52 protein-coding genes and 1 pseudogene (2 of these 53 only partly in view) are annotated in these 56,601 nt (G+C 69.0%); 17 read left to right on the plus strand and 36 right to left on the minus strand.

The window, feature by feature from the left end; translation table 11 throughout:
• The 3 genes in view from ACFX43_RS12425 to ACFX43_RS12435 are tightly spaced (at most 48 nt apart) and all read right to left on the minus strand, a layout consistent with a single transcriptional unit that may run on beyond the window.
• A protein-coding gene (locus ACFX43_RS12425; RefSeq protein ID WP_378821191.1) for an ArnT family glycosyltransferase crosses the window boundary here: on the minus strand, nt 1-946 show its 5' portion. Its footprint begins 614 nt before the window's first position; the window shows 946 of its 1,560 coding nt (coding positions 1-946); its start codon is at nt 944-946; its stop codon lies beyond the left edge, outside the window.
• A gap of 48 nt (nt 947-994) precedes the next feature.
• Nucleotides 995-2,293 (minus strand): nitrate/nitrite transporter, encoded by a 1,299-nt coding sequence (locus ACFX43_RS12430; RefSeq protein ID WP_378821193.1) that lies wholly within the window; start codon nt 2,291-2,293, stop codon nt 995-997.
• 9 nt (nt 2,294-2,302) lie between these two features.
• Entirely contained in the window at nt 2,303-3,928 is a 1,626-nt protein-coding gene (locus ACFX43_RS12435; RefSeq protein WP_378821196.1) for a hypothetical protein, read from the minus strand.
• 146 nt (nt 3,929-4,074) lie between these two features.
• On the opposite strand from ACFX43_RS12435, the gene ACFX43_RS12440 reads away from it, so the two are divergent.
• Nucleotides 4,075-5,259, plus strand: coding sequence for a macrolide family glycosyltransferase (locus ACFX43_RS12440; protein WP_378821199.1), 1,185 nt, complete (start codon nt 4,075-4,077; stop codon nt 5,257-5,259).
• A gap of 146 nt (nt 5,260-5,405) precedes the next feature.
• Here the strand turns inward: ACFX43_RS12440 and uvrB are convergent, their stop codons facing one another.
• The 7 genes from uvrB to ACFX43_RS12475 form a co-directional block, all read right to left on the minus strand.
• Complete coding sequence (gene uvrB, locus ACFX43_RS12445; RefSeq protein WP_378821201.1) at nt 5,406-7,547, minus strand: excinuclease ABC subunit UvrB; 2,142 nt, start codon at nt 7,545-7,547, stop codon at nt 5,406-5,408.
• Between the two features lie 10 nt (nt 7,548-7,557).
• Nucleotides 7,558-9,195 (minus strand): hypothetical protein, encoded by a 1,638-nt coding sequence (locus ACFX43_RS12450; RefSeq protein ID WP_378821204.1) that lies wholly within the window; start codon nt 9,193-9,195, stop codon nt 7,558-7,560.
• Between the two features lie 72 nt (nt 9,196-9,267).
• Entirely contained in the window at nt 9,268-10,437 is a 1,170-nt protein-coding gene (locus ACFX43_RS12455; protein ID WP_378821206.1) for a sulfotransferase family protein, read from the minus strand.
• Nucleotides 10,430-11,224 (minus strand): SDR family oxidoreductase, encoded by a 795-nt coding sequence (locus ACFX43_RS12460; protein ID WP_378821208.1) that lies wholly within the window; start codon nt 11,222-11,224, stop codon nt 10,430-10,432. Before ACFX43_RS12460 ends, ACFX43_RS12455 begins: the two co-directional genes overlap by 8 nt.
• Before the next feature lie 49 nt (nt 11,225-11,273).
• A complete protein-coding gene (locus ACFX43_RS12465; RefSeq protein ID WP_378821210.1) occupies nt 11,274-13,607 on the minus strand; it encodes a protein kinase in 2,334 nt (777 codons plus the stop codon).
• A gap of 45 nt (nt 13,608-13,652) precedes the next feature.
• Nucleotides 13,653-14,819 carry a hypothetical protein gene (locus ACFX43_RS12470; protein ID WP_378821212.1) on the minus strand — a complete coding sequence of 389 codons (1,167 nt, stop codon included), beginning with the start codon at nt 14,817-14,819 and terminating at the stop codon, nt 13,653-13,655.
• A complete protein-coding gene (locus ACFX43_RS12475) occupies nt 14,816-15,700 on the minus strand; it encodes a TIGR03619 family F420-dependent LLM class oxidoreductase (protein ID WP_378821215.1) in 885 nt (294 codons plus the stop codon). Before ACFX43_RS12475 ends, ACFX43_RS12470 begins: the two co-directional genes overlap by 4 nt.
• A gap of 46 nt (nt 15,701-15,746) precedes the next feature.
• On the opposite strand from ACFX43_RS12475, the gene ACFX43_RS12480 reads away from it, so the two are divergent.
• The gene (locus tag ACFX43_RS12480) at nt 15,747-16,232 is read left to right on the plus strand and encodes a nitroreductase/quinone reductase family protein (protein WP_378821218.1); all 486 of its coding nucleotides are present in this window, start codon (nt 15,747-15,749) and stop codon (nt 16,230-16,232) included.
• Nucleotides 16,233-16,245: 13 nt separating this feature from the next.
• Nucleotides 16,246-16,695 carry a nuclear transport factor 2 family protein gene (locus ACFX43_RS12485; RefSeq protein WP_378821220.1) on the plus strand — a complete coding sequence of 150 codons (450 nt, stop codon included), beginning with the start codon at nt 16,246-16,248 and terminating at the stop codon, nt 16,693-16,695.
• Between the two features lie 3 nt (nt 16,696-16,698).
• On the opposite strand, the gene ACFX43_RS12490 is transcribed toward ACFX43_RS12485, so the two are convergent.
• Nucleotides 16,699-17,088 (minus strand): winged helix-turn-helix transcriptional regulator, encoded by a 390-nt coding sequence (locus tag ACFX43_RS12490; RefSeq protein WP_378821222.1) that lies wholly within the window; start codon nt 17,086-17,088, stop codon nt 16,699-16,701.
• Between the two features lie 78 nt (nt 17,089-17,166).
• Between ACFX43_RS12490 and ACFX43_RS12495 the strand changes: the two genes are divergently transcribed.
• A complete protein-coding gene (locus tag ACFX43_RS12495) occupies nt 17,167-17,892 on the plus strand; it encodes an SDR family NAD(P)-dependent oxidoreductase (protein WP_378821224.1) in 726 nt (241 codons plus the stop codon).
• 58 nt (nt 17,893-17,950) lie between these two features.
• Nucleotides 17,951-18,757, plus strand: coding sequence for a class I SAM-dependent methyltransferase (locus tag ACFX43_RS12500; protein WP_378821227.1), 807 nt, complete (start codon nt 17,951-17,953; stop codon nt 18,755-18,757).
• On the opposite strand, the gene ACFX43_RS12505 is transcribed toward ACFX43_RS12500, so the two are convergent.
• From ACFX43_RS12505 to ACFX43_RS12540, 8 genes are all read right to left on the minus strand, one after another.
• Entirely contained in the window at nt 18,688-19,032 is a 345-nt protein-coding gene (locus tag ACFX43_RS12505; protein ID WP_378821229.1) for a hypothetical protein, read from the minus strand. The two genes, ACFX43_RS12500 and ACFX43_RS12505, sit on opposite strands and share 70 nt — an antisense overlap.
• Nucleotides 19,033-19,129: 97 nt before the next feature.
• A complete protein-coding gene (locus ACFX43_RS12510; protein ID WP_378821232.1) occupies nt 19,130-19,651 on the minus strand; it encodes a hypothetical protein in 522 nt (173 codons plus the stop codon).
• Nucleotides 19,652-19,708: 57 nt separating this feature from the next.
• Entirely contained in the window at nt 19,709-20,437 is a 729-nt protein-coding gene (locus ACFX43_RS12515; RefSeq protein WP_378821234.1) for a class I SAM-dependent DNA methyltransferase, read from the minus strand.
• A gap of 61 nt (nt 20,438-20,498) precedes the next feature.
• Nucleotides 20,499-21,281, minus strand: a complete 783-nt coding sequence (gene pcaD, locus ACFX43_RS12520) for a 3-oxoadipate enol-lactonase (protein ID WP_378821237.1) — start codon at nt 21,279-21,281, stop codon at nt 20,499-20,501.
• A 92-nt stretch (nt 21,282-21,373) separates the two neighbouring features.
• Nucleotides 21,374-21,955 carry a hypothetical protein gene (locus ACFX43_RS12525; RefSeq protein ID WP_378821239.1) on the minus strand — a complete coding sequence of 194 codons (582 nt, stop codon included), beginning with the start codon at nt 21,953-21,955 and terminating at the stop codon, nt 21,374-21,376.
• A 149-nt stretch (nt 21,956-22,104) separates the two neighbouring features.
• A complete protein-coding gene (locus ACFX43_RS12530; protein ID WP_378821242.1) occupies nt 22,105-23,154 on the minus strand; it encodes a 2Fe-2S iron-sulfur cluster-binding protein in 1,050 nt (349 codons plus the stop codon).
• Complete coding sequence (locus ACFX43_RS12535; RefSeq protein WP_378821245.1) at nt 23,144-23,449, minus strand: hypothetical protein; 306 nt, start codon at nt 23,447-23,449, stop codon at nt 23,144-23,146. Before ACFX43_RS12535 ends, ACFX43_RS12530 begins: the two co-directional genes overlap by 11 nt.
• Entirely contained in the window at nt 23,449-24,618 is a 1,170-nt protein-coding gene (locus ACFX43_RS12540) for a Rieske 2Fe-2S domain-containing protein (protein ID WP_378821248.1), read from the minus strand. Before ACFX43_RS12540 ends, ACFX43_RS12535 begins: the two co-directional genes overlap by 1 nt.
• A gap of 57 nt (nt 24,619-24,675) precedes the next feature.
• Here ACFX43_RS12540 and ACFX43_RS12545 point away from each other — a divergent pair, with 57 nt between their 5' ends.
• From ACFX43_RS12545 to ACFX43_RS12560, 4 genes are all read left to right on the plus strand, one after another.
• Nucleotides 24,676-25,878, plus strand: coding sequence for an acyl-CoA dehydrogenase family protein (locus ACFX43_RS12545; protein ID WP_378821251.1), 1,203 nt, complete (start codon nt 24,676-24,678; stop codon nt 25,876-25,878).
• 23 nt (nt 25,879-25,901) lie between these two features.
• A complete protein-coding gene (locus tag ACFX43_RS12550; protein WP_378821254.1) occupies nt 25,902-26,978 on the plus strand; it encodes an acyl-CoA dehydrogenase family protein in 1,077 nt (358 codons plus the stop codon).
• Nucleotides 26,979-27,698: 720 nt separating this feature from the next.
• On the plus strand, nt 27,699-28,487 hold the full coding sequence (locus ACFX43_RS12555; RefSeq protein ID WP_378821256.1) for a DUF222 domain-containing protein: 789 nt from the start codon (nt 27,699-27,701) through the stop codon (nt 28,485-28,487).
• 149 nt (nt 28,488-28,636) lie between these two features.
• Nucleotides 28,637-29,296, plus strand: coding sequence for a hypothetical protein (locus tag ACFX43_RS12560; RefSeq protein ID WP_378821259.1), 660 nt, complete (start codon nt 28,637-28,639; stop codon nt 29,294-29,296).
• A 19-nt stretch (nt 29,297-29,315) separates the two neighbouring features.
• On the opposite strand, the gene ACFX43_RS12565 is transcribed toward ACFX43_RS12560, so the two are convergent.
• A complete protein-coding gene (locus ACFX43_RS12565; RefSeq protein ID WP_378821262.1) occupies nt 29,316-29,768 on the minus strand; it encodes a MarR family winged helix-turn-helix transcriptional regulator in 453 nt (150 codons plus the stop codon).
• Between the two features lie 62 nt (nt 29,769-29,830).
• On the opposite strand from ACFX43_RS12565, the gene ACFX43_RS12570 reads away from it, so the two are divergent.
• Nucleotides 29,831-30,199, plus strand: a complete 369-nt coding sequence (locus ACFX43_RS12570) for a VOC family protein (RefSeq protein ID WP_378821264.1) — start codon at nt 29,831-29,833, stop codon at nt 30,197-30,199.
• A 27-nt stretch (nt 30,200-30,226) separates the two neighbouring features.
• Here the strand turns inward: ACFX43_RS12570 and ACFX43_RS12575 are convergent, their stop codons facing one another.
• Complete coding sequence (locus ACFX43_RS12575; RefSeq protein WP_378821267.1) at nt 30,227-30,664, minus strand: hypothetical protein; 438 nt, start codon at nt 30,662-30,664, stop codon at nt 30,227-30,229.
• 91 nt (nt 30,665-30,755) lie between these two features.
• Between ACFX43_RS12575 and ACFX43_RS12580 the strand changes: the two genes are divergently transcribed.
• Nucleotides 30,756-31,274, plus strand: a complete 519-nt coding sequence (locus ACFX43_RS12580) for a hypothetical protein (protein ID WP_378821269.1) — start codon at nt 30,756-30,758, stop codon at nt 31,272-31,274.
• A 34-nt stretch (nt 31,275-31,308) separates the two neighbouring features.
• Here ACFX43_RS12580 and ACFX43_RS12585 read toward each other — a convergent pair whose 3' ends face one another.
• Nucleotides 31,309-32,136: an alpha/beta fold hydrolase gene (locus ACFX43_RS12585; protein WP_378821271.1), complete on the minus strand. Its 828-nt coding sequence runs from the start codon at nt 32,134-32,136 to the stop codon at nt 31,309-31,311.
• A gap of 204 nt (nt 32,137-32,340) precedes the next feature.
• Here ACFX43_RS12585 and pgi point away from each other — a divergent pair.
• The 3 genes and pseudogenes from pgi to ACFX43_RS12600 all read left to right on the plus strand — a co-directional run.
• A pseudogene (gene pgi, locus ACFX43_RS12590) lies at nt 32,341-33,750 on the plus strand (glucose-6-phosphate isomerase); the annotation flags it as partial.
• Nucleotides 33,747-34,487 carry a 6-phosphogluconolactonase gene (gene pgl, locus ACFX43_RS12595; RefSeq protein WP_378821273.1) on the plus strand — a complete coding sequence of 247 codons (741 nt, stop codon included), beginning with the start codon at nt 33,747-33,749 and terminating at the stop codon, nt 34,485-34,487. The pseudogene pgi and the gene pgl, both read left to right, overlap by 4 nt.
• 116 nt (nt 34,488-34,603) lie before the next feature.
• A complete protein-coding gene (locus ACFX43_RS12600; protein ID WP_378821275.1) occupies nt 34,604-35,788 on the plus strand; it encodes an endonuclease in 1,185 nt (394 codons plus the stop codon).
• A 110-nt stretch (nt 35,789-35,898) separates the two neighbouring features.
• On the opposite strand, the gene ACFX43_RS12605 is transcribed toward ACFX43_RS12600, so the two are convergent.
• The 10 genes from ACFX43_RS12605 to ACFX43_RS12650 form a co-directional block, all read right to left on the minus strand.
• On the minus strand, nt 35,899-36,258 hold the full coding sequence (locus ACFX43_RS12605) for an RNA polymerase-binding protein RbpA (RefSeq protein ID WP_160022595.1): 360 nt from the start codon (nt 36,256-36,258) through the stop codon (nt 35,899-35,901).
• Nucleotides 36,259-36,390: 132 nt separating this feature from the next.
• A complete protein-coding gene (gene secG, locus ACFX43_RS12610) occupies nt 36,391-36,621 on the minus strand; it encodes a preprotein translocase subunit SecG (RefSeq protein ID WP_008357155.1) in 231 nt (76 codons plus the stop codon).
• Between the two features lie 43 nt (nt 36,622-36,664).
• On the minus strand, nt 36,665-37,474 hold the full coding sequence (gene tpiA, locus ACFX43_RS12615) for a triose-phosphate isomerase (protein WP_378821283.1): 810 nt from the start codon (nt 37,472-37,474) through the stop codon (nt 36,665-36,667).
• Nucleotides 37,474-38,697 carry a phosphoglycerate kinase gene (locus ACFX43_RS12620; RefSeq protein WP_378821286.1) on the minus strand — a complete coding sequence of 408 codons (1,224 nt, stop codon included), beginning with the start codon at nt 38,695-38,697 and terminating at the stop codon, nt 37,474-37,476. The genes tpiA and ACFX43_RS12620 overlap by 1 nt, the downstream gene beginning before the upstream one ends.
• A gap of 38 nt (nt 38,698-38,735) precedes the next feature.
• Nucleotides 38,736-39,734 carry a type I glyceraldehyde-3-phosphate dehydrogenase gene (gene gap / locus ACFX43_RS12625; protein ID WP_378821289.1) on the minus strand — a complete coding sequence of 333 codons (999 nt, stop codon included), beginning with the start codon at nt 39,732-39,734 and terminating at the stop codon, nt 38,736-38,738.
• Between the two features lie 185 nt (nt 39,735-39,919).
• Entirely contained in the window at nt 39,920-40,906 is a 987-nt protein-coding gene (whiA, locus tag ACFX43_RS12630) for a DNA-binding protein WhiA (protein WP_045547796.1), read from the minus strand.
• A gap of 60 nt (nt 40,907-40,966) precedes the next feature.
• The gene (gene yvcK / locus ACFX43_RS12635; protein ID WP_355227705.1) at nt 40,967-41,947 is read right to left on the minus strand and encodes a uridine diphosphate-N-acetylglucosamine-binding protein YvcK; all 981 of its coding nucleotides are present in this window, start codon (nt 41,945-41,947) and stop codon (nt 40,967-40,969) included.
• Nucleotides 41,948-41,949: 2 nt separating this feature from the next.
• Nucleotides 41,950-42,816, minus strand: a complete 867-nt coding sequence (rapZ, locus tag ACFX43_RS12640; protein WP_355020807.1) for an RNase adapter RapZ — start codon at nt 42,814-42,816, stop codon at nt 41,950-41,952.
• Nucleotides 42,817-42,819: 3 nt separating this feature from the next.
• Entirely contained in the window at nt 42,820-44,796 is a 1,977-nt protein-coding gene (uvrC, locus tag ACFX43_RS12645) for an excinuclease ABC subunit UvrC (RefSeq protein WP_378821292.1), read from the minus strand.
• Nucleotides 44,797-44,857: 61 nt separating this feature from the next.
• Nucleotides 44,858-48,784 carry a GH92 family glycosyl hydrolase gene (locus tag ACFX43_RS12650; protein WP_378821295.1) on the minus strand — a complete coding sequence of 1,309 codons (3,927 nt, stop codon included), beginning with the start codon at nt 48,782-48,784 and terminating at the stop codon, nt 44,858-44,860.
• 232 nt (nt 48,785-49,016) lie between these two features.
• Here ACFX43_RS12650 and ACFX43_RS12655 point away from each other — a divergent pair, with 232 nt between their 5' ends.
• On the plus strand, nt 49,017-50,051 hold the full coding sequence (locus ACFX43_RS12655) for a LacI family DNA-binding transcriptional regulator (RefSeq protein WP_378821297.1): 1,035 nt from the start codon (nt 49,017-49,019) through the stop codon (nt 50,049-50,051).
• 60 nt (nt 50,052-50,111) lie between these two features.
• Complete coding sequence (locus tag ACFX43_RS12660) at nt 50,112-51,395, plus strand: pyridine nucleotide-disulfide oxidoreductase (RefSeq protein WP_378821298.1); 1,284 nt, start codon at nt 50,112-50,114, stop codon at nt 51,393-51,395.
• 131 nt (nt 51,396-51,526) lie between these two features.
• On the opposite strand, the gene ACFX43_RS12665 is transcribed toward ACFX43_RS12660, so the two are convergent.
• Nucleotides 51,527-51,769, minus strand: coding sequence for a Rieske (2Fe-2S) protein (locus tag ACFX43_RS12665; RefSeq protein ID WP_378821300.1), 243 nt, complete (start codon nt 51,767-51,769; stop codon nt 51,527-51,529).
• A gap of 163 nt (nt 51,770-51,932) precedes the next feature.
• Here ACFX43_RS12665 and ACFX43_RS12670 point away from each other — a divergent pair, with 163 nt between their 5' ends.
• On the plus strand, nt 51,933-52,604 hold the full coding sequence (locus tag ACFX43_RS12670) for a TetR/AcrR family transcriptional regulator (RefSeq protein WP_160022120.1): 672 nt from the start codon (nt 51,933-51,935) through the stop codon (nt 52,602-52,604).
• An 18-nt stretch (nt 52,605-52,622) separates the two neighbouring features.
• On the opposite strand, the gene ACFX43_RS12675 is transcribed toward ACFX43_RS12670, so the two are convergent.
• The 3 genes in view from ACFX43_RS12675 to ACFX43_RS12685 are tightly spaced (at most 47 nt apart) and all read right to left on the minus strand, a layout consistent with a single transcriptional unit that may run on beyond the window.
• The gene (locus ACFX43_RS12675) at nt 52,623-54,185 is read right to left on the minus strand and encodes a glycoside hydrolase family 32 protein (RefSeq protein ID WP_378821302.1); all 1,563 of its coding nucleotides are present in this window, start codon (nt 54,183-54,185) and stop codon (nt 52,623-52,625) included.
• A gap of 47 nt (nt 54,186-54,232) precedes the next feature.
• Nucleotides 54,233-55,711 (minus strand): glycoside hydrolase family 32 protein, encoded by a 1,479-nt coding sequence (locus tag ACFX43_RS12680; protein ID WP_378821305.1) that lies wholly within the window; start codon nt 55,709-55,711, stop codon nt 54,233-54,235.
• An 8-nt stretch (nt 55,712-55,719) separates the two neighbouring features.
• Nucleotides 55,720-56,601, minus strand: the 3' portion of a protein-coding gene (locus ACFX43_RS12685) for a LacI family DNA-binding transcriptional regulator (protein WP_378821307.1). The gene runs 153 nt beyond the window's last position; 882 of the gene's 1,035 nt are visible here — the last part of the coding sequence; its start codon lies off the right edge, out of view — the gene reads right to left on this strand; it ends in the stop codon at nt 55,720-55,722.

A 56,601-nucleotide genomic window follows, 5' to 3' on the forward strand; every position in this document is an offset into this window, starting at 1 on the left:
CGTCGGCCCACAGCGAGCCGTAGAGGTGCAGGTAGAGCTCCGGGTTGACCAGCTGGAAGAGCGTGTCGCCGTGGGTCTGGCGGGAGAACTTCTCGAAGAGCGCCGCGGAGGCGGTCGCGTCGCCGTAGAGCACGATGTTGCGTACGTAGAACCAGCCGATCACCACCACCGGAGCCAGCCCGATCCGGATCGCCAGGACCACACCCCGGCGGAACGTACGCAGCGTCGGGTCCCGCAGCCACAGTGCGACCAGCACGCAAGCGCCGAGCACGAGCACCGCCACCAGGCCGGTCGAGCGGAAGCTGGCCGCCGCGACTCCGGCGACGGTCGCCCAGATCAGCCGTTCCCGGGTGACGCCCTCGCGGACCATCCGGAAGCCGAGCAGCAGGGTCAGCGACGCCGCGACCGTGCCCCAGCCGTCGTTGTAGATCGCGCCGCCGTCGTAGGTCACCGCACCGCAGCCGAGCACCATCGCCGCGGAGAGCACCGGGACCACCCGGCGTCTGGGCACCAGCTCGCGCGCCAGCAGCCCGACCAGGATGATGCTCAGCGCGTAGCCGAGCGCGTTGAGCAGCCGCATCCCGAGCAGGGTCACCCCGACCCCTGCCGCACCGCCGACGGCGTCGCCGAGCCAGACCAGCGGCAGGCTCATCACATAGAAGAGCGGCGGGTGGTTGGCGACCCAGATGTCGCGGCGCGGCTCGTCCAGCCCGAAGAGCGCCTCGGCGAACTGCGGGTAGCGCACCGGGTCGGCCGGTGTGTTCGTGTCGATCGTGGGCAGGACGCCCTGGGACAGCACGATGGCGTACGCAGCGTGCTGCTTCTCGTCGGCCTTCAGCAGCGGCGGCATCCCGATCGCGTACTGCGCACTCATCGCGAAGCCGAGCACCCCGAGCAGGAGCAGGCATACGGTCACCTGGGAGAGCGAGCGCGAGGGCTTGAGCACCTCGACAAGCTAGTGCGCCGGGATGCCGTTCAGGTGACGAGTGGGCGATCAGTCGGTGACCATCGAGGATCCGGCCGCGACCTGCTCTCGGGTCGTGCGCCGCCGCACGTCGCGCCGGTGACGCCAGATCTGCACCACCCCGACGCCCCAGAACAGGTACTGCACCGACATCGCCCAGCGGAACGCCTCCGGCGTGTAGGAGGTCGAGGCCCCCGGCGTCCGCCAGTCGAGGATCCAGCCGACCAGGACGATCACCAGCAGCGCGGCGACGAAGCCGCCCTGGTTGATGATCCCGCTGGCGCTCGCCATCCGCGCGGGCGGGTTGCTGGTGCGGCCGACGTCGAAGCCGATCATCGAGGCCGGTCCGCCGAAGCCGACCACGGCCATCAGGAGCAGCAGCACCGGCAGCGGCGCCTCGCCCGGCCAGGCGAGCACGAGCGTCCACACCGACACCAGGGCGGCGATCATCGTCAGCGCCACCGTCGAGCGGTGCCACGGGTGGCGTCCGGCGAGGATGCCCATCACCGGACCAGCGGCCAGGGCGGCGACGACGGTGACCGAGAGCAGGGTGCCGGCGAGGGTGTCGGAGAGCCCTTCGGAGGTCACCAGGAACGGGAAGCCCCACAGCAGCCCCATCAGGTGGGAGCTGAACGGAGTGGAGAAGTGGATCCAGAAGCCGAGGCGGGTGCCCGGCTGGTACCAGGACGCCATCAGGCTCCGGCCGAGCTCGCGCGGCTTGAGGGTGGTGCCCCGGCGGTGTCGGTCACCGGGTCCGTCGTGGACGAAGAGGCGCAGCAGCACGAGAAGCACCGGGCCGAGCAACGCGGCCGTGAGGTAGGCCCGGGTCCAGCCGAGATGGCCGAGCGCCCACGTCATCGGGACCGCTGCCGCGATCGCGCCCAGCTGTCCGACGGTGCCGGTCAGCTGGCTGATCAGCGGCACCCGTCGACGCGGGAACCACGACGGGACCAGGCGCAGCACGCAGATGAACGTCATCGCGTCGCCCATCCCCACGAACGTACGCGCGAGCAGGGCCAGCGCGTAGGAGTCCGCGAACGCGAACCCCGCCTGAGCGACCGCCAGGATCAGAGCGCCCGCGGAGAGGACCGTACGCGAGCCGAACCGGTCGACCAGCAGCCCGACCGGCACCTGCATGAGGGCATAGACGAGCAGCTGCAGCATGACGAAGGTCGCCAGCTGCCCGGCGCCGATCCCGAAGCGCTCCGTCGCCACCAGACCGGCCACCGCGAGGCTGCTGCGGTGGAAGACGGCCAAGCCGTAGACCGCGAGGGCGATACCCCACACGACCCATGCTCGGGTTGTCTGCTGGGGATCGTGCTCATTCACATAGAGAGGCTACTTTGCCTGCAGGCCCGTCGAGGTACGAGCGTCCTGTCGTGGACGCGCGATCTCGGTCACAGGAGCGGCGAGAGTGCGGGGAGTGTCGAAGGTGCTCGGCCGCATCCGCCGGCGCAGCTCGGTGGCGACGTACGCGGCGACCGCGAACATCACCAGGTCGGCGGCCACCAGGGCGACGAGCGCGAAGGTGCTGCTGACCGGCCCGTCGACGTACTGCTCGGTGTCGAGGTGGCAGACCAGGCCGACGACCATGAAGGCCAGCGAGACACCCAGGCCGATACGCAGGTCGCGCGCCTCGTCGATCGCGGTGACGCCGGTGCGCGAGCCGGTCGGCACCCGCAGCGGCAGGAGCCGCCCCAGGCGCAGCGCGGCGATCCCGGCACCGGCGGCGAGGAACGGCAGGAACGGCACCGCGTAGCGTGCGTGGATCCAGCCGCCGCCGGCGATGAACCCGGCGACGTTGACCAGGATCAGCAGGCAGTAGCCCCCCAGGAGCGCCCAGATGGCCAGGTCCTGGCGGTGCTGCATCGCGCTCTGCGGGGCGAGCTCGATGCGCCGCAGGACTCCCGTACGACGTGGGTTGGCCTTCGCGGCGGCATCGAGCACCAGGCCGACCAGGGTCAGCGTCAGCACGACGACGGCCGCCTGGCTCCAGGTGTTGGCGATGTTGCCGTCGGTCCACAGGCTGCCGAGCAGGTGGCCGTAGAACTCGGGGTTGACCAGCTGGAACAGGGTGGTGCCGTTGGGTTCGCGGCCGAACTTCTCGAAGAGCGAGCCCGACGCGGTCGGGTCACCGTAGAGCTGGATGTTGCGCACGTAGAACCAGCCGAACACGACCACCGGCGCCATGCCGATGCACGCCGCGATCCCTACAGCACGCCAGAACGTCCCGCGCAGGAACGTACGCAGCGACGGCTCCCGCAGCCACATCGCCACGAGCACGCAGGCGCCGAGGAAGAGGACCGCGACCAGGCCCGTCGAGCGGAACCCGGCGGCCGCGACGCCGACCACGGCCGCGGCGATCAGGCGCTCGCGAGTCACGCCCTGGCGGATCATCCGGAATCCGAGGTAGAGGGTCATGAACGCCGCCGCCGACCCCCAGCCGTCGTTGTAGATGCCGCCGCCCACGAAGGTCATCGCGCCGCAGCCGAGGCACATCGCCGAGGCGATCACCGGCACCGCCGGCCGTCGTGGCACCAGCTCCCGCGTCAGCAGGCCGACCAAGATCGTGGTCAGGGCGAAGCCGAGCGCATTGAGCAGGCGCATCCCGAGCAGCGTCAGGCCTGGCGAGCCGACCGCGTCGCCGAGCCAGACCAGCGGCAGGCTCATCGCGTAGAAGAGCGGTGGGTGGTTGGCGACCCAGATGTCGCGGTGGGCCTCATCGGCCCCGAAGAGGCTCTCGGCCAGCTGCGGGTAGCGTGCCGGGTCGTCGGGGATGTCGGTGTCGATCGTCGGCAGCGTCCCCTGGGACAGCGCCACCGCGTACGCCGCGTGGGCCCGCTCGTCGGCCTTGAACAGGGCCGGCATCGCGATCGCCACCTGGGCGCTCATCGCGAAGCCGAGCACGCCCAGCAGCAGGACGCAGATCGTGGATTGGGACATCGAGACCCGTGGAACAGTCACATCGACGACCGTAATCGTCGAAACTGACGAGACACGCGAGCCACGGCTCACGGGCGGTGAACAGCGCGCGACGGGCGGGTGAGCGAAGGTTGACGCAAAACTCGGTCGCATCGGCCGCTGGCGGGCCGATAGCGTCCTGAGGTGTCATGACTACTTCACCGCGGTCGCAGCCGCGCCACATCGCCATGGTCGCCTCCCCCGCGATCAGCCATCTCCTGCCGAGTCTCGAGCTGATCAAGGAGCTGGTCGCGCGCGGCCACCGGGTCACCTACGCCACCCACGAGTCGATGTCCGACGCGATCAAGCCGACCGGGGCCGAGCTTGTTCCGGTGCCGACGGTGCTGCCCGTCGAGGACCGGCTCTGGCCCGAGGACCCGGTCGCGGGGATGGGAGTCTTCCTCGACGACGCCATCCAGGCGCTCCCCCATCTGGAGGCGTTCTACGGCGCCGAGCCGGCCGATCTCTACCTCTACGACATCGGCGGCTATGCCGCCCGGGCTCTCGCGGAGAAGCAGCAGCGTCCGTTCGTGCAGCTCTCGCCGACGTTCGTCGCCTGGGACGGGTACGCCGAGGAGGTCGGCGCCCAGGTGCGGCAGCTGCCGGGCTACGACGGCTACCTGGACCGGTTCGGGGCCTGGCTCGCGGACGCCGGGGGAAGCACTCGTGACCCGGAGAAGTTCGCCGGGGCGCCGAAGCGGGCCCTCGCCCTCATTCCGCGGGCGATGCAGCCCGACGCCGACAAGGTCGACGAGGAGGTCGTCACCTTCGTCGGACCGTGCTTCGCGCTCGACTCCGGCGAGACCTGGACCCGCCCCGCCGACGCCGATCACGTCCTGCTGGTCTCCCTCGGCTCGGCCTACACCGCCGACGCGGACTTCTTCCGCGCCTGCATCGAGGCGTACGCAGCCCTCCCCGGCTGGCACGTCGTGATGTCGATCGGCACCCAGCTCGACCCGGGCGACCTCGGCGACCTCCCCGGCAACGTCGAGGTCCACTCCTGGCTGCCGCAGCGCGCCGTCCTCGCCCGGGCCGACGCGTTCGTCACCCATGCCGGGATGGGCGGAAGCAGCGAGGGTCTGATGGCAGGCGTCCCCATGGTCGCCGTCCCGCAGGCGGTCGACCAGTTCATGAACGCCGACCGTCTGGTCGAGCTCGGCGTCGCCCGGCGGATCGACGCCGAGGACGTCACCGCCGCGGCTCTGCGTACGGCACTGCTCGAGCTGCTCGACGATCCGGACCGGGTCGCTCGCTCGGCTCAGCTGCGCGCCGACGCGCTCGCTGAGGGAGGCACTCGCCGCGCTGCCGATCTGATCGAGGGGATGCTCGTGTAGGTGGATTCGGCGTGACGTGTCGCTTGACGACTACTTCGTCGCCAGCGCGCTCGCTTCGCTCGCGCGCAGCTCCTCGTTCGTCGGGAGCCGGCGTAAACCCTAGGAGGCGCCTTCGGCGCGAAGGGGGCTTTACGCCGGCTCCCTCCTCACTTCGTAGCTTCCATCATCTGGCGAAGCTCCTTCTTGAGGTCGGAGATCTCGTCGCGCAGACGGGCGGCGACCTCGAACTGGAGCTCGGCGGCGGCGCCCTTCATCTGCTCGGTGAGGTCGCCGATGAGCTGAGCCAGGTCGGAGGAGGGGAGGCCGACGAGGCCGCGCTCGCGGGCCTCGCGGGCGGCCTCGCCGAGCATCGGGGTCGGCGACTTGGCCGCGGTCTTGCCCGCGCGGCCCTTGGCCTCGGTGCCGGCCCAGGTGTTGAGCAGCTCCTGGGTGCTCTCCTCCTCGCGGGCGAGCATGTCGGTGATGTCGGCGATCTTCTTGCGCAGCGGCTGCGGGTCGATGCCGTTGGCCTCGTTGTAGGCCATCTGGATCGCGCGACGGCGGTTGGTCTCCTCGATCGCCGACTCCATGGAGGGGGTGATCTTGTCGGCGTACATGTGCACCTGACCGGAGACGTTTCGGGCCGCACGGCCGATGGTCTGGATCAGCGACTTGTCCGAGCGCAGGAAGCCTTCCTTGTCGGCGTCGAGGATCGAGACCAGCGACACCTCGGGGAGGTCGAGACCCTCACGGAGCAGGTTGATGCCGACCAGGACGTCGTACTCCCCCAGCCGCAGGTCGCGGAGCAGCTCGATCCGCTTGAGCGTGTCGACCTCGGAGTGGAGGTATCGCGTGCGGATCCCGGCATCGAGGAGATAGTCGGTGAGGTCCTCGGACATCTTCTTGGTGAGCGTGGTGACCAGGACGCGCTCGTTCTTCGCGACCCGGTCGTTGATCTCGCCGATCAGGTCGTCGATCTGGCCCTTGGTCTGCTTGATGATCACCTCGGGGTCGATCAGGCCGGTCGGGCGGATGATCTGCTCGACGACATCGGGTTCGCCGCCGTCCCGGCTGACCAGGTCCAGCTCGTAGTTGCCCGGTGTCGCGGAGAGGTAGATCGTCTGGCCGATCCGCTCCAGGAACTCCTCCCACTTCAGCGGCCGGTTGTCCTGGGCGCTGGGCAGCCGGAAGCCGTGCTCGACCAGGTTGCGCTTGCGGGACATGTCGCCCTCGTACATCCCGCCGACCTGCGGGACCGCGACGTGGGACTCATCGACGACGAGGACGAAGTCCTCCGGGAAGTAGTCGAGCAGACAGTTGGGCGCCGAGCCGCGCTCGCGGCCGTCGATGTGCATCGAGTAGTTCTCGATCCCGGAGCACGATCCGACCTGGCGCATCATCTCGATGTCGTAGGTCGTACGCATCCGCAGCCGCTGCGCCTCGAGCATCTTGCCCTGCTTCTCGAAGGTGCTCAGCTGCTGGTCGAGCTCGGCCTCGATGCCGTTGATCGCGCGCTCCATGCGCTCCGGGCCGGCGACGTAGTGGGTCGCGGGGAAGACGTAGAGCTCCTGGTCCTCGGTGAGGACCTCGCCGGTGACGGCGTGCAGCGTCATCAGCCGCTCGATCTCGTCGCCGAAGAACTCGATCCGGACCGCGTGCTCCTCGTAGACCGGGAAGATCTCCAGGGTGTCGCCGCGCACCCGGAACGTGCCTCGGGTGAAGGAGAGGTCGTTGCGGGTGTATTGGATCTCCACGAGTCGCCGCAGGATCGAGTCGCGGTCGTGCTCCTCCCCCACCCGGAGCCGGATCATCCGGTCGACGTACTCCTGCGGGGTGCCGAGACCGTAGATGCAGGAGACGGTCGAGACCACGATGACGTCGCGCCTGGTCAGCAGCGAGTTGGTGGCCGAGTGGCGCAGCCGCTCGACCTCCTCGTTGATCGAGGAGTCCTTCTCGATGTAGGTGTCGGTCTGGGGGACGTACGCCTCAGGCTGGTAGTAGTCGTAGTAGGAGACGAAGTATTCGACCGCGTTCTCCGGGAAGAGCTGGCGCAGCTCGTTGGCGAACTGGGCGGCGAGAGTCTTGTTGGGCTGCAGCACCAGCAGCGGGCGCTGCAGCTGCTCGGCGGTCCAGGCGACCGTCGCCGTCTTTCCGGTGCCGGTCGCGCCGAGCAGGACGACGTCCTTGACGCCGCCCTGGATCCGCTTGGTGATCTCCGCGATCGCGGCCGGTTGGTCACCCGAGGGCTGGTAGTCGGAGACCACCTTGAACGGGGCGACACGACGCTCGAGATCGGTGACTGGACGCATGACACCAAGGCTACGCGGGACCACCGACAGTTTCGCGTGTGCTTCCGCTTCGCCGCGGCTCCACGATGCGTACGTCCACAGGTGCCGCCAGCTCGGCACGTGGCCGCCAGAGCAACGGCAGCACCACCGCGGCGCCCGCACAGATCGCCCCGACACCCAGAAGCACGTACGGCACCGGCCGCATCTCGGGAAGCATGAGATCGACGCCGAGACGGATCTGGGTACGCACCCAGACGGAGAAGGTGGCGGTCGCCATCCCCACCAGGAACGCCGAGACCAGCACTGCCGCGATCTCCTCGCGCCGGCGGATCTCGCCCCACGGCAGCGCGTCGACGATCGCCAGGAGACCGACGGAGAGCACGATCGCGACCAGCGGCATGATCGTCATCAGGTAGCGCTCGTGCGGGTTGCCGCCGCCGGAGCGGAACTGGGCGAGGTTGACGATGATCACGAAGGCGTGCGCGATCAGCACGAGCAGACCGACGGTCGCCACCGAGGGGGTCCGGGGAGCGCTGACGACGAGACCCCGCTCGCGACCGTGGTCCCGCAGACGCGCGACGACCCCCAGGGCCAGTCCGAGCAGAGCGACGAAGGTGATGGCGTCGATCACCCAGTGCAGCGCCGTGCCGCGCAGCTGGAGCGGCACCCACAGATGGTCGTACCAGCCGTGCCAGAAGCGCGGCGCGGTCATCACCTCGAACCAGGTGTCGACCTGCACCCGCTGGTAGCGCGACAGGAGCGCCGAGCTCGCGGTCGCGTCGCCGTAGAGCACGATGTTGCGTACGTAGAACCAGCCGATCGCCAGGCCGGGCACCCCGGTGGCGATCGCGGTCAGCCAGGTCGCCCGGACGACGCCCTTCCAGGTGCGGTCGCGAAGCAGCAGCGTCACCCCGAGCGCGGCACCGCACATGATCACCGTGATCACGCCGGGCGCCTTCGTCGCGGCGGCCAGGGTGCCGGCGACAGCCATCACGACCATCCGGTTCCGGGTCACCCCGAGGCGGAGGATGCGTAGCGTCGCGAGCACGGTCAGTGACGAGGCCGCCACCGCCACGCTGTCGTTCATGATGAACCCCGCCGCGATCGCCAGCACCGCCGGCGAGGCCGTGATCGCGGTGGCGAGCATCGCGGCGGCCGGGCGCCGTGGAGTGACCTCGAAGGCGATCAGACCGACCAGGAACACCAGCGCCCCGTACGCCAGAGCGCTCATCGTCCGCATTCCGGCGATCAACACCTGCGGGCTGTCGAGCGCGTCGGCGAGGGCGACCCAGGGCACGCCGAGGAGGTAGTAGAGCGGCGGATGGTTGGCGGTCCAGATCATCCGGTGGCGATCGAACTCCTCCCGGTTCGCGCCCCGGCTGATCTGCGGGAAGCGCTCCCGGTCCTGCGCCACCGGCGTGTCGATCGTCGGCAGGTCACCGCCGTGGAGCGAGATGGCGTACGAGGCGTTCGGGCCCTCGTCACGCGCGTGGTACGACAGCGCCTGGGTGGTGGCGACGTAGAGGCTCATCGAGGCCGCGAAGGCGGCCAGCAGAGCGAGCACCGTGACCAGCCTGACCGACGGCCTGGCGGGCGCGTCCGTCGGCTCGGCGCTCAGGACCGCAGCGGCATGGCTCATCACATGGCTCCCGTGGTTGGACGGCGTCATGAGCCGCACCCCCGTGAGCTCGCGTCGAACCGTAGGACACCTCGATGGAGCGGGGGTGGATGCCGCGCGGAATCAGAGGGTGAACGCCTGGCGAACCTCGTCCTCCGTCAGCCCGTAGTCGGCCAGGCTGTAGTCGTGCTTGGGCCGGGCGCTCCCGGAACGGGACTCGGCGTCGATGCGGGAGACCTCGGCGCGGGCGGCGTCGCTCCAGGGGATGTCGAAGTGGGCGTAGATGTTCTCGACGGTGCCGACCGGGTCATTGACGAACGCGCGGTAGTCGACGTCGAGGAACTGCGCCGGGTCATATCGTCCGCGAGCCTCGCCGAAGGAACGCCACGAGCGGGACAGCATCTCCAGCTGGGTCGCCCCGATGGTCTCGCCGACGAAGGTGGTCGACATGCCCGCGGTCGCCTCGGCGGAGAGCGAGCAGCCGGAGGCGACCGAGACGACCGGGTCGCGATGGGTGACCACCACTAGCGCGTCCGGGTAGACCTCCATCAGCGCCTCGAGCGCGACCAGGTGCGAGGGGTTCTTGAGCACCCAGCGCTTGTCGGTGTCGTTGAGCCCGATGAGCTGCAGGGTGCGGCGGTGCAGCTCGTACGCATCGCGCCAGTCCTGCTTCGCCAGCCAGGCCGAGTAGCGCGGGACGTGGGCCAGCGACTCGAACGAGATCGACTTGCCGCTCTGGCGCAGCACCCGCCAGCACTCCTCGACGCTGGTGGCGTCCATGTAGTGGATCCCCATGAACTCGGGGTTGGAGACATGGTGCTGCCGGTAGGCGCCCTGCAGGGCGTTGAAGACCGGGTCCTGCTCCCAGGTGCCGCGCGGAGGCCGCGGCTGGGGGAACTCGGTCAGCCAGGTCTCGAGACCCTGGTGCGCCGGGTCGGCGGCCAGGAGCCGGTGCAGGGCGGTGGTCCCGGTGCGGACGAGCCCGGTGACGAAGATCGGGCGCTCGATGCGTACGTCCTGGTGCTGGGGGAACTCCTCGAGCCGGGCCTGCGTCATCAGCCGGCCCACGAGCGCGGACTTCACCTGGGCGCGGTGGAAGTAGTTGCCGACCGGGGTCAGCCCGGCCTCGGGCGAGGCCAGATCCTCGACGAGGAGCCGCAGCCCCTCCTCGTGGTCGGTCCCGCCGTTGTGTTCAAAGTACTTGGCGCTCAGCCCCGTGGTGCGAGTGGCGGCGGCGCAGATGTCCTCGTACGTCCCCACATCCGCCCGCTCACGGGGCGCCGTCTCAGTCATGGAACTCCCCACAGTCCACGTTGAGCACGGTCCCGGTGACCGCGGAGGCCAGGTCGCTGCCCAGGAACAGCGCCGCCCGGGCGACCTCCTCAGGGGTCGCGAGACGCTTCAGGTCGGTGGGGGCGGCCTTCTCGGCGTACACCTCCTCGTGGGTGCGCCCCGACTCCGAGGCCATCCAGTCGAAGTAGGCCTTGTTGACGTCCTCGTAGATGTAGGACGGCGCGACGGAGTTAACCCGGATGCCGCGCGGGCCGAGCTCGGTGGCCAGCGAAGAGGCCAGATGGGCGAGCGCGCCCTTGGAGAGCTTGTAGCCCGCGAACTCGGGCTGGCTCTGGTAGAGCACCGCGGAGTTGATCATCACGATCGCGCCACCGGCCTTGTCAGGGGTGGCCGCGAGCGCGTCGGCGAAGAGCGCCGAGAGCCGCAGCGGCGCGTACACGTTGGACTCCTGGGCCAGCCGGAGCGCGTCGAGCGGGATCTGGGTGAGCGGGTCCATCGGCGGGATCCCGAAGGCGTTGTTGAGGAGCACGTCGACGTGCCCGAACTCCTCGAGCGCGGCGTCGACCAGATGCCGGCGCGCGTCCTCGTCGGTGATGTCGGTCGGCACCACCAGCGCACGTCGCCCGTGCTCCTCGATGACGCCGGCCATCTTCTGCAGCCGCTTCTCGGTGCGGCTGGCGAGCACCAGGTCGGCGCCCATCAGCGCAGCCTGCTCGCCCAGCGAGCGGCCGAGGCCGGGGCCGACCCCCGAGAGCACGACGACCTTGCCATCCAGGAGTCCAGTCATGGCGCCTAGACTAGAACGTGTTTCACTTTTGCGGAAGGGGTGTGCCGGGTCAGGTCGGGAAGCTGAACCTGGCGACCTCGTCGACCCAGGCGGCGTACGCCCCGACCTCCTGCGGCACCTGCTGAGTCCGGACGAGGTCGGCGTGAGCGCGGAGCACCCGAGACCAGTCGGCGCACGAGCCACAGGTGGCCCGCCCGCAGCCCGCGGTGTGCTCGCGCGCGACCTTCTCGAGCAGCTTCCGGAACGTCGTCCCGTCCTCGCCCGCCGCCAGCGACTCGACCACGGCCCCGAGCACCTGGACGGCCTGCGCCGGCGCTCCGACCAGGATCGCCATCAGGATGCCGAGGGCTTGGTGGCCGGCCGACTCGGTGCTCTCGCTCGCCACCGGGGCCGTGCGCGCCAGCCGATAGACCGCGAGCAGCTTCCGGGCCGCTCCGGGCGTCGGGCAGAACCTGGCCAGCTCGCTCGCGAACAGCGCCTCGCCGGGGGTCATCTCGAAGCTCTCGACCGGGCTCGTACGCCCCGTCCGGTCGCCACTGCCCGTAGCCAGCGCAGCAGGCCACGACGGCACCGCCTGACGCATCAGCGACCGCATGAACCGCACCGCCGGGTCACCCGCGAACGCCCGCAGCCCGAACGGCACATCGAAGACCCGGGAGAGGTACGCCGCGGGCTCCGCCACTCGCCCCCCGATCGCCCGCCGCAGCGTCTGGGCGTCCACGGCCGCCACGACCGCGACACCCTCCTGGCTGCCCAGCTCGTCGATCGCCTGCAGCACTCCGGCCGCGGTCGCCGGGTCGCACCTGTCCAGGTCGTCGACGTAGACGATGGTGCGGCTCGCCTGCGGCCCTCTCAGCGAGCCGGCCGGCGGGCGCGGCGGAGGTCCGGGCGGCGCCGCCCGCAGCGCCGCCTCGTAGGCCGCGACCTCGCGGTCCATGGCCGCGAGCGCCATCGTGGTGCTCATCGGCTGCGCGCGGCGCTTCCCGCGGTGCCCGTCGTCCTCCGGCACGCCCGCGAGCGCGGCCCGCAGCTCGGCGGTCCGCCGCTGTGCGGCCTGATGCTTCGCCACCAGCGGCGGCGGCTCGCTCCTTCCCGCGCTCCGCACGCTGTCGAGCACCGCGCCCGCGACGTCTCCCTCGGCGTACTGGCGGGCGTCGATACGTACGTGGGTCGTGCGGGCGGGGTAGGTCTCGTCGTTCTCGGTGAGCCACTCGATGCGCTCCTGGACCTTCCGCAGGAAGGTCGACCGGCCGCTGCCGGGCAGTCCATGGACGGCGACCGAGATCGGGAGCTGGGTGCGCTCGGAGGCGAGCAGGCGGGCCAGCCGGTCGACGTCGACCCGGTGTCCGAGGACGTCGTCGTCGGCCTGGTCGAGCACCGGTGCAGGGGCGATCACGGGTTCCGCCACCGGCTCGATCACGGGGCCGGTGATGATCGGCACCTCGGCCGTGTCCCCCGCCCCCGGCGACTCGGCCTGCGACGTGACCGGGTCCGGGGCGACCTCGATGACATCGCCCCGAGGCTCGGACATGTCCGCGAGAGGCGTGACCGGCAGCCCGAGCTCCTCCTCGACCGCCTGGAGAGCCTTGGCGAAGTCGGCGGCGCTCCAGTGCCGTCCGGCCCGGCGCTTGAACATCGCCTTGCGCAGCGCCTCGTCGAACGACGCCGGGACGTCGTCGCGCTCGATGGGCAGCGGGCCGTACTCCCGGATCCGCTCCGACAGCGCCGCGGGGGCGTTGCCACCGCCCGGCCCCTCGAACGGCGTACGTCCCGCCAGCAGCGTGTAGCAGGTCGCGGCCAGGCTCCAGATGTCCGCCCAGCCGCTCGGCTCGGGCGGATCGGAGAGCATCTCCGGAGCCATCCACGGCAGCGAGGTCGAATCGGCGCCGCCGGGGCGCCCGGCCGAGGAGAGGCCTCCGAAGCCGACCAGCTGCGGCTCACCACCACTGGTCAGCAGGATGTTGGCCGGCTTGACGTCGCCGTGCAGGATCCCGTGCCGGGCGGCGACGTCGAGCGCGCCCGCGACCTTGATCGTGATGCTCAGCGCCTCCGCAACCGAGAGCCGCTCGCGCTGCCAGCGGGCCTGCAGGTCGCCCCCGGCGCGATGGTCCATCACCACGAAGCACCGGTCGTCGTCACTGACGCCGACGGCGTGCAGCGGCAGCACATGGGGATGGGCGGCGAGCTCGGCGACCTCCTTGGTCTCCTTGGCGAGCGCGTCCTGGGTCTCGCCGCTGATCCGGTCGTTCCAGACCTTGACGGCGACGTCGACCTTCTCCTGCGGCCACTCGTAGAGGAAGACCTCGGAGGAGCCGCCGGCGCCGATCAGCCGACGATGACGGAAGCCCGGGATCGTCGGTGGCTCGTGGTGGGGACTGGCCATGGGCGGCAAGCATAGGCGTCCTACGCCTTCGCGTCGCGCCCCGCTTCAGCTGAGCATCCGGCGCGCAACCGAGCGCTGACGTGCGGCGATCCGCTCCGCATACCCCCCGGGGCTCAACGTGTCGGCGTGCGGAAGCAGGTCGCGTACGTCATCCATGCCCACCTTGTGCACCACGGGCCCGTCGGCGACAGTGAGGTCGCGTTCGAGCCGCTGCCAGCGCAGCATCAGCGAGCCGGTGCGATGCCCAGTGGTCTCGAGCCAGTTCGCGATCGGGCTGCCGTCCAGGGGTGGGTGCTCGGAGATCACGAAGCGGATCACGCCGTCGGGGTCGGTGACGGCCTGGGCCTTGGTGAGGCTGGTCTGGTGGGTCTCGTAGTCGGTCGAGGCGTACCAGTCGGAGCCGACCTGGATGCCCTGGTAGCTGCAGTCGTCACAGCGCGGCACCTCCACCACGAGCGCCTCGTCCTCGGCCAGCTCGTAGTGACCGATCGAGGAGAACTGCGACTCCAGCCCGCCCGGGGTCCGAGCCGGGACGGTGAGCGTGTTCACCGGCTCCTTGTACTGGAAGAACTGGGGGAAGGCGAACCAGGTCTGGATCGAGCCGGTCAGCGACCGGGCGGCGACCTCGTACTTCTTCCGGAGCAGCTCCTGGGTGAGCGGGCGGCGCGGGCGGCCGAGGGTGTCGGGGCGCTCGATCGTGATCGTGCCGCGGGTCTCGGTGTCCCAGTCGTTGAACACCTCGCGCACGATCAGGGTCTTCGCGCCGGGCTCGGCCGTATAGGTGAACTCGAAGGAACCGTCGTCATCGAGCTGGAGCTTGCGGTCGTCGAAGGCCATCAGGCTGGTCGCGGCGGAGTCTGCGGTGTAGGCACCCCCCATCACCTGGAACGAGAGGTCGGCACTGGTCCCGCGACGGCCGCGGACGACGTACTCGACGCCTTCTCGCAGGTAGGCGTTGAAGTAGATCGCGTCGGGGTTGTCCAGGCCCTGCTTGGAGAACTGATGGGTCGGGTTCACGAAGAGCGGCTGCTCGAGGTCGTAGTCGAACGCCGTCTGCATCGCCATCCGGATCCGGCCGGAGAGATACTCATAGCCCTCGAGCCGGTCGGCCTCGGTTCGGATGAACGGCGCGTTCGCGATCAGCTCCTCCGCCTCGGCGATCGCCCGCTGCAGCGGCTCGGTCAGGCCGTACGCCGCGCTCTGCTCGGTCACCGCGCAGCCTTCGCGATGATGTTCTCCCCGTACCACTCCAGGTGCTTGATCTTCTTCTCCAGCGGCTCGGGGTCGGCACCCTTCACATAGGGGTCGCGGAAGCCGACGATGCAGTCGGTGACGCCCTTGTCCTCGAGCCGCTTGATCCCGTCGAGGTCGTACGCGTCGTAGCTGATCACGTGGACCTCGAAGTCGTCCCGGGTGTCGCCCTCCTCGCGCCGGATCTCGGCGAGGCGGACTAGGAGGCGGTCGAGCTCCTCACCGTCGCCACCGGCGTGCATCCAGCCGTCGCCCTTGAGGACGGCGCGGCGCAGGGCGGCGTCGGCGTGACCGCCGACGAGGAGCGGGATCTTCTCGGTCGGCGCGGGGCGCTGCTGGAGCGGAGCGAACTCGTAGAACTCGCCCTCGTAGCCGAAGAAGTCGCCCGAGGGGTCGGTCAGGCCGCGCAGGATGTCCATGCACTCGTCCATCCGCTTGCCGCGGCGCTTCCAGTCGACGCCGAGAGCGGCGAAGTCCTCCGGCCACGGGGACAGTCCGACGCCGAGCCCGAGCCGGTTGCCGGAGAGGAAGGCGAGGCTCGAGGCCTGCTTGGCGGCCAGCACCGGCGGGCGTACGGGCAGCTTCACCACGAACGGTGTCAGGCGCAGCGTCGTGGTCACCGCGAAGAGATGGGCACACAGGATGAACGCCTCGATGAACTCCTTGCCCTGCAGGAACTCCCGGTCGCCGGTATCGGTGTAGGGATAGGTGGAGTCGGACTCCTCGGGATAGATCAGGCTGTCGGCCACCGTCATGCTGGTGTAGCCGGCGGCCTCCGCCGCTCGAGCCAGCGGTGCGTAGTAGTCGGCCTGCGTCATTGCCTCGGCATAGGTGAAGCGCATGTGCCAACACTAGAACGTGTTCTAAGTTTCTGCCAGAGTGTTCGTCATGTCGCCATCTCTCGAACGTCCCGCAGGCCTCGACTCGCCGCTGACGGCGAGATTCATCAAGTACGGCGCCCGAGCCAACACCGCGCTGTTCAAGCTGACCAACGGCCGGATCGGCGGCACCTGGCGGGTGATGGCCGGCTGGCGCAAGCCCGCTCCGGTCCTGCTGCTCGAGCACATCGGCCGCAAGTCGGGCCGCACCTTCACCACTCCCCTGCTGTTCATGCGCTCGGGTGCGGATCTCGTGGTCGTCGGCTCCCAGGGCGGGCTTCCGAAGGATCCGCAGTGGGTCGCCAACCTGCGCGCCCAGCCTGACGTGGCGGTCCGCGTCCCCCGCCAGGGGCGCCGGCTCGTCCGGGCACGCATCGCCGACTCGGAAGAGCGAGCTGCGCTGTGGCCGCGGCTGCTGGAGACGTACGCCGACTTCGAGACCTACCAGACCTGGACCGACCGGGAGATCCCGGTCATCGTCCTCTCGCCCCGCTGAAGGAGACGTTTTCATGGACGTTCAAGAGCTGATCGACCGTGCCGAGATCACCGACGCACTGACTCGCTACACCCTGGCTGTCGACGACGGCGACTGGGACGCGCTCGACACGGTCTTCGCCGCCGACGCGACGATCGACTACTCCGAGTCCGGCGGTACGGTCGGCGAGCTCGCCGAGGTCAAGAAGTGGCTCGCCGAGATGCTGCCCGCGTTCTCCCAGAAGCGTCTGCACACCATCGGCCAGGTCGGCATCACGTTCGCCGACGAGGGCGCGGATGCCTCGGGCTTCGCTTCGGCAGAGGTGGTGGCGTACTTCGACAACCCGATGGTCATCTCCGACGGGTCCGGCGGCGAGCGCGTCGTCGAGGTGGGCGGCCGCTACCGCCACTCCTTCGTGCGCACGCCGGAAGGTTGGCGCTCGCGCCACCTCCACGAGGAGGTCTTCTGGACCCGCGGCTTCTGAGTCTCAGGCCGCGCGGCCTCGGATCACCCAGTCCGCGAGTCCGGCGAGCGGCACCAGCAGCTCCCGGCCGCGGTCGCTGAGTCCGTACTCCACACCCGGCGGCACCGTCGGGAAGACCGTACGCGTCACGATCCCCTCCTCCTCCAGGACGCGCAGCGTCCGGGTGAGCATGCGCTGGCTGATCCCCTCGACCCGGCGGCGCAGCTCGTTGTAGCGATGCGGGCGCTCGGCCAGCATCATCACGATCAGCAGCGTCCACTTGTCACCGAGCATCTGCACGGCCTGAGTCACCGGGCAGGCCTCGTACTCCCCCGCCGGGACCTTCTGCGGCAGTCCGGGCCCGAGCGCCGCGCTCACGATGTGCCGGGGCACATCGGTGTTCCCATCTGACATTGAAGTGCCTTCTTCCGCGAACGCCGCCGGGCGGCGAGGGTTGCTGACATCAGCAACCTATCCATGAGGGAGAAGAAGATGAGCACGATCGCGGTCCTCGGCGCCGGCCCCGGCCTCGGAATGTCGGTGGCGAGGAGGTTCGCCAAGGAGGGGTACGCCGTCGGGCTGGTCTCACGCAGCACGGACCGGCACCCGGGCTACCTGGAGGAGCTGTCGGCGAGCGGCGTACCCGCTCTCGCGGTCGCCGCTGACCTGCGGGCGCCAGGTGCCGCCGCCAATGCCCTCGCCGAGATCACGGCGGCTCTCGGACCGATCGACGTCGTCTACCACGGCCCCGGCGCCCAGAACCTGAGCGCGCCGATGGTCGGGATCCTCGAGACCGAGCCCGGCGACATCCGTCGCGCCATGGCCGAGACCCTCGAGCCGGCAGTCGAGGTGGCCAACCTGGCCCTCCCCACGATGCGCTCACGCGGCAGCGGCGCGCTGGTGTACGTCTCAGGACTCAGCGCGCTCGTCCCACTGCCCTTCCTCGGCCCCTTCGCCCCGGCCTCCGGCGCGCTGCGGACGTACGCCCGTACCCTGGCCGCCGCAGCAGCCGAGGACGGAGTCCACGTCGGCTCCCTCGTCGTCGGCGGCCTGATCGAGCGCGGCGACATCCACCAGATGCTCACCGAGCCCGGGGCGCCCGCCCCGTTCGCCACCCTCGACCCCGACGAGATCGCGGACGCCGTCTGGCGGCTCGCCTCGGGGTTGGAGGACGAGGTGGTCTTCGACGTCCTCACCCCGCAACCCGCAGAGGGCTGAGACCGCCGCAAACTCGGTGGCATCGCGACCTCCGCGTCTGGTTCGCTGGGCGACGGAGGTGATCACTGTGGCGGGCTATGGCGCACTGTCCGAGGCGTACGAGTGGTTGATCCGGGACGAGCATCTCTCCCCGGACGGCTCTGTCGCGAGGTTCGAGGACCTGGTGAAGCCTCTGCCGCCGAACGCACGGGTCCTCGACTGCTCCTGCGGCACCGGCCAGCTCGCCGTCGGTCTCGCCGGTCATGGCCTGGACGTCGTGGCGACCGATGCCAGTGCCGGGATGATCCGTCGAACCGCGGCACTCGCCGACGAGCACGGCGTGCGGCTCGACGCGCGCCAGGTCAGCTGGGAGGACCTGACCGGTCAGCTCGAGGCCTCGACCTTCGACCTGGTGTTCTGCGTCGGCAACTCCCTCGGTCATGCCGAAGGGTCACGCGGCCGGTTGGCCGCCCTTGCCTCGATGGCACGACTCCTGCGTCCTGGCGGGCGACTCATCCTCACGTCCCGGATGTGGGAGGTCGTCCGCGCGCGGGGTTCTCGGATCGATGTCCGCGATCACCTGATCCGCCGCGACGGTCGCGACGCGGTGGTCATCTACCACACCCAGATCGCGCCGGACTGGGAGCAGGAGCATCACTTCGAGATCGCCGTGACCGAGGTGAGGCCTGACGGATCTCTCCACACGTGCGCGGAGCGGTTGTCGTTCTGGCCCTACCGCTACGAGGAGCTCGTCGCCCAGCTGCAGAGCGTCGGACTGACCGTCGAGACCACGACCGTCGACGCCGACGGCGCCGGCTATCTGCTGGTCGCTCGGTCGGACGGCCGATCGGTGAACGAGACCGGCTTGCCGGTGTCCCGGGCGTAGGCGATCTCCCTGCTCGTGGACTCACCGATGTAACCGCCCGGGTTGACCACCAGCACCCGGTCGGCCAGGTCGATCTTGCGCAGATGGAGCGCGTCGAGCGCAGCCTTCTGCTCGTCGGTCACCGACCTGCCTGCTTCACGCTCCTCGGCGTGCACGAAGACGCCCGGGGCGAGGACGATCGCGCCGGCGAAGGTCAGGTCTCGGTTCGCCGCGCTCATCTCGTCCGCGAACCGGGTGGAGCCACAGATACAGACGATCTCAGGGCGATCGGACACGGCTCTCAGACCTTTGAGGTCTCGGAGTTCGCGGCCATGGCGTTCGGACCGGCTTCGAATACGCTCGCCGTCCGGACGGCACCTGCGAGCAGGTGACTCACGAGGTTGCCTGACGTGCAGTTGCGGCGAGGACCCAGAGGCCGAGCCCCGTAGGCGCCAAGGTCGTCCATGTCGCCGCCAACTCGGAGTCACCTGAAGAGAGACCGAGACCGACGAGTGTCACCACTGGTGCGACCGCAGTCGCGATGCTGACCACCGACCAGAACCTTCGCGGTCTCGCTGAGAGGGGGATCAGCACTGACAGGACGCCGACCAGCATGAACAGGCAGAGCGCGACCGTGGCGATCAGCCCTACGAACACGACGACGTGAGAGGTGTGGCTTCCGAAGTCGGCATCCGGATTGCTCACCAGGAGCTTCGCATAGGACAACGCCGACCAGACTGCCTTGACGTTGCGGTGATCATTCCCAGTCGAATCGTCGATGCTGACCAGCACAGGAGCGGTCAACGTCACCACCAGCAGGATCAACGCGCCCACCGCCTGAGTCACCCGCAGACGCTCGTCCATCTCCGCCACGGCGCGCTCGACTGCGCTGCCTGGTTCGCTTGTGTTCGCCACTCGCCAAAGGTAAACCGCCGGAGTCGAACCGACGGGCGTACGGCAGCGGCGCGTCTGTCAGTCCCGCACGCGGGCGAGGAAGACGTGCTCCTTGCCCGGACGGTCCGGGGCGTCGCGTACGTCGCTCACGGAGAATCCGTGAGCGAGGAGGTCGCGCTCGGTCTCGGCGCGGTCGCGGAAGCGGAGGATGGAGGTCGAGGTCAGGGTCTCGTCGCCGATGGTGGTCGATGCCTCGAAGGTGACCAGCGGGAGGTCGACGGCGGTGACCGTGCGGGAGACGACCGCGGTGCGGCCGTCCGGGAGGTCGACGGCTGTCGGCGCGACGTCCCAGGTCTCCCAGGCGCGGGCCTCCGGGCGGCGGGTCTCGAAGACGAACCAGCCTCCGGGGCCAAGGCCGGCGTTAACGCCGGCGAGCGTCTCGGACCAGTCCACGTCGGAGACGAAGACCTGGGCGACGTTGCCGGTCATGACGACCATGTCGGCGTCGCCGGGAAGGCCTGCGAGCGCCGTGGCGTCGCCATGGATCCAGGTGACCCGGTCGGCGGACGGCTTGGTGCGAGCGACCTCGAGGGAGGCTCCGGCGGGATCGACACCGACGACGGAGAGCCCTTCGCCGGCCAGGAGGACGGCGAGCGACCCCGTGCCGCAACCGATGTCGACGACGCGTCGGGCGCCGACCTCCCGGGCGATCGCGACATAGACCTCCAGATCGGAACGGTCGTCGTCGAAGACGTCGTAGAGCACCGCCTGACGGGGGTCCGCGAACGCGGCATCCGGTTCTCGCATCGGCCCGAACCTAGCCAGGTCGCGCACCCGGCCGCATCTGGTTATCCCGCCGCGGTGTCCCTCAGTGACCTTCGAGGTGGTCGATGATCGCCGGGGTGATGGTCTCGGGCTGCTCCGCGTTGGCCAGGTGCGCCGAGTCGGGGACCACGAGGAGCCGGCCGTCCTGGACGGCATCGGCGATGGCCTCCAGGTGCGGGGGCGGCGTGGCGGGGTCGTCGGCACCGGCGATGGCCAGGGTCGGAGCGGCGATCGCGGGGAGATCGGGACGGAGGTCCATGGCCGCGATGACCTCGCAGCAGCCGGCGTAGCCCTCGTCCGGGGTGGCGGCGACCGTGGCCTCGCAGGTCGCCTTCACCTCGGGGTTCGCCTCGAGGAATCCCGGCGTGAACCAGCGGGCGACGACCGCCTCGGCGACAGCCTCAGTGCCGTCGGCTCGCACTGTGGCCGCACGGTCGCGCCAGGCGGAGGAAGGGGTCAGATGAGCGCCGGTGCACAGGAGGACGAGGCGGTCGACGCGCTCGGGGTGGCGCGCGGCGAGGCGCATCCCGGTCATGCCACCCAGCGAGAGGCCCACGAAATGGGCCCGCTGGACGCCGAGGCGGTCCAGCAGGGCGACGACGTCGTCGGCCAGGTCGTCGATCACGTATGGGCCGGGACGTACCGGCGAGCGACCGTGTCCCCGGGTGTCGTACCGCACCACACGGAAGTGCCGCTCGAGGTCGGGCAGGTTCTCGTCCCACATCGCGTGGGTCGCCCCCAAAGAGTTGGACAGCACCACCACCGGACCGTCCGGCTGGCCCGAGACGGCGTGGTGCACTCGGATGGGTTCGTAGGTGGCGTCCATGCCCGAGAATCTAGGATCGCCGACCTGTTGTTGGGAAGTATCGATTCGCGGGCGATTGATACGCCCGGCGTATCAACCTCCGCGCGACGCGCTCAGCCGAGACCCGGACGGGCGTGCAGGCCGCCACCGGACTCGTAGAGCAGACCCTTGTCCTTGATCAGCTGGCCCGCGGCGGCCAGGATCGGGCTGTCGCCCACGGCGGAGCCGGCCATCGAGGCGATCGCCTCGAACATCTTGGTCGCGGCGTCGTCGACAGCCGGCCAGTTCCACTCCGAGGGAGCGGCACCGATCGGCTCCACAGCGTGCCAGCGAGCCGCACGGGCCTCGGCCATCGTGTTGAGCGTGCTCCAGCCGAGACCGCCGAGACCGACGACACCACCGAAGTTGAGCCCGATCAGACCCCAGCCGTTGCACCGGTACTCGAAGGCCGAGGGACCGAACTCCGACTCCTCCAGCTCGACCCGGGTGATCACCGGCTCGGGGCCGGTGTTGGGGGCGTACAGCTTGAACGCGGGCCTCGCGGCGAGCAGCGAGGCCGATGCCGTCGTGGTGATCTCGGTCAACGGCTGGCCAGGTGCCGAGTAGGCATCGAAGACTCGGAAGCCGAGGTCGAGGGCATAGCCGACGACGAAGCGCCGATCGTCCTGGGCGGCGTAGAAGTTGCGATTGAACACGTTGGGGGAAACCTCGCTTGAGCCCTACCGGTCAGCCGACGACGTTCCTCGGGGTGACACGGTGGGATGTGGTTCGGGCAGCGCGACACTATCGCGCCGCGCGCCCCGACCTGGCAACCGGTTGGTGATCTGTGTCTCTCGCGAGTCCCTCAGGAGTAGGTGCCGCGGACGGTGTCGGTGGTCGGCAACGACTGGCAGCCGAGCCGGATCCCGTCGTCGAGGTCCTCCTGCTCGAGCACGTCGTTGCGCACCATCTTCACCTCGCCCTCGAGCAGCCGGAACGCGCACGCCGAGCACTCGCCCTCGCGACACGAGTAGGGCGCCTTGACACCCTTCGCCTCGAGGAATTCGAGCATCGGGGTGCCGGGGTCCCAGTCGTCGTACGTCGTGGTGGTGCCGTCCAGCTCGATCTCGAGCGTGGCGGGCTGCTTGGGGCCGTCGTCGACGACCTCGGTCTCCGCCTCCTTGACCGGGGCGACCTCGCCGAACGGGTTGCCGCCCAGGGACGCGAACTTCTCCTGATGCCGCCGCGCTCGCGGGAACTCGAGCTCCTTGAGCGCCGCGACCGTCGCCTTCATGAACGGCGCCGGCCCACAGACGAAGGCGTCGTACGTCAGATGGTCGGCCGCGAACGCCTTGAGCTGTTCACCGGTGGGCAGCCCCTGGACCGACTCGAGCCAGTGGATCACCTGGAGCCGGTCCGGGTGCTCGGCGGCCAGCCGCGCCCACTCCTCGGCGAAGATCACCGAGCGTTCGTCGCGGTTGGCGTAGAAGACCACGATCCTTCCGGTGCCCTCCCGCAGGGCCGTGCGGGCGATCGAGATGATCGGGGTGACCCCCGAGCCGCCGGCGAAGAGCAGGAAGTCGGCGTCGATGTCGGCAGGGGTGAAGATCCCGCTCGGCGGGAGCACGCGAAGCGTGTCGCCGGGGCGGAGGTTGTCGCAGATCCAGTTGGACGCGTAGCCGTCCACGGTGCGCTTGACGGTCACCGTGAGCGGGTCACCCGGCGCGCTGGAGAGCGAGTAGCAGCGCGCCGCCAGGCCGTCACGGTCACTCGGCACGGCGACGGTGAGGAACTGCCCCGGCTTCGGCTGGAACGCGTGCCTCACATCTTCGGGCAGCTCGAAGACGATCGAGTGCGCATCGGCGGTCTCCTTGACCACGTCGCTGACGGGCAGCAGGAAAGAGTCAGTAGCCATCCTCGGCTCCGATCTGGATCCGGCCGTCGGCGACGGCTGCTTCGATGGACGCGGCCAGACGAGGGCAGCGGGAATGGGCGAGCCGCTCGCCGTTGGCGGCGGCCTTGCGGCGTACGAGATCCGGACACTGGGCCTGCGCCTCGGCCGTCCACTGGACGGAGGTCTGGTGCTCGCTGTTCTTCTTCACCCCGACGCGGGCGAGGCAGTCGAGACACTCCACCTCGACCAGGCGGGCCTGGGTGTAGAGCCGCTGGTCCTCGACGGTGTCCGGCGACGTCGGGACGAACGAGGCCATCAACTGACCCCTGCGTCGCTCGACTCAGGGTTCTCAGCCTTCTCGGCCTCGATCCGGCGCAGGTTCTCGGCGACCTCCTCGTGCCAGAACTCGTTGGCCTTGGTGGTGTCGACCTCGAACTCGAAGCGGGCACGCATCTCGGGCTCGATGTCGGCGACGTCGACGTAGAACTGCTCGTACCAGCGGCGCAGCTGGTAGACCGGGCCGTCCTCCTCGCACAGCAGCGGGTTCTGCACCGGCGCCTTGTTCTCCCAGATCGCTACGTCCTGGAGGAACCCGTCGCCGAACATGTCGGCGTACTTCTTGCCGATGAAGTTCGCGGTCTTGTCGTCGAGACCCTCGGGCTTCTTGACCGTGATGCCGTACTGCAGGAGGAACGAATCGGGGCCGGTCGGGATGTGACAGTTGATCAGGATCACCTCGGTCACGAAGCCCTTGTAGTCGACCTCGAGCCAGTTGATCATGTACGCCGGGCCGTAGTAGGTCGCCTCGGACTTGAGGAACATCTCGGCGTCACCGTAGCCGCCGGAGACGTCCGGGCGCCCTCGGGAGGCCATGTACTGCGTGGCCATGTGGTCCTCGAAGACGTTGCGGAAGTCGGTCGGGAAGGCGAAGTGCACGTAGTAGAAGTGCGCCATGTCGACCACGTTGTCGATCAGCTCGCGGCAGTGGCTGCCCTTGATCGGGACGGTGTTCCAGATCCAGTCGGTGTAGACCTCGCGGTTGCTGACGTCGGGCAGCTCCGGCGGCAGGATGTCGTAGTCGGGCTTCGAACCCTCCGGGTCGTGCCAGATCAGCAACGAGTCGTTGCGGATCACGGTCTCGTACGCCTTGGTGCGAGCGCGCAGCGGGACGCGGCGGGCGTAGGGGATCTGCTTGCAGCGGCCGTCGGCGCCCCATCGCCAGTCGTGGAACGGACAGCCGACCTCGTCGCCCTTCACGGTGCCCTGGGTGAGGTCGCCGCCCATGTGGCGGCAGTAGCCGTCGAGCACGCCCAGCTCGCCCTTGGTGTTCTCCCAGACGACCAGCTTGCCGCCGAACGCCTCGACGGCGTGAGGCTTGCCATCCTTGAACTCGCTGGCCAGACCCAGGCAGTGCCAACCGCGCGCGAAGCGCTCCGGCTGGGAGCCGTGGTCGAGCGTGCGGGTCTGGGTGGTGGGGTCGGCCATCGTCGTACCTTCCGCTGGGGTCTATCCAAGAAGTGGAACCTGTTCTAGTTTTATCACATGCATGTGGCCTTGACACCCGCCCAGGAGCAACTTCGCTCAGAGCTCAACTCCTATTTCGCCCAGTTGGTCACGCCGGAGCGCCGCGCTGCACTCGCGCGGGCCTCGGGCGAGTTCGGCGACGAGGGTGACAAGGAGGTCTACCTCTCGACCATCCGCCAGATCGGCGCCGACGGCTGGCTGGGGATCGGCTGGCCGAAGGAGTACGGCGGCCAGGACCGCTCGATGGTGGAGCAGCTGATCTTCACCGACGCCGCCGCCGTGGCCGGGGTGCCGATCCCCTATCTCACGCTCAACACGGTCGGACCGACGATCATGCGGTTCGGGACCGAGGAGCAGAAGGCATACTTCCTGCCGAAGATCCTCGCCGGCGAGCTGCACTTCTCGATCGGCTACTCCGAGCCGGGCTCTGGGACGGACCTCGCCTCGCTGCAGACTCGCGCGGTGCTCGATGAAGGCTCCGGTGAGTGGGTCATCAACGGCCAGAAGATGTGGACCTCGCTGATCCAGTATGCGGACTGGATCTGGCTCGCCTGTCGGACAGAACCGGAGGCGTCGCGGCACAAGGGGCTGTCGATGATCCTGGTGCCGACATCCTCCGAGGGGTTCTCCTACACGCCGGTCCAGACCGTGGCGGGAGTGGGCACCTCGGCGACCTACTACTCCGACGTGCGCGTGCCTGCGTCGAATCTCGTCTCCTCGCGCGGCGGCGGCTGGGCACTGATGACCAACCAGCTCAACCACGAGCGGGTCGCGCTCACCTCCGCCGCGCCGCTGGTCCACTCGCTCGGGCTGGTGAAGGAGTGGGCGCGGACCACGGTCGTCCCCGATGGCGGCCGGGTGATCGACACCGAGTGGGTCCAGCTGGCCCTCGGCCGGGCGCACGCACGCATCGAAGCGCTCTCGCTGATCAACTGGAAGCTCGCCTCGGACGCCGACCACGGGGTCGCGCTCTCGCCGGCCGAGGCGTCGGCGACCAAGGTCTACGGCTCCGAGCTCGCGACCGAGGTCTATCGCACGCTGATGGAGATCGTCGGACCGCACGCGGGGATCACCGCCGACTCCCCCGGCGCCGTGCTCGCCGGCCGCCTCGAGCGGTTCCACCGCTCCTCGCTGGTCATGACCTTCGGTGGCGGCACCAACGAGATCCAGCGAGACATCATCGGCTACGTGGGCCTCGGCCTCCCCGCCGCCAAGCGCTAATCATCCCGACCCGAGGACACCTCATGGACTTCTCCTTCACCACCGAATCCGACGACGCCGCCGAGCTCGCGGCCAAGATCATCGGCGATGCGACCTCGCTCGACCGGCTGCGTACGGTCGAGGCGGCTGCCGGCGACCGCGGCCGCTTCGACGCCTCCCTCTGGTCCGCCCTCGGCGAGGCCGGGCTGCTCGGCCTGCATCTGCCCGAGACGTACGACGGTGCCGGGCTCGGGCTCGTCGAGCTGTGCCGGGTGCTGGTCGAGGCCGGGCGGCAGGTCGCGCCGGTGCCGCTCGCCGTGCACGGGCCGTGCGGCTTGTTCCTCGCCGAGACCGCCGCCGACGCATTGACCGGCGTCGCCGACGGATCCCGGATCCTGACGGCCGCGGTCGCCGAGGAGCACTCCCACCTGCCCGACGTCCCTATGGTCGTCGCCACGGGAGACACGGTCACCGGCGTGAAGACGCTGGTCAGAGCCGGGATGATCGCCGATGCCTTCCTGGTGACCGCCGCATCCCCGGACGGCACCGTCGGCGTCTTCCTGGTCGAGGCATCCGCCGAGGGCGTCGACCGTCGAGCGCAGCACACCAGCGACGGCGACGTCACCGCGCTGGTCTCGTTCGCCTCAGCCCCCGCCCGTCGTGTCGGGGACTCCTCGGCCGCTGCCCGGCTCGGCTCGCTGTTGACCGTGGCGTCGGCCGCCGAGCTGCTGGGGGTCACCGAAGGAGCCCTCTCGCTCACCTCGTCGTACGCCAAGACCCGGGAGCAGTTCGGCCGCGCCATCGGCACCTTCCAGGCCGTCTCCCAGCGGCTGGCCGACGGGTTCATCGACGTACTCGCCCAGCGGCTCACGCTCTGGCAGGCTGTCTGGCGGGTCTCCTCCGGCCTCCCCGCCGACGACCAGGTCGCCGTCGCCAAGCTCTGGGCCGCCGACGCCGCCCACCGCCTCGCACACACCACCGTCCACGTCCACGGCGGTGTCGGCATCGACCTCGACGGCGAGGCGCATCGCTATTTCACGACCGCCAAGCGCTTCGAGTTCGTCTTCGGCGGGGCTAGCGAGCAGGCGCTGCGGATCGGGCGATCTCTCGCTGCATCCTGATTCATCACCGACGTCATGAGAGGCTCCGGCGCCTGCCGGGGCCTCTCTTTGCGGCTGGTGTTTGTGCTGTATCGCGGAAAGCAACCATCGTGTGCGATAGCGCTTCGTCTTATTGACTACGACTCCGGTCCTCGTCCACGGGTTCTTGGGGCACCTTCACGCTGGAGCGTCTTCGTGGCTCGCTGGCCGCATTCGAGTGGGGATCTGGACGTGTGTCCGTTGGTCTCGTGCGGGGTTCCAGCGCGGGTGGGGCCAATACGTTGTTTGGCTTGGGAGATTTAGAACCAGGGTGTCTGGGTTGGGTGCCATTCGGGTGTCTTGCGGACTTCCAGCAGCGGTCTGGGTTTTGTTGGGGATATCTGTCCCTGACTGGGTTCATTGGTTTTGGGTTGTGTGGTAGGCTCGGCGCAGGCGTAAACGTGAAGGCCGACCACCTCGAAAGAGGCGTGCCCTACCCATCCGAGACACAACGGGTGTGGGGTAATCCAGGGGAACCAGGGGCGTGAACGCTGAGCTGCGAGGGTAAGTAATAGCCCGTACTGCCGGGCCTCCGAGACCAGCGAACCAGAACACATCCGCGTGCGCGGGTGTGGAGAGTTCGTACGTCGGGAGGTGACCGGTTCGATGACCACGCTGCAACAACCCCAACACCCTGTGCTCGAGGCCGTGGTCGCAGTCACTACCTCGCTTGGTCTGGTTGCGGAGGCGAATCCGGCGTTCATGGCCACCGATCAGAAGGCCGCCACGCTACTCGAGATCGCCCGCGCCAAGGCGCAGCTCGCGGAGCTCGAACTCCGCGTGATCGCGACCGCCGATGACGTGGCCGCCGAGAGCGCGGCACGGGATGTGGCGGCGTGGCTGCATCACCACACCAATCAACGCCCCGAGACCCTGCGCGCCGACCTCCGGCTCGCCCAGGCCCTCGACCGTTCCTACGGGCTGGTCGCGGCCGCGATGCTCCGTGGCGACTGCAACCCGGCCCAAGCTCACGTCATCGTGAATGCCCTTGACGACCTGCCGGCCGACCTCGACCCCGAGATCCGGATCAAGGCCGAAGAGGCCCTGGTGGCCTACGCGACCCGGTTCGACCCCACCCAGCTGCGCCGGCTGGGGCGCCGGATCCTCGATGTCATCGCCCCGGAGGTCGCGGAGGCCGAGGAAGCCAAACGGCTCGCGGCCGAGGAGGCCCACGCCCGGACGAAGACCCGCCTGAGCATGCGGCGCCTCGGGGACGGCACCACCCGGATCACCGCGGTCATCCCTGATGCGACCGCGGACCGGCTCGCGACCAACCTGGAGGCCTTTGCCTCACCCCGCCGCGATGACGGCACCCGCACCGAGACCGGCGACTACCTGCCCTACGACCGCCGCCTGGGCCGGGCGTTGTGCCAAATGCTCGAGACCCTCGACCCCGCCCGGCTCCCGATCCATGGCGGGGACGCCACCACGGTGATCGTGACGATCGATTATCTGTGCTGTACCGCGGCAAATCACCACGGTGTGCGATAGCGCTTTGGCCTATCAGTCACACACGGAGGGTCGCCCGGATCTTCTTGGACGAATGCCGGCCAAAAGCGCGTGCGGTGCATGGGGATGCATGTCATCATCGCTCGCAATTGAGAGCACTGCTCTCACTGCATCCACCGAGGAGCTTCGCAGTGACCGTCCCCCACACCTCCCCCGCCCGCCGCACCCAGATGGGCGCCGTCGCGTTCGCGATCGCTGGCATCCTCTTTGCCGTCTACGAGGCCGTTGCCCCACGCGCCGACGAGGCCACCCTCGATGGAGCGGCGGCGTGGGCTTCCGCCGGCTGGAGCATCGCGCACATCAGTGCCATCGTCGGCCTCATTCTCATCCCGCTCGGCTATGGCGCGATCCGGGGCTTCCTCGACGGCACGCCACAGGAGAAGACCGCCTACCTCGCCGCCGTCATCGGCTACATCGGCTCCGGCCTGACCATTTCCTACTACGGCGCAGAGGTCTACGGTCTCAAGGCCATCGGCGAGCGCGCCGTAGCTGACGGCGACCCCAGCCTGACCGACGTGGGCAACGACTTTCGCCTCGACCCGACCGCGATGACCGTCTTCGTGATCGGACTGCTGCTCATCGCCGTCGCCGCCGTGCTCGCCTCGATCGCGGTCTGGCGCTCGGGCTCCCTGCCCCGCTGGAGCGCCGTCCCGCTCGCCGCTCTTCTCGTCACCATGCTCCCCCAGTACTTCCTCCCGCACGCTTGGCGAATCGTCTGGGGCGTACTCGTCGCCGTCGCGGCCCTATGGCTTGCCGCTGCGCTCTGGCGTGCTTCAAGGGTCCGCTCGTAACCTCGCAGCTGCGGGTCGGTCAGGCGTCGTCGCCACCTTCCCGTAGGGAGTGGATCATGCCCTGCAGGATCCGGAACGCGTCGGACTGATCGGTCGGACTCATGCCGGTCAGCATCCTGACCTCGACAGATCGAACCGCGACGGTGGCCTCCTCGAGCTTCCGCCGGCCTTGGGGGGTGAGCCGCGTGGGGAGGACCTTTCCGACGGGGGCCTCCGCCGGCCTGGTCACGTCGCCGTCTCGCTCCAAGGAGCGGAGCAGCACGTTCATCGTCTGGCGCGTCACGAACGCGCCTCGGGCGAGCTCGGAGTTCGACAGACCGGGCCGCTGCGCCAGCAGTTCGAGGCAGGCGTAGTGGGTGACGCTCATCCCGAGCGGGCGCAGCACCTCCTCCATCGCGGCGCGCAGGGCGCTCGACGCCTCCTTCAGGAGGTAGCCCAGCGACTTGTCCAGGTCGACGCCCTCTTGACTCATGTCAGTATTCTGACATAACTTCCTTGTGTCAGATAACTGACACACTTCGAAGGAGCATCATCATGCCCGTCACCGGCCCCGACTTCATCTCCCTGCAGGCGCGCGACCTCGACGCGTCGCAGGCGTTCTACGAGCACTACCTCGGCCTCGTCCGCTCGCCGGCCGGGCCTCCGCATGCCGTCGTCTTCGAGACGAAGCCGATCGCGTTCGCGCTTCGCGAGGTCGTGCCGGGCACCGATCTCGCGTCTGTCCCCCAGCCTGGCATCGGTGCTGCGATCTGGCTCCATGCCACCGACGTCCAGGCCATCCACGATGCTCTCGTCACCGACGGACACACCATCGTCTCCCCCGCGATCGACGGCCCCTTCGGGCGTACGTTCACCTTCGCCGACCCCGACGGCTACCAGATCACGCTCCACGACCGCGGCTGACAGCAACTGAAGGGACGGCCGGCAGCGTCAGCCACCGACACACTCGTCGTTGTCGCCGCCGGAGTAGCAGGGCGGGGCGCGATAGCCATCCTCCTCCTGCTCCGGCGCCGGTAGATCCACCGCGCCAGGGATGTAGCAGAGCAGGACCATCGCCGTGCCGACGATGACCAGCAAGCCCTGCCAGAAGGTCCCGAGCATTCGGCGGTCGGGGTTGAGCATGTGGGCGACCGCGCCACACAGGAGTGCGGCGACCGCGATCGCACCCCAGACTCGGTAGGCGGCGATGTTCGATGGCGCGATCTGCGGCTGCTCACCGAAGAAGACGAGATAGACGTCCAGCCAGTTCGCGGCCAGCTTCCCGACGGCCAGAACAGCCACCACGGACGCCAGCGCGGTGGTGATGGGGAACCAGGGCACGCGCGTGATGCGCCAGCGGACACTGGCCGGGCGGTCGAAAGCGAGCATGCGACGAGTCTGGCGACGTTGGGGCGTGGCGTGATGAGCTCGCGTACTCAACTCTTGACCTTCGGGTCGGTCGAAGCCTCAGCATCGAGGCATGACCGCGACCCCTGCCGCTGACCCCACGATGGACGCCATCACCACCGCCGTGACCCTCGGCCACGAAGGCGAGACCGCCAGAGCACGACAGGAGCTGCTCGCCATCTGGGAGGACCTCGGGGTGCTGGGCGATCCGCTTCACCGGTGCACGCTCGCGCACTACCTCGCCGACCTGCATCCCGATCCGGCCGAGGCACTCATCTGGGACGTACGCGCCCTCGACGCCGCCGGCGCCCTCACCGACCATCGGGCCGGTGAGCACCATGCGGGCCTCGAGGTCGCCGGCTTCTATCCGAGCCTGCACCTCAACATCGCCGACAACCTGCGTCGCCTCGGCTCCTTCGAGGCAGCCGCCGAACAGATCGGCAAGGCGGAGGAGCGTGTCGCCGCGCTGCCGAAAGGGCCGTACGGCGACATGATCCGTACGGCGATCGGCGGTGTCCGCGACGCGATCACAGCTCGCGACACCACGCCCCGGTCGACCTCTCCGACCGTCGGCGGGACCGAGGAGGGCTGAGCCCGCGCACCCGACACTCAGCCGGGGCCCTGGCTCACGACCGACTCGCCCTGGCGATGGTCGAGAGGATCGCGTCAGCGGCCGCCCGCGGCGCCTTGGTGGGGATCCAGTGGCTGACCCCGGTCAGCTCGATGAACTCGTAGGGACCGGTGACGGACTCCTCGTTGCCCTCCAGAGCCGTCCGGCCGATCGCGACGTCGCCATCACTCCAGAGCATCGTCGTCGGCACCGAGACCCGGCCGACGCGCGGGGCCAGGGGTAGGGCGCGATACCAGCCCAAGCCACCGGGCAGCGCGCCGTAGTCGACGATCTCCTCCCGGAAGCGCTCGACGTCTTCGTCGTTCCAGCCACTCCCCCGCATCATCCGCTCCATCCGGCCGCCTCGCCCGGAGGCCAGCTCGGGAAGCAGCGGGATGTTGAAGAGCGCCATGTAGACCGATTTGCGCCGCTGCAGACCCTTCATCGACCGGGCGAACGGGACCGGGTGCGGCACCGACATCGCGGTCCAGCTCCGGACCAGGTCGGGTCGCTTGGCCGCCACTCCCCAACCGACCGCACTCCCCCAGTCGTGACCAGCCAGGTGCACCGGCCGGCCGATCTCGTCGATGAGCGCCACCACGTCCTCGACCAGCTTGCCTGCGCCGTAGCCGAGGCGCGTACGCGGCCGCGCGCCCGGCGAGTAGCCGCGCTGGTCCGGGGCGATCGTGCGGAAGCCGGCCTCGTGGAGGATCGGTGACACCTCGCGCCAGCAGGTCGCCCGCTCCGGGAAACCGTGCAGGAGCACGACCGGGTCGCCGTCGGCCGGGCCCGAGTCGATCACGTCGAAGGTGAGTCCGTCACGTACGTAGCTCGAGATCCTCACGCCGCCATCCTGTCAGTGCCTCCCGTCTCTGCGGCGGGGTTGTGGCGTGCGTTAGCGGCGCCGGCGACCAGGGTGTGCGATAGCGCGCTGAGGTAAGGCGCGAGGAGTCACGGCACGAGAAAGGCGCCGGCTCGGTCAACGAGCCGGCGCCTTCGTGGTGCTTTCCGACTATCCCTCGGCGATAGCGTCCAGACGCTTGACGGNGCCGGCGAGCACATCAACGTCACCGAGGACCGCGCGGTGCTCCACACCGCCCTGCGTCTCCCCGCCGACGCCTCCCTCGAGGTCGACGGCACCGACGTCGTGCCCGCCGTCCACGAGACCCTGGCGAAGATGTACGCCTTCGCCGACCGGGTCCGCTCCGGTGAGTGGAAGGGCGTCACCGGCGAGCGGATCCGGACGGTCGTCAACATCGGCATCGGCGGCTCCGACCTGGGCCCGGTGATGGCCTACGAGGCGCTCGAGCCGTTCCGTCACCCGGAGATCGAGTGCCGGTTCATCTCCAACATCGATCCCACCGACGCCGGCCAGAAGCTGAAGGGGCTCGACCCCGCCACCACGCTGTTCGTCGTCTCCTCGAAGACCTTCTCGACGCTGGAGACGCTGACCAACGCCCGGCTGGCGCGGGCCTGGCTGCTCGAGGTCCTGGGCTCCGACGTGGACCAGGCCGACGCCGTACGCAAGCACTTCGTCGCGGTCTCCACGGCGCTGGACAAGGTCGAGGCCTTCGGGATCGACCCGGAGAACGCCTTCGGCTTCTGGGACTGGGTCGGCGGCCGCTACTCCGTCGACTCCGCGATCGGCACCTCCCTGGCGATCGCCATCGGGCCGGAGGGGTTCGCCGAGTTCCTCGGCGGATTCCACGCGATCGACGAGCATTTCGCGAAGACGCCGCTCGCGCAGAACGTGCCGGCACTGATGGGTCTCCTGAACGTCTGGTACGTCAACTTCCTCGACGCTCAGACCCACGCCGTGCTGCCCTACTCCCAGCTGCTGCATCGGTTCCCCGCGTACCTTCAGCAGCTGACGATGGAGTCCAACGGCAAGTCGGTCCGCTGGGACGGCACCGCGGTCACCACGGACACCGGCGAGGTGTTCTGGGGCGAGCCCGGCACCAACGGACAGCACGCGTTCTACCAGCTGATCCACCAGGGCACCCGGGTGATCCCGGCCGACTTCATCGCGTTCGCCAACCCGGCCTATCCGCTCAAGGACGGCGCCGACGTCGACGTGCACGAGCTGTTCCTGGCCAACTTCTTCGCCCAGACCCAGGCGCTCGCCTTCGGCAAGACCGCCGAGCAGGTGCGCGCCGAGGGCACCGCGGAGGACATCGTCAACGCGCGAGTCTTCTCCGGCAACCGGCCGACCACCTCGATCATGGCGCCGTCGCTGACCCCCGGCGTACTGGGCCAGCTGATCGCCCTCTACGAGCACATCACCTTCACCCAGGGCGTGGTGTGGGGCATCGACTCCTTCGACCAGTGGGGCGTCGAGCTCGGCAAGCAGCTCGCCGTCCAGATCAGCCCGGCGGTCTCCGGTGACGCGGACACCGCCAAGCAGCAGGACACCTCCACCCAATCCCTCATCGCCTACTACAGAGAGAAGCGCAAGTGACCAGCGACGGTCATCCCGAGTCACTCATCGAGGTCCACGACACCGCTGAGGCCCTGGCCTCGGCGGTCGCCGGAGAGTTCCTCAGCCGCCTTGCCGACCTGCAGGCGGCCGGCGACGTTCCCACCATCGGCCTCACCGGTGGCACGATCGCCGAGGCGATCCATCGCGAGATCGCCCGCCTCGCGCCCGAGTCGGGTGTCGACTGGGGCGCGGTCGAGTTCTTCTTCGGCGACGAGCGCTACGTCGCCGCCGACTCCCCCGACCGCAACGCCGGCCAGGCCCGCGCCGCCTTCCTGACCGAGGTCGGCGTCCCGGACCACCGCATCCACGAGATGCCCGCCACCGACTCCGGCCTGAGCGTCGACGAGGCCGCGGCACAGTTCTCCGAGGACGTACGCAGCCACGGCTCCGGCGGCTTCGACATCCTGATGCTCGGCGTCGGCCCCGACGGCCACATCGCCTCCCTCTTCCCCGGCTTCCCGCAGCTCGAGGCGAAGGATGCGATCGCCGTCGGCGTCACCGGCTCCCCCAAGCCCCCGCCCGAGCGCATCACCTTCACCTTCGAGGCGCTGCGCCGGTCCACGACCGTCTGGTTCCTGGTCAGTGGCGAGGGGAAGGCCGAAGCCGTGGCCAAGGCACATGCCGGCGCGCCGATCACCGAGATCCCCGCCACCGGCGTCACCGGCACCACCGAGACCACCTGGTTCCTGGACCGGGCCGCCGCCTCGAAGCTCTGACCGACGCCGAGTCGGCGCGAACGTCTCGGGAATTCAGTTACCCAGCATGCTAACGCCGGGTAAATCTTTCCCGCATCGGGTGCCGCGCACCCCTACGGACCTGCCACCATCCGAGCATGTCCTTCAGCCCCTCTCGGCGGCTCGGCCTGACCCTGGCCAGCCTCGTTGCCCTCGCCCTGGCGAGCTTCATGGCGGTCGTGATCACGACCGCCCCGGCCCAGGCGGCCACGATCAACGTCACCACGGCGATCGCCACCCAGAACGGCTCGACGGCCACCGTACGCGGCTACGTCGTCGGCCAGCCCACAGCGACCAGCACGGTCGTGACGAGCAACTACCCCAGCGACTACGCTCTCGCGATCGCTGACTCGGCGTCGGAGACCAGCACGTCCAAGATGCTCTACGTGCAGATCCCCGACGCGTTCCGCAGCGCTTGGGGCCTCCGGTCCAACCCGGGCCTCAAGGGGCGTCAGATCGACGTGACCGGCACCCTGACGGCGTACTTCTCCCATCCCGGCCACAAGAACGCCACCGCCTTCGCGTTCGCCGGATCCACGCCGACGCCGACCCCGACTCCGACAGCCACCCCGACCGCGGACCCGAGCATTCCGGCGGGCTACTACGACTCGGCCGCCGGCCTGTCCGGTTCGTCGCTGAAGTCGGCGCTGCACAACATCATCGACGGCCACACCACGCTGTCCTACAGCGCGGTCTGGGAGGCACTGAAGGTCCTCGACCAGGACCCGAACAACTCCGCGAACGTCATCGAGTTCTACTCCGGGATCTCCACACCGAAGACCAACAACGGCGGCGACGCCAACAACTGGAACCGCGAGCACACCTGGCCGCAGAGCCATGGCGACTTCGGCACCAGCAACGGTCCCGGCACCGACGTACACCACCTGCGGCCCGAGGACGTCACCGTCAACTCCACCCGCGGCAACAAGGACTTCGACCTGGGCGGGTCCGCAGTCTCGGAGTGCAGCGACTGCTGGACCGACGCCGACTCCTTCGAGCCCCGGGACAGCGTCAAGGGCGACCTCGCCCGCGGCATCCTCTACATGGCCGTGCGCTACAACGGCGACGACGGCTTCGCCGACCTGGAGGTCAACAACTCCATCAACGGCTCGACCAACTACCTCGGCAAGGTCTGCGTCCTGCTCGGCTGGCACACCGCCGACCCCGTCACCGCAGCCGAACGCACCCGCAACAACACCATCTACTCCACCTACCAGCGCAACCGGAACCCGTTCATCGACCACCCGGAGTACGCCGAATCCGTCTTCGGCGCCACCTGCTAACCCGAGCCGAGCCGGCTCGTCATAACGGGTCCGGCTCGGCGCAGGTTTCGGTCAGAATGCGCCGAGCCGGCGCCTCTGCTTGGAGCAGATGCGCCGACTCGGCGGGTATTTCAGAAGATGATCTCGCCGGATTTGCGGCGGGAGCGGAGGAGGGCGATTGCCTCCTCCAGGATGTCCTCGGCCTCGGCGTCGGAGCGGCGCTCCTTCACGTAGGCGAGGTGGGTCTTGTAAGGCTCGATCTTCGGCGCCGGGGGCGCGTTCTCCTCGTCCAGACCGGCTGGGAGCCCACACTTGGGACAGTCCCAGGAGTCCGGTGGCGTCGCCTCGACGGCGAAGGTGATGACCGAGCGATGTGCGTTGGTGCAGAAGTAGGTGACGGCCTTCCGCGGCGCTGCCTCGCCGCGCTCCGCCTCACCCATCGGCCCAGCACCGACTCGGGAGCCCCGAATCGCGTTCCCTCCACCTGCCATGGTGCTGCAGTGTCCTCTCTCAACTTAAATTTCGCAGCCCCGAGAGGCCACTTTGGGGGAATCGGACGGCAAAATCTCCGTCCAGCGTCGATGAGTTTAGACGCTATCGCGCGTGCGCTGAAGGGGAATGTTTCAGTAGGCCATCAGCAGGCCGAGCGCGATCACACAGGCGAACCAGATGACACCGATGCCGATGGTGAGCCGGTCGAGGTTGCGCTCGACGACCGACGATCCACCCAGCGAGCTCGAGACACCGCCACCGAACATGTCGGAGAGTCCGCCACCGCGGCCCTTGTGAAGCAGCACGAGCAGGATCATCAGCGCACTCGCGATGACCAGGATGATGGTGAAGAGAAGTTCCACGTCTGAAATCCTATCTGGAGAGCCCGAAACCTACAGCACTGGCCTAGAGGACTGGCAGGTCGTAGTAGCGCGAGATGGCCGCGAAGTCCTCGACCGAGAGGCTCGCCCCGCCGACCAGCGCCCCGTCGACGTCGGCCTCCTGCATCAGCGCGGCCACGTTGTTGGGCTTCACCGAGCCGCCGTAGAGGATGCGTACGCCATCGGCGATCTCCGCGCCGTAGCTCTTCTCGAGCTGGTCCCGGATGCCGGCGCAGACCTCCTGCGCGTCCTGCGCGGTGGCGGTCTCCCCCGTGCCGATGGCCCAGACCGGCTCGTAGGCGATCACGACCTGGCCGACCTCTGCGTCGGTGAGCCCGGCCAGCGAGCCCTCGACCTGGGCGGTGCAGTGGTCGAGGTGGTTGCCGGCCTGGCGGACCTCGAGGCCCTCGCCGACACACACGATCGGGATCATGTTGTGCTTGAGCGCGATCTTGGCCTTGAGCGCGACGATCTCGTCGGTCTCGCCATAGTGCTCACGACGCTCGGAGTGACCCACGATCACATAGGAGCAGCCGAGCTTGGCCAGCATCGCGGCCGAGACCTCGCCGGTGTAGGCGCCGGACTCCTGGGTGGAGACGTTCTGGGCACCGTAGGTGATGCGCATCTTGTCGCCGTCGACCAGCGTCTGCACCGAACGGATGTCGGTGAACGGCGGGAAGACCGCCACCTCCACGGCGGCGAAGTCGTGGCGCTTGTCGGAGAGCGTCCAAGCGAGCTTCTGGACCAGGACCACCGCTTCTTGGTGGTTGAGGTTCATCTTCCAGTTGCCGGCGATGAGCGGGGTGCGCCCCGTGGCCGCCTTCTTGGCCGCCATCAGCCCAGTCCCCCGACAACGGTCGCCTCGTCCAGCACGGCGACGCCCGGAAGGGTCTTGCCCTCCAGGTATTCGAGCGAGGCACCCCCGCCGGTCGAGATGTGACCGAACTGGTCATCGGCGAACCCGAGCTGGCGGATCGCCGCGGCGGAGTCGCCACCACCGACGACCGAGAGGCCGTCGATCGTGGTGAGCGCCTGGGCTACCGCGCGGGTGCCCTCGGCGAAGGCAGCCTGCTCGAAGACGCCCATCGGGCCGTTCCAGAAGACCGTCTTGGCGCCCTCGAGCGCGGCGGCGTAGGCCTGGGCCGACTCCGGACCGATGTCGAGTCCGAGCGAGTCGGACGGGATCGCGTTGGCCGCGACCACGCGGGCGGAGGCCTCGTCGCCGAAGGAGTCGGCGACCACGACGTCGGTCGGCAGCAGGATCTCGACGCCGATCTCCTCGGCGCGCTCGAGGTAGCCGAGCACGGTGAGGATCTGGTCCTCCTCGAGCAGCGACTGGCCGACCTCGTAGCCCTGGGCCTTGAGGAAGGTGAAGACCATGCCGCCCCCGATGAGCAGCTTGTCCGCCTTGCCGAGCAGGTTGTCGATCACGCCGAGCTTGTCGGAGACCTTCGAGCCGCCGAGGACGACGACGTAGGGGCGCTCGGGGGTCTCGGTGAGCCGCTTGAGCACCTCGATCTCGGTGGCCACCAGGCCGCCCTGCGCGCTCGGGAGCAGCTTGGCGACGTCGTAGACGGAGGCCTGCTTGCGGTGGACCACGCCGAAGCCGTCGGATACGAAGGCGTCGGCCAGGGCGGCGAGCTCGGCGGCGAAGGCCGCCCGCTCGATGTCGTCCTTGCTCGTCTCACCGGCGTTGAAGCGTACGTTCTCCAGCAGCGCGACCTGGCCGTCGGCGAGTCCGCCGACGACCGAGTTGGCGGAGTCGCCGACGGTGTCGGTCGCGAAGGCGACCTCGGCGCCGAGCAGCTCACCGAGGCGGGTCGCCACGGGGGCCAGCGAGTAAGCCGGGTCCGGCTCTCCCTTCGGCCGACCGAGGTGGGCGACCACCACGACCTTGGCGCCGGCATCGGCCAGCGCCTTGATCGTGGGCACCGAGGCACGGATGCGACCGTCGTCGGTGATCGTGGTGCCTTCCAACGGGACGTTGAGGTCGGAGCGCACGAGAACTCGCTTGCCCGCGACACCCTGCTCGATGAGCTGCGTGAGATTCAGAGACATAACGGGCTAGACCCTAACCTGTGAGGCAGGTCGCTGGGTCACAGGCTCGCGCCAACGTATGCCACCAGGTCACCGAGCCGGTTGGAGTAGCCCCACTCGTTGTCGTACCACGCCGCTACCTTGACCTGGTTGCCGATCACCTTGGTCAGCGGGGCGTCGAAGATCGAGGACGCCGCGTTGGTGACGATGTCGGAGGAGACGATCGGGTCGGTCGAGTAGACGAGGTACTTCCCGTCCGCGGCCTTCTCCATGATCGAGTTGATCTCCTCGACCGAGGTCTCGCGCGAGGCCTCGAAGGAGAGGTCGACGATCGAGCCGGTCGGCACCGGCACCCGCAGGGCGTAGCCGTCGAGCTTGCCCTTCAGCTCCGGCAGCACCAGACCGATGGCCTTGGCGGCGCCGGTCGAGGTGGGCACGACGTTGAGCGCGGCGGCACGGGCGCGGCGCATGTCCTTGTGGATGTTGTCCTGAAGGTTCTGGTCGGCGGTGTAGGCGTGGATCGTCGTCATCAGGCCCTGGTTGATGCCGACGCCGTCGTTGAGCGCCTTCGCCAGCGGCGCCAGGCAGTTGGTCGTGCACGAGGCGTTGGAGATCACCGTGTGGGCCTCGGGGTCGTAGATCGACTCGTTGACGCCCATCACGATGGTGGCGTCCTCGTTCTTCGCCGGCGCGGAGATGATCACCTTCTTCGCGCCGCCGGAGTCGATGTGGGCGCGTGCCTTGGTCGCGTCGGTGAAGAACCCGGTCGACTCGATCACGACGTCGACGTCGAGGTCCTTCCAGGGGATGTTGGCCGGGTCGCGCTCTGCGTACGCCTTGATCTCCTTGCCGTCGACGACGATCGCGTCCTCGGTGGCGGACACGTCGGCGCCGAGCGGGCCGAGGATCGAGTCGAACTTCAGCAGCGTCGCGAGGGTCGCGTTGTCGCTGAGGTCGTTGACCCCGACGATCTCGATGTCGAGGTCGGAGGCGCGCACCGCGCGGAAGAAGTTGCGGCCGATCCGGCCGAATCCGTTGATGCCTACTCGGACTGTCACGTGGACTCCTGGTTCGCGTCGAAAAGATTGTGCGCGGGATCACCCGCTGACGCCGACACTACCCAGCGCCTCTGAACAGCGGGAGACTGGGTTGGATCGTTCCAAAAGACGGACGAGTAGCAAACGGCCCGAGCCCCTCGATCAGTCGAGGGGCTCGGGCCGGTTTCAGGTCGTGGATGCTGCTCTCAGGCGTCCTCGGCGAGCATCTCCGCGGTCAGCGACGCCTCGGTGTCGGGGATGCCGAGCTCCTCGGCCCGCTTGTCGGCCATCGCGAGCAGGCGGCGGATGCGGCCGGCGATGGCGTCCTTGGTCAGCACCGGGTCGTGGAGCTGTCCGAGCTCCTCGAGCGAGGCCTGCTTGTGCTCCAGGCGGAGCTTGCCTGCCTGGCGCAGGTGGTCGGGGATGTCCTCGCCGAGGATCTCCAGGGCGCGCTCGACGCGGGCGCCGGCAGCGACGGCCGCACGGGCCGAGCGGCGCAGGTTGGCGTCGTCGAAGTTGGCCAGCCGGTTGGCGGTGGCGCGGACCTCGCGGCGCATCCGGCGCTCTTCCCAGGCCATCAGCGACTCGTGGGCGCCCAGGCGGGTCAGCAACTGGCCGATCGCGTCACCGTCGCGGATGACGACACGGTCCACGCCGCGTACCTCCCTCGGCTTCGCCGAGATGCCGATACGACGGGCGACGCCGACGAGGGCAAGAGCCGACTCCGAGCCCGGGCAGGTCACCTCCATCGAGGAGGAGCGGCCCGGCTCGGTGAGCGAGCCGTGGGCCAGGAAGGCACCGCGCCAGGCGGCCACCGCGTCGCAGGCTCCGCCCGAGACGACGGCAGGCGGAAGACCCCGCACCGGCCGGCCACGCTGGTCGAGAAGGCCGGTCTGACGCGCCAGCGCCTCACCGTCCTTGACCACGCGCACGATGTAGCGGCTGCCCTTACGAAGCCCGCTCGCCTGGATGAGAGCCACCTCTGCCTCGTGACCGAAGACGTCGGCGATGTCTCGCTTCAATCTCCTGGCGGCCAGACCGGTGTCGAGCTCAGCCTCGACCACGATCCTGCCTGCCACGATGTGGATCCCCCCAGCGAACCTCAACGTCGAGGCAACCTCTGCCTTCCGGCAGCATGTCTTGGTGATCTGAGTGGAGGCCAGCTCGGCCTTCACCTGTCCCGTCATCGCCATGCCGGAGAGTCTTTCATTGTTGTCAACGACCCTCGAATCGGTTCCACGTCGGAGCCCGCTCTAACCCGCCCCGATCACCCTCGCGTACGCAGCGGCCAGCCGCTCCGGGTCGTGGCGAGGGGTCCCGTCGCCGACGGCGACATCGGCGACCTCGACCTGCGCACCGCACTTCTCGGCCACCCTCGACAGCTCGTCGAGGCCGTCGAGGGAGGAGTCGACGAGGACTGTGTGGATGCGGAGGTCGGGGGCATGCTCGAGGAGGACCGAGAGGTGCTCGGCGGGGCCGAAGCCGGTCGTCTCCCCCGGCTGCTCGCCGAGATTGAGCACGACGACGATCTTCGCGGAGGTCGCGACCAGGGCCTCGCGCAGGGCGCGGACCATCAGGTGCGGCAGTACGGAGGTGAACCAGGAGCCGGGGCCCAGGAACACCCACTCGGCCTCGCAGATCGCCTTGACGGCGTCAGGGGCGGCCGGTGGGTTGTCGGGGACCAGCTGGATCGACTCGATCCGTCCGTCGGTGGTGGCGACCTCGACCTGCCCGCTGATCTCCAGTCGGGCCTCCGGGTCGCCCGGGACCAGCCCGCTGACCTCGGCGACGATGTCCATCGGCACCAGCGCCATCGGCAGGACCCGGCCCTTCGCGCCCAGCAGGCGGCCGACCCAGTCGAGTGCCTCGACGTGGTCGCCGAGCTGCTCCCACAGGCCCACGATCAGCAGGTTGCCGAGGTTGTGGCCGCGCATCTCGCCCTCGCCGGCGAAGCGGTGCTGCAGCACCTGCGCCCAGGTGTCGTCCCAGCGGTCCGCGCCGCACAGCGCGGCGAGCGCCATCCGCAGGTCGCCCGGCGGGAGCACGCCGAACTCCCGTCGGAGCCGGCCGCTGGAGCCGCCGTTGTCGGCGACCGTGACGATCGCGGTGAGCTGGTCGACGGTCAGGTCGTCGACGAGCAGCCGCAGCGCGCTCAACGACGCATGCAGTCCGTGCCCTCCCCCCAGGGCGACGACGGCCTGGGCATCTGCCCCGGGTCGGTCGGCCCCGGCCACTCTCACTCCCGCCCGAGGTCTCGGTGGATCGCCTTCGCATCCAGGCCGGCATCTCGCAGCCGCCTGGAGATCTCCTCCGCCATCGCCACGCTGCGGTGCTTGCCACCCGTGCACCCGATCGCCACGCGCATGAACCTCTTTCCTTCGTGGAGATAGCCCTTGGTCACTCCGATGAGCACCGGAACATACCCGCTCAGGAACTCCTCCGCACCAGGGCGCGAGTAGACGTACGCGGCGACGTCGGGGTTGTCACGTCCGTTGCCGTCCTTCAGCTCGGGCACCCAGTGCGGGTTGGGCAGGAAACGCATGTCGGCCATGAAGTCGGCGTCGACCGGGATCCCGTACTTGAACCCGAAGCTCACCACCGACACCTTCAGGGTGGTCCGCTCCGGGGTGCCGAACGCCTCCGCGATCCTCGCGGTGAGCTGATGCACGTTGAGCTGGGTCGTGTCGATGACCAGGTCGGCGGCGCCCCGCAGGGTGGCCAGCACCACCCGCTCCCGCTCGAGCGCGTCCAGCAGCCGCTCGTTGCCCCGCTGCATCGGGTGGGGCCGTCGCGCGGCCTCCTGACGGCGGACGAGCGTGTCGTCGGCGGCGTCGAGGAAGACCAGGGTCGTACGCCGCCCGGTGGCTCCCTTCGCCACGATCTCCTCGAGCTCGGCGAAGAAGGACCCGGAACGCACGTCGGTCACGACCGCCACCGGCTGCTCCGGGCCGCGGGCCGCGTCGACCCGCTCGACCACCTGCGGGAGCAGGCTCGGCGGCAGGTTGTCGACGACGTAGTAGCCCAGATCCTCCAGCTCCTTGGCGGCGGTGCTCCGCCCGGCACCGGTCATGCCGGTGATGACGACGACCTCCCCCTTGTGCATGACCTACTCCTCGATGATCTCGCCGGTGGTGACGTTGATGGCGCTAACCTTGCCATTCTTCGCGGTCTGCTCCACAGCGGTCTTGATCGCTGTCGCGGTGCCGGGGCCGATGCCGGGCACCTGAGCGATCTCCTCGACGGTCGCCGCCTTGAGCTTCTTGAGCGAGCCGAAGTGCTTCATCAGCGTCTTGCGGCGCACCTCGCCGAGGCCGGGTACGTCGTCGAGCAGGCTCTCCACCATCGACTTCGACCGACGGCCGCGGTGGTGGGTGATCGCGAACCGGTGCGCCTCGTCGCGGACCCGCTGGAGCAGGTAGAGCCCCTCGGAGCTCCGCGGCAGGATCACCGGGTCCTCCTCGTCGGGGACCCAGACCTCCTCGAGGCGCTTGGCCAGGCCGACGACCGGGATGTCATCGATGCCGAGCTCGGTCAGGGCCCGCTGCGCGGCCGCCACCTGGGGCGCGCCGCCGTCGACGACGACCAGGCCGGGGGCATAGGCGAACTTGCGGGGCCGGCCGGTCTCGGGGTCGACCAGCATCGGCCCACTGGCGCCCTCCACTTCGGTCGATACGATCGACGTCGACTGCTCGTCGAGAAGCCGCTTGAACCGCCGAGTGATCACCTCGTGCATCGCCCGCACGTCGTCGGAGCCGTCCTGGCCCTTGATGATGAACCGGCGGTATTCGGACTTGCGGGCCAGCCCGTCCTCGAAGACCACCATGCTGGCCACGATCTCGGTGCCCTGCAGGTGGGAGATGTCGTAGCACTCGATCCGGAGCGGCACCTCGTCGAGCTCGAGCGCCTCCTGGATCTCCTCGAGCGCCCGGTTGCGGATGGTCAGGTCGCTGGCGCGCTTGGTCTTGTGGAGCGCGAGGGCCTGCTTGGCGTTGTTGGCGACGGTCTCCTGGAGCGTCTTCTTGTCGCCACGCTGCGGGACCCGGATCCTGACCTTCGCCTTCCGTACGTCCGAGAGCAGCTCCTCGAGGGTCTCGTGGTCGGGCGGCAGCGCCGGGACCAGGATCTCGCGCGGGATCGCCTCAGCGTCCTCGCCGGCGTAGAGCTGGAGCAGGAAGTGCTCGACCAGGCCTGCGGTGTCGGCGTCGTCCATCCGGTCCGCGACCCAGCCGCGCTGGCCCTTGATGCGGCCGCCGCGTACGTAGAAGATCTGCACGCCGACCTCGAGCGGGTCCTCGGCCAGGGCGATCACGTCGGCGTCGGCACCGTCGCCGAGCACCACCGCCTGCTTCTCCAGGGCCCGCTGCATCGCGGCGAGGTCGTCGCGCAGCCGCGCGGCCTTCTCGAAGTCGAGGGCCTCGGACGCGGCGTACATCTCCTTCTCGATCCGCTTGGTGAAGGTCGTGGTGTGGCCGGCCATGAAGTCGCAGAAGTCGTCGACGATCTCGCGGTGCTCCTCGGCGGAGATGTTGCCGACGCACGGGGCGGTGCACTTGTCGATGTAGCCGAGCAGGCACGGGCGGCCGATCTGCTGCGAACGCTTGAAGACGCCGTTGCTGCACGAGCGCATCGGGAAGACCCGCAGCAGGATGTCGACGGTCTCGCGGATCGCCCAGGCGTGGCCGTAGGGGCCGAAGTATCTGGTGCCCTTGCGCTTGGCCCCGCGGCCGACCATGACCCGCGGGAACTCCTCGCCGACGGTGACCGCGAGCCAGGGGTAGGACTTGTCGTCGCGGTACTTGACGTTGAACCGCGGGTCGAACTCCTTGATCCAGGTGTATTCGAGCTGGAGCGCCTCGATGTCGTTGTTGACCGTCGTCCACTCGACGCTGGCCGCGGTGGTCACCATCGTGGCCGTGCGTGGGTGGAGGCTGGGGATCGGCTGGAAGTAGTTCGCGAGCCGTTGACGCAGGTTGATCGCCTTGCCGACGTAGATCACCCGCCCCTTGGGATCGCGGAACCGGTAGACCCCGGGCTGGGTGGGGATGCTCCCAGCTTTCGGGCGATAGCTCTGCGGATCGGGCACGTCCGCCAGCCTATCGGCGAGGACCGACAGGCTGGCGGTACGCAGGGCGTGCTCGGATCGGCTAGCCGAGCAGTTCCACCTCCGAGAGCGTGATCTGCTCCGCTGACGTCCCGGTGAACTCGATCCGGATCCGGTTGAACCTCGACTCCGACTCGAGCTTGAACGGCCGGGTGGCCTGCTGCCAGGCGAACTCCTCGCCCGAGCGCCGGTCGAGGACCTTCCAGTCGGTGCCGTCGTTGGAACCCTTGACGACCCAGCCGCTCGGTGAGCCACCGTCGGCGCCATTGGTGAGGGTGTAGAAGGACACCGGCACCCTGGTCCCGGAGAACCGGTACTCGACCCAGCCGTCACCGGCCACGGTCGTCTGCGTCCCGGAGTCGTTGTCGACCAGCGTCTCGCCGTCGTTTCCGCTGGCGGAGACCGTGCCCTTGCCCGGGCCCGACTTGTCGGCGATCGGCGTGGCCGGCTCCGACCCGGTGGTCAGCGACGGTGGGACGGCGCTGGGCGAGGTGCCCCAGCGCGACGGCTTCGAGCCCATGTCGAACTCGATGGTGCCGCCGTCGGCGAGCTCCTTGTGGGAGACGTACGTCTTGTCCCAGGTCTTGCCGTCGATCTTGACGCCCTGGACGTAGATGTTCTCGTTGCTGTTCTTCGGTGCCTTGATCACCAGGTCCTTACCGCCCTCGAGGTGGAGGGTGGCCTTGGTGAACTGCGGCGAGCCGAGTACGAGGTTCTCGCTGCCCATCTGGAGCGGGTAGAGGCCGAGGGCGGCGAAGAGGTACCACGCCGAGGTCTCGCCGTTGTCCTCGTCACCGGCGTAGCCCTGCCCGATCTCGGAGCCGGTGTACATGCGGCGCAGCGTCTCGCGGACGATCTCCTGCGTCTTCCAGGGCTGCCCGGTGTAGCTGTACATCCACGGGATGTGGTGGCTGACCTGGTTGGAGAAGCCCCACTGCCCCATGCGTACGTCACGGGCCTCACGGATCTCGTGGATGATGCCGCCGTAGGAGCCCGGGTACTCCCCTGTCTCCGGGGTCGCGAAGAACGTGTCCAGCTTCTTCGCGAGCCCGCCGCGACCGCCGTAGAGGTTGGCCAGGCCCTGGCCGTCCTGCGGGGTGTGGAACGCGAAGTTCCACCCGTTGGTCTCGGTGTAGTCGTGGTCGCTGCCCCACACCAGCGGGTTGTAGTCGGCCGGCGACTTCTTGAAGGTGCCGTCGGCGTTGCGGCCCTGGAAGAAGCCCACCTTGGTGTCGAAGGTGTTGACGTAGTTGCGGGCCCGGCCGAGGAAGTACTCCGACTCCTCCTTCAGCCGCTTCCTCTCGGCGCGGGAGATCCCGTCGCGCTTGGCGAGCTTCGCAGCCATGTTTCCGATGCCGTAGTCGTTGATGTAGCCCTCGAGCCCCCAGGAGACGCCCTCACTCACGGCCGCGGGCGTGTAGCCGAGGAACACCGAGGTCTGCATGCCCTTGCGGCCGACGTTGGAGTTGGTCGCGGAGCCCGGAGGCCGGACGGTGGCGTTCTTCACGGCGGCCGCGTAGGCGGCCTCCGCGTCGATCCCCTCGACCCCCTTGACGTACGCGTCGGCGAAGGAGACGTCCGAGCTGGTCCCGGTCATCAGGTTGGCGTAGCCCGGCGAGGACCAGCGCGAGATCCAGCCGTTGTCCTTGTACTGCTGCACGAAGCCGTTGACCATCTCGGCCGCCTGGCTCGGCTCCAGGAGCGAGTAGGCCGCCCAGGTGGTGCGGTAGGTGTCCCAGAAGCCGTTGTTCACATAGACCTTGCCGTCCACGATGTCGGCACCGGTGTGGGTGGGAGTGGTGCCCGGCGGGTTGGTGTCACCGGAGGTGGACTGGACGGCGTGCTTCCAGACCGGCTCGTCCTCGGTGCCGGTGTTCTCGTGACCCGAGTTCGGGTAGAGGAAGAGCCGGGCGAGGTTGGAGTAGACGGTCGTCTTCTGGTCCTTGGTCGCGCCCTGGATGTCGACGACGTCGAGCTTGTCCTGCCACAGCGCCTTCGCCTTCTCCTTGACCGTGTCGAAGGAGTCGTCGCCGACCTCGAGCTCGAGGTTGCGCCTGGCCTGGTCGATGCCGATCAGGCTCGTGGCGATGCGCATCGTCACCGTCCTGTCCGCGCCGGCGTCGAACTCGAGATGACCCTGTACGTTCGGGCGCTCGCCGGTGGCGTACTTGCCGCCGCCGGTGACCGGCTGGTCGAAGGTCGCGTAGACGTACATCCGGGTGGCGCCGTTGGACAGGCCGCTGCGGGTGTCGGTGAAGCCGGTCAGCGTCCCGGCAGCCGGGTCGAGGGTCAGTCCGCCGTCGTTGTTGACGTTGTCGAACACCAGCCGCGCGGAGTCGCCGGGGTAGGTGAACCGGAACACGGCGGCATGGTCGGTCGGTGCGACCTCGGCGCTCTGCCCGTTGTCGAAGCCGACCTTGTAGTAGTGGGGCCGGGCGGTCTCGTTCTCATGCTCGAAGGTGAGCTCGCGCGCGTTGCGGCCCGGGTCGGGGATGCCCTCGGCGGCCGACGGCATCACCTGGAACGTCTGCCGGTCGCCCATCCACGGGCTGGTCTCGTGGCTCAGCGTCAGTGCCTGCAGGCTGGTCCGGTTCTGGGCGTCGTTGTCCTGGTGGTAGCGGTAGAACCATGACAGCGAGCCCGCGTTGGTCATCGGCGCCCAGAAGTTGAAGCCGTGCGGGACCGCGGTCGCCGGGATGTTGTTGCCCCGCGAGAAGCTGCCGCTGGACTGGGTGCCACGGGTGGTGACGGCGTAGTCGACGCGGCTGTTGATGTGGGGTGCGTCCGGGGAGGCTGTGATCGCGATGTCGTCGTACCAGCCACGGAACTTCGTCGGGCCGCTCGGAGCGTCGACGGCCACCAGGATCCGGTCGATCGTCCTGCCCGCGGCGACCTCGCCGATGACGGAGGTCTTCTTGTTCCACTGGTTGGTGTAGAGCGACTTCGACTCACCCTGGCCCTCCGGCGACAGGACATAGCCCTGCGCGTCGAGCGCGCCCAGCTCCGAGAGCAGGGTGCCGTCGGTGAAGGCCAGGTCGACGGCCGTGTAGGTGCTCGGGTAGGTCAGATCGCCCTCGATGAACTCCGGGAAGACCAGGTAGGACAGCTCGGTCTCGGCACCGATGGGGATGTCGACGTCGAAGACGCGGTTGTAGGAGTGGCCCTTGTCAGCGGTGATCTTGCCGGCGTACTCGAAGGCGTGCACTCCGGTGAACCCGACCTTCGACTTCGCGGCGTACGCCGTGGCGGGGCCGTCGTCGGGGTGGCTGGTCATGTTCTTCAGCGGCGGCGGGGGCTCGGAGCCGTCGGAGAGCTGCCACTCGGCGAGCTGGATGATGCCGCCGCTCTGGTTGGCGGAGATGTCGATGCGGTAGTGGGAGTACGCCTGCGGTGAGGCGATCTCGAACTCCCGGGTCTGGAAGCGCTCGTCCCAGGACTGGCCGGTGCGGGTGTCGACGGTCGTCCAGGTCTGGCCGTCGGTGGACCCCTGGATCACCCAGTTCTTGGGGTCACGCTCGGCGGCGTCGTTCGCCGAGGTGAGGGCGTACCTGACGACGTCGACTGGCTGGTCTAGCTCGATCTGCACCCAGCCGGTGGTCGCGAATGTGAGCCATTTGGTGTTGATGTCGCCGTCGACGAGCTCGGCGGCCCCCTCGCCCGAGCCGGAGTTCTCTCCGCTGGCGGTGACACCGGTGATGTGCTCGGAGATGTCGCCGGGGATGCCGAAGGGGTCGGGTCCGGTGACGCCCGCGGTGCGCGGGTTGCCGTCGTCGTCGGTGTCGACGAGGTCGGCCCAGCTGGGCTGCGGGTCGCCCTCCTCGAAGGAGGCCGACCAGTCGCCGCCCTCGGCGGCCTGCTGGGGGTCGGCGGTGTTGCTCTTCGGGGCCGAGGGCTCAGGTGCCTCCGGCGTCGCGAGCGCGGGTGCGGTGCCGGTCATCGCGACCATCAGCGCCGCCGTCGCGGCGATCATCGCGGCCAGGCGGGCCCGGCCTCTCGTTCTGCGTGGTACGTCCGAACGATGCATCGGTGTGATCTCCTTCACATGGGGGCCATCCCAGATGGAACCGTGAGATGACAACGTTGTCAACGACGTTTGCGAAGGATTTACGCGTGCACTCTCGAGATGCGTCGTGATTTGTGCCGACACACGGGAAGAATTGAGACATCGTTGTCGCGCTCGGATCGACGTCTACGCTGAGCACGTGGCATCACCCTCGTCCGAGCAGACCCGTCAGCAGCGCCGCCCGACCATGAAGGACGTCGCGGCGGCGGCCGGGGTGAGCCTGAAGACCGTCTCGCGGGTGGTCAACGGCGAGTCGAACGTCAACGACGACCTACGCGCGGCCGTGCTCGAGTCGATCGCCGAGCTCGGCTTCCGGCGCAACGCCAGCGCCCGCGATCTCCGGCAGGGACGGTCGGGCACTGTCGGGCTGCTGCTCGAGGACGTCGCCGACCCGTTCTACTCGATCCTGTCCCGCGCGGTCGAGGAGGTCGCCCGGGAGCACGGGACGATGGTCTTCGCCGGATCCTCGGCCGAAGACGCCGACCGGGAGCGCGAGCTCGCTCTCGCGTTCTGCGAGCGGCGCGTCGACGGGCTGATCGTCGTACCGGCCGGCACCAGCCACTCCTACCTCCTCCCCGAGATGCGGGCCGGCATCCCGGTCGTGTTCGTCGACCGCCCGCCCGGGGACATCGAGGCGGACATGATCCTCACCGACAACCGCGGTGGCAGCCGGCGCGGCGTGGAGCATCTGCTCTCCCACGGACATCGCCGCATCGGCTTCATCGGCGACGCACCGGAGATCTACACCGCAGGCGAGCGCCTGCGCGGCTATCGCGAGGCGCTCGAGTCCGCCGGGATCCCCTTCTCCGACGATCTCGTCACGCAGGCGCCCCCGTCTCCCGCGTCGACCGCCGACGCACTGGACCGGCTGCTCGACGGGCCGTCACCGGCGACGGCGCTGCTGTGCGGCAACAGCCGCACCACCGTCAGCGTGCTCCGCGAGCTCGCCCGGCGCTCGACGCGACTGGCCCTGGTCGGGTTCGACGACGTCGAGCTCGGCGATCTCCTCCAGCCGGGACTCACCGTCGTCGCCCAGGATCCCGGAGCCATGGGCGCGGCCGCCGCGCGACTCCTCTTCCAGCGCATCGCCGGCGACACCGCAGGCCCGCCCCAGACGGTCACCATCGGCGCCCGACTGATCCCCCGGGGCTCCGGCGAGCTCCCGGTTCCCTGAGTCTGGGGAAATCTGCCGCACCGGCCTGGGTTTTAAAGTCTAGTGGTCTAGTATGGTTATGTGCCTTGTCGTGACCGCTACGGATACGCGCTGACCACCAGTGACGAAGCTGCCCTGGCCTACTCCCAGGGGCTGCTCGACGTGCTTCGTCTACGGGACGGCGCCCTCGCCTCCTTCGCGGCCTCGATCGTCCTCGACCCGACGTTCGCGCTCGGACACGCGGCTCTGGCACTGCTCGGCCACGAGATGTGCGCCCCCGTCGACGTCGGCGCCCGCCTGAAGCAGGCTCGGCTGCACGCCCGGCGGGCGACCGAGCGCGAGCGCAGCCACGTCCACGCGGTCGAGGCCCACATCGGCGGCAACCCGCGGCCGCTGATCGACCACCTGGCGGCCTTCCCGCGAGACGCACTGCTGCTCTCGACCGCGGTGCCGACCATCGCCTTCGCCGGGGCCACCGAGGTGCCAGAGGAGGCGTGGGCGATCGTCGAACGCGCCAGGCCCGCCTACGGTGACGACTGGTGGTTCGCCGGCCTGCTGGCCTTCGTACGCCAGGAGCAGCGCCGCTTCGACGACGCGATGTCGCTCTCCTGTGCCTCGCTGGCGGTGGAGCCCGGCGCCGGCCACTCCGCCCACGCCCGTGCGCACGCCCACTACGAGACCGGCGACCACGAGGCCGGTCTCACCTGGATGTCCTCGTGGGTGCTCGGCGACGGCGCCCAGATCGACTCGCTCTCCCACTTCTCCTGGCACGCCGCGCTGCACGAGCTCTCGCTGGGCGACCTGGACGCCGTACGCCGCCGCTACGAGACCCAGCTCCAGCCCGGCCACGCGTTGGGTTGCCGGGCGCTGGTCGACTCCGGCTCGTTGCTCTTCCGGTGGGCGCTCACGCCGGGTGCTCACGACGTGCCCGACATCGCCGAGGTCGTACGCGTCACCGGCCGCGAGACGATGATCCGGCCCGCCACCCCGTTCTTGGCCATGCACACCGCGGTCACGCACCTCGCCACCGGTGACGCCGCTGCGCTCGACGAGCTGAGGTCGTGGGCCGCCGGGCACGTACATCCGACCATGGCCACCGTCGTCTCCCCGCTCGCCGAGGCGCTCGGGCTGATGGCCCGCGACGAGAACTCGGCCGCCGCCGACCGGCTCGCGGCGCTGGCGCCGTCGATCCGCCGCCTCGGCGGCTCCGACGCACAGCGGGAGATCATCGAGGAGGCCCGCATCGCCGCCCTGCTCCGCGCCGACCGATGGGACGAGGCCCGGGTGCTGCTCGATGCCCGTCTCGACCGCCGTCGTTCCCCGCGCGACGAGCTGTGGCGGGCACAGGCCCTCGCGCGCGCCTGACCAATCCTGCCGAAACGTCACTTCTGCAGGTCGAGTGGGCAGCGGCGTGACGTGTCGGCCTGCAGAGCTGACGCCTCGATCTGTGCGCGTGACGCCTCGGCCGGCGGGGGCGACGCCTCGACCAGGCTGGCTCAGCTGGGGACGATCTCGCCGTCGGTGACCTCGAAGGCGACCTCCTCCAGCGCGCTCGTCGCCGGGCCCTGCGTCACCGAGCCGTCCTCGATCGAGAAGCGGCTGCCGTGGCACGGGCAGTCGATGGTGCCGCCGGCGACCTTCGTGACCGGGCAGCTCCGGTGGGTGCAGATCGCGGAGAAGACCTTGAACGTGCCCTCGGTCGGCTGGGTGGCCACCAGGTTGCGGTCAGCGACGATCACTCCCCCGCCGACCGGGACCTCGCTGGTCGCNCTCGGCGCCCGAGGAATCGGGTGCGGTGGTGGGCTCGGCGCTCAACGGGACTCCTTGTGAACTTCAGTGTCAATGAATGAGACTAGGTGTCATGCGGCATGATGTCCAGGGAACGATCCAAAAGGGAGAGTGATGGCAGCAGCGCGTGACGAGATCTCGGATGCGGCGTTCCGCCTGTTCGGGATCCAGGGGTACGCGGCCACCTCTGTCGACGACATCGCGTCCGAGGCCGGCGTCAGCCGCAGCACCTTCTTCCGTTCCTTCGGGTCGAAGGAAGCGGTGATCTTTCCCGACCACGATGAGATTCTCGGCCGGGTCGAGGAGCGATTGCGTTCGTCACCTGCAGACGCCGGCCTTGCCGCCGTCACGGACGCGGTCAAGATCGTGTTGTTCCACTACGTCGCGGAGGGCGAGCGTGCGCGGGAGCGCTATGGGCTGACCTCCACCGTGCCGGCTCTCCGTGAGCGTGAGCTGGTGAGCGGTGCCCGCTACCAGCGCCTCTTCCGTCGCTACCTGAGTCACTGGGCCGACGCCTCGCCAGAAGCGGAGCTCCGCGCCGAGATGACGGCGGCGGCAGTCGTCGCTGCACACAACCGCGTGCTTCGCCGTTGGCTTCGGCGGGAGTGCACGGACCCTCAGCGGGAGATCGAGCAGGCACTGGCCGCGGTCCATCGCACCTTCGCCGACGAGAGCGAGGCATCGATCGGGATGCTCGTCGTTCCGGCCGGCGTTCCCGCCTCGGCCGTGGAGAAGGCAGTCAAGAGGGCGCTGGAAGGCATTGCCGTCCGAAACCTCGATCAATGAGGTCGGACGGCAATCGAGTCAGCCGATGCTCCGGAGCTGGCGGATGGTGATGCCGGTGAAGTCTGCTGGCCCGCCGTCGGTGTAGAGCGAGATGCCGGTGTCGCCCTCGGTGAAGTGCACCTGTTGGGAGAGCACGGTGTGGCCGGCGTTGACGAACACCTCGACGCTCTGGGTGTCGACGAAGATCCGCAGGTGCACTGATCGTGCGGCGGCGTCGATGGGCGCGGCGGCTCGCGTGTAGGGCGCCAATGAGTACCCGGCGAGATCGGAGGGGGCTCGATCGACGTAGATCTCGGCCCCGTACTTGCCGATGTTGGTGTGTCGTGAGCCGTCGGGGGAGCGCCCGACGGAGACACCGACGTTGGTGGCGGTGTCCCAGGAGATGTCGAGCTCGAGCTCGTAGGCCCGTCCGTTCCATGGGAGCACGAGGCTGCCGTTGACCGTGCGGTCTCCCAGAGTCGTGGTATCTGTCACGTAGTCCGAGAGTGTGCTCACGGGGCTGCTGAGCAGGGAGTACCACCCGCCCGACTGCCGCTCGAGACGCAGCTCGCGCACGATCGAGTTCTGTCCGTTGTAGCCGTCGGAGGCGTCGGTCGGCACGTCCCGTGCGGCGTACTTCCAGTTGTTCATCCAGGCGATGGCGAGGCGCTTGGTCTCCGGAGCATCTACGGCGGGCCAGGTGACCGCGGCGTACCAGTCCCAGCCCCAGTCGAGCCACTGTGGGGTCAGGTCGTAGGCGATGAACTCCTCGCCGTTCCAGGTGCCCATCCAGTAGGCGTACGTCATTGGCAGCCCGATGCTGTAGGCGTCCATGCTGGCGCCGAGCACCCAATGTCGGGTGCCGTCGTTCGCGGTCATCTCGAACAGGTCGGGGCACTCGATGCCGCCGAGGGCGTGGTTCGGGTAGTCGAAGTTGCGCTTCAGGTGCCAGTCGATCAAGTTCGAGGAGGTGTAGAAGGCCGCGTATCGTGCCCGGCCGATCACGCACACCCACTCGCCGCGGGCGGTGTCCCAATGGATCTTCGGGTCCCGGAACCACTCGGCGTTCTCGATCTCGGCGGGTGTTGTCGCGGTGCGGCCGTCGGTGTTGACGATCACCGGATCGGGCCGAGGGGTGAAGGTGAAGCCGCCGTCGGTCGACCAGTAGAGGTACTGCTCCTGATACTTGCGGATGCCGTCGGTGGGTTGCGTCGCGAGTGCGATGACGGCTCCGGCGCCGTATCCGGCCGTGTTCGCCGTGTCGACGACGGCCGACCCGGACCACACCGGGAAGTCGGGCTGAAGGGGCATCACGGTGCCGTGGTGGGTGAAGGCGACACCGTCGGTCGTCGTCGCGTGGTCCCAGCCGCCGGGGCCGTTGTTCTGCGTCGAGTGCAGGTAGTAGAGCTGGTAAGCGCCGCCGGTGGTGACCGGGCGCTGCGGGTCGCACAGCCATCCCGAGGGAGGCGTCATGTGGTAGACCGCCCGCAGTGACGTCTGCGCGGCGTGTGCGGCGGTCGAGCCGGCGTGCACCGCGAAGAACGCGAGCGAACCGGCGCCGGCGCCTTGCAGCAGACTGCGTCGTGAGATGGGGTGGGGCATGATGACTCCTTCGGTTCGGCCCGATGCGTCGGGCAGATCGGCTGTTGTCACAGTGCGGTTGCGGGGTGATCCTGCGGAGCGTGGAGTGGTGTCGCGGCCGGGTCGGGTATCGACTCGTCGCTCGCGACGTCGACAGCGGTGTACGCGACCGCTCCCCGGCGCTCGGTGCAGACGGTCGCGACGATGGGTCCGCGGCCGAGCGGGACAAGGTTCGAGACTGTCGCCTCGCCGTGGTTCGCGAAGATCTCGAGCAGCGGTCCGTCGAGGCTGAGAAGCAGCTGGACCGGGCCTCCGGTCGCCACCTCGGTGACGCTTGTCGAGGGAAAGTCGACATGCACCGCCTCGGCCGCGGAACCACGGCGGGTGACCCTGAGCGTCCCTCCCGAGTGCTCCAGCTCGACACATGCGTCGGCATCACCGTGCAGCCGCACGCTGAGATTCCCTGTGGTGGCCGGATCCCACCGCAGGTCGAGCACGCTGTGACCGCTGAGAGAGAGTTCGACCGGCTGCTCGGCGATGACCACCGTGGCCCGCGCCGCGTGGGTGAGCTGCTCGAGAAGGAACGCGGGAGGTCGCTGGACGAGCCGAGGTCGACCCCGGACGGTGTGCAGGGCGAGTTGTCGCGGCAGCGACATCGCGCCCTTCCACGGTGTGGAGGGAAATGCTTCTGCGTAACGCCAGTTGCTCATCCAGCCGACCATGATGGCGGCGCCTTGTGGGGCGTTGTCGAAGGTGACCCCTGCGTAGAAGTCGCGGCCGCTGTCGAGGCGGACGAGCTCTGCGGAGTCTGTCGTGAACCTGGTCCCGTCGAAGCGGCCGACGACGTAGCTCATCGAGGAACCATCGCGATCCGCGTCGTCGCCGACCGGGTTGGTACTGAGGATCAGGACCCAGCGCATGTCATCGGGATCGCCGTCGAGCGGCAGCGGGACGAGATCCGGGCACTCCCAGACGACGCCGGTCGGGCCCAACGGCCCGAAGGCGCTTGCGTGCTCCCACGAGCGGAGGTCGTCCGAGGTGTAGAAGTGGACCTGGCGGTCCTCTGCCTCGACCGCGAGCAGGATCCAGCGAAGCCGTCCCGCTTCGTCGGTGTAGCGGATGACCTTCGGATCTCGGAATGCACTCGTGCCGCGGTCGAGCACCGGGTTGTCGACGTCGAGCTCCCAGGTGAAACCGCCGTCGTTACTGGTCGCTCGCGATTGGGCCTGACGGCCATCTGCGTAGGCGCTGGTGTAGTACGCAGTCAGCTCGGTGCCGTCCTCAGCCGGGGTCGAGACGATCGAGCCCGAGAAGATCTGCTCGCCGTCGCGGAACCGGAGTGCGACCGGGTGTTCGGTCCAGTGCTGCAGGTCGCTGCTGGTCGCGTGTCCCCAGCTCGTGTTTCCCCACTCGGAGCCCTCGGGGTTGAACTGGTAGAAGAGGTGCCAGCGGCCGCGGTCGTGAACGAGTCCGTTGGGGTCGTTCATCCAGTTGCGCTGCGGGGTGAAGTGGAAGGTCGGCCTGGGCACGACGGGCACGTCGGACATCGCTCTCCTCAGATCGACTGGCGTGGGACAGACGGGCATGTGACGCGCATCAGCTGCTCGCCGGTGGACGACTCGATGCCGAGGAGCACCCGGACGCCGGCAGCGCCGAGGTCGTAGTGCGGAAGCGCGACGGTCGACAGTGGTGGGCGCAGGTGAGCGGCGATGACGTCCTGGTTGTCGAACCCGATGACTGCGATGTCGCCCGGGATGCTCAGCCCGTGTTCGCGCAGCCCGTCGTAGAGGCCCATTGCCACGCGGTCGTTGTGGCAGAAGACGGCTGTCGCCTTCGACTCGACGATTCGGGGTGCGGTGGCGTACCCGCCCTCCTGGGCAGGTTCGGCCGGGAACACGAGGGATTCGTCGAAGTCGATGCCGGCCGCCTCCAGAGCGCTGCGGTATCCGGCGAGTCGACCGCTCTGGGCCGGCGAAGGTGTCGTCGTGTTGATGAAAGCGATCCGGCGATGGCCCGCGGCCAGCAGTTCCTCAGTCGCCGTCCTGCCGCCCTGCTCCTCGTCCGGCACCACGGCGGGCAGTCCGCTGCCCTCGGCGAAGCAGTCGACGAGCACGGTGTCGGTCTGGTGCAACATCTCGGGCACGACGATCTCCCGGTGGTACCAGGTCGAGTAGAGGATGCCCTGCACCTGGTGCTCGAGCATCATCGCGATGGCCTCGTTCTCGGCTGCTTCGTTGCCGTCGGTGTTGGCGACGAGCAGGACGTAGCCGTGGGCCCAGGCCTCATCCTGCGCGCCGTGGATGATCTGGCCGGCGAACGGGGTGGTCGCGATCGCGTCCGCGACGAGGCCGATGAATCGTGAGCCGCCACGTGACAAGGTCTTGGCCAGGGCGTTGGGCCGGTAGCCGAGTGCTGTGACCGCCTCCTGCACCCTGCG

Source organism: Nocardioides sp. YIM B13467, assembly GCF_042788075.1.
Lineage (GTDB): Bacteria > Actinomycetota > Actinomycetes > Propionibacteriales > Nocardioidaceae > Nocardioides.

Coding starts and splice junctions, on each gene's coding strand:
- ACFX43_RS12545 (WP_378821251.1), top strand. CDS start 24,676: ATGCATGTGGCCTTGACACCCGCCCAGGAGCAACTTCGCTCAGAGCTC.
- ACFX43_RS12540 (WP_378821248.1), bottom strand. CDS start 24,618: ATGGCCGACCCCACCACCCAGACCCGCACGCTCGACCACGGCTCCCAG.
- ACFX43_RS12530 (WP_378821242.1), bottom strand. CDS start 23,154: ATGGCTACTGACTCTTTCCTGCTGCCCGTCAGCGACGTGGTCAAGGAG.
- ACFX43_RS12495 (WP_378821224.1), top strand. CDS start 17,167: ATGAGCACGATCGCGGTCCTCGGCGCCGGCCCCGGCCTCGGAATGTCG.
- ACFX43_RS12485 (WP_378821220.1), top strand. CDS start 16,246: ATGGACGTTCAAGAGCTGATCGACCGTGCCGAGATCACCGACGCACTG.
- uvrB (WP_378821201.1), bottom strand. CDS start 7,547: ATGCGTCCAGTCACCGATCTCGAGCGTCGTGTCGCCCCGTTCAAGGTG.
- ACFX43_RS12550 (WP_378821254.1), top strand. CDS start 25,902: ATGGACTTCTCCTTCACCACCGAATCCGACGACGCCGCCGAGCTCGCG.
- ACFX43_RS12480 (WP_378821218.1), top strand. CDS start 15,747: ATGTCGCCATCTCTCGAACGTCCCGCAGGCCTCGACTCGCCGCTGACG.
- ACFX43_RS12450 (WP_378821204.1), bottom strand. CDS start 9,195: ATGACGCCGTCCAACCACGGGAGCCATGTGATGAGCCATGCCGCTGCG.
- ACFX43_RS12675 (WP_378821302.1), bottom strand. CDS start 54,185: ATGCCCCACCCCATCTCACGACGCAGTCTGCTGCAAGGCGCCGGCGCC.
- ACFX43_RS12600 (WP_378821275.1), top strand. CDS start 34,604: ATGTCCTTCAGCCCCTCTCGGCGGCTCGGCCTGACCCTGGCCAGCCTC.
- ACFX43_RS12460 (WP_378821208.1), bottom strand. CDS start 11,224: ATGACTGGACTCCTGGATGGCAAGGTCGTCGTGCTCTCGGGGGTCGGC.
- ACFX43_RS12575 (WP_378821267.1), bottom strand. CDS start 30,664: ATGCTCGCTTTCGACCGCCCGGCCAGTGTCCGCTGGCGCATCACGCGC.
- ACFX43_RS12555 (WP_378821256.1), top strand. CDS start 27,699: ATGGCCACCGATCAGAAGGCCGCCACGCTACTCGAGATCGCCCGCGCC.
- ACFX43_RS12620 (WP_378821286.1), bottom strand. CDS start 38,697: ATGTCTCTGAATCTCACGCAGCTCATCGAGCAGGGTGTCGCGGGCAAG.
- whiA (WP_045547796.1), bottom strand. CDS start 40,906: ATGGCGATGACGGGACAGGTGAAGGCCGAGCTGGCCTCCACTCAGATC.
- ACFX43_RS12475 (WP_378821215.1), bottom strand. CDS start 15,700: ATGCGCTTCACCTATGCCGAGGCAATGACGCAGGCCGACTACTACGCA.
- ACFX43_RS12515 (WP_378821234.1), bottom strand. CDS start 20,437: ATGCGAGAACCGGATGCCGCGTTCGCGGACCCCCGTCAGGCGGTGCTC.
- tpiA (WP_378821283.1), bottom strand. CDS start 37,474: ATGGCGGCCAAGAAGGCGGCCACGGGGCGCACCCCGCTCATCGCCGGC.
- pcaD (WP_378821237.1), bottom strand. CDS start 21,281: ATGGACGCCACCTACGAACCCATCCGAGTGCACCACGCCGTCTCGGGC.
- ACFX43_RS12455 (WP_378821206.1), bottom strand. CDS start 10,437: ATGACTGAGACGGCGCCCCGTGAGCGGGCGGATGTGGGGACGTACGAG.
- ACFX43_RS12535 (WP_378821245.1), bottom strand. CDS start 23,449: ATGGCCTCGTTCGTCCCGACGTCGCCGGACACCGTCGAGGACCAGCGG.
- ACFX43_RS12570 (WP_378821264.1), top strand. CDS start 29,831: ATGCCCGTCACCGGCCCCGACTTCATCTCCCTGCAGGCGCGCGACCTC.
- ACFX43_RS12605 (WP_160022595.1), bottom strand. CDS start 36,258: ATGGCAGGTGGAGGGAACGCGATTCGGGGCTCCCGAGTCGGTGCTGGG.
- ACFX43_RS12680 (WP_378821305.1), bottom strand. CDS start 55,711: ATGTCCGACGTGCCCGTCGTGCCCAGGCCGACCTTCCACTTCACCCCG.
- ACFX43_RS12650 (WP_378821295.1), bottom strand. CDS start 48,784: ATGATCGCCGCGACGGCGGCGCTGATGGTCGCGATGACCGGCACCGCA.
- ACFX43_RS12465 (WP_378821210.1), bottom strand. CDS start 13,607: ATGGCCAGTCCCCACCACGAGCCACCGACGATCCCGGGCTTCCGTCAT.
- ACFX43_RS12565 (WP_378821262.1), bottom strand. CDS start 29,768: ATGAGTCAAGAGGGCGTCGACCTGGACAAGTCGCTGGGCTACCTCCTG.
- ACFX43_RS12440 (WP_378821199.1), top strand. CDS start 4,075: ATGACTACTTCACCGCGGTCGCAGCCGCGCCACATCGCCATGGTCGCC.
- rapZ (WP_355020807.1), bottom strand. CDS start 42,816: ATGCACAAGGGGGAGGTCGTCGTCATCACCGGCATGACCGGTGCCGGG.
- ACFX43_RS12580 (WP_378821269.1), top strand. CDS start 30,756: ATGACCGCGACCCCTGCCGCTGACCCCACGATGGACGCCATCACCACC.
- ACFX43_RS12490 (WP_378821222.1), bottom strand. CDS start 17,088: ATGTCAGATGGGAACACCGATGTGCCCCGGCACATCGTGAGCGCGGCG.
- ACFX43_RS12670 (WP_160022120.1), top strand. CDS start 51,933: ATGGCAGCAGCGCGTGACGAGATCTCGGATGCGGCGTTCCGCCTGTTC.